Origin of the sequence: Dongshaea marina (assembly GCF_003072645.1) — a bacterium.
GTDB classification, from domain to species: domain Bacteria; phylum Pseudomonadota; class Gammaproteobacteria; order Enterobacterales; family Aeromonadaceae; genus Dongshaea; species Dongshaea marina.
Genome location: NZ_CP028897.1, coordinates 1,396,158 through 1,453,828 on the forward strand (window position 1 = coordinate 1,396,158; position 57,671 = coordinate 1,453,828).

45 protein-coding genes, 2 tRNA genes and 3 pseudogenes (1 of these 50 only partly in view) are annotated in these 57,671 nt (G+C 51.8%); 32 read left to right on the forward strand and 18 right to left on the reverse strand.

Features of this window, described 5'->3' with window-relative positions; translation table 11 throughout:
• Positions 1-239 precede the first annotated feature (239 nt).
• A complete protein-coding gene (greA, locus tag DB847_RS06880; RefSeq protein ID WP_108650013.1) occupies positions 240-716 on the forward strand; it encodes a transcription elongation factor GreA in 477 nt (158 codons plus the stop codon).
• A gap of 51 nt (positions 717-767) precedes the next feature.
• Here the strand turns inward: greA and yhbY are convergent, their stop codons facing one another.
• Positions 768-1,064, reverse strand: coding sequence for a ribosome assembly RNA-binding protein YhbY (gene yhbY, locus DB847_RS06885; RefSeq protein ID WP_108652924.1), 297 nt, complete (start codon positions 1,062-1,064; stop codon positions 768-770).
• 91 nt (positions 1,065-1,155) lie between these two features.
• On the opposite strand from yhbY, the gene rlmE reads away from it, so the two are divergent.
• The 17 genes and pseudogenes from rlmE to DB847_RS06975 all read left to right on the forward strand — a co-directional run bounded on the left by rlmE (position 1,156) and on the right by DB847_RS06975 (position 20,556).
• Entirely contained in the window at positions 1,156-1,785 is a 630-nt protein-coding gene (rlmE, locus tag DB847_RS06890; RefSeq protein ID WP_108650014.1) for a 23S rRNA (uridine(2552)-2'-O)-methyltransferase RlmE, read from the forward strand.
• A 52-nt stretch (positions 1,786-1,837) separates the two neighbouring features.
• Positions 1,838-3,787 (forward strand): ATP-dependent zinc metalloprotease FtsH, encoded by a 1,950-nt coding sequence (gene ftsH / locus DB847_RS06895; protein WP_108650015.1) that lies wholly within the window; start codon positions 1,838-1,840, stop codon positions 3,785-3,787.
• A 179-nt stretch (positions 3,788-3,966) separates the two neighbouring features.
• Positions 3,967-4,776 carry a dihydropteroate synthase gene (gene folP / locus DB847_RS06900; protein ID WP_108652925.1) on the forward strand — a complete coding sequence of 270 codons (810 nt, stop codon included), beginning with the start codon at positions 3,967-3,969 and terminating at the stop codon, positions 4,774-4,776.
• Positions 4,777-4,884: 108 nt separating this feature from the next.
• The gene (gene glmM / locus DB847_RS06905) at positions 4,885-6,225 is read left to right on the forward strand and encodes a phosphoglucosamine mutase (protein WP_108650016.1); all 1,341 of its coding nucleotides are present in this window, start codon (positions 4,885-4,887) and stop codon (positions 6,223-6,225) included.
• Between the two features lie 240 nt (positions 6,226-6,465).
• On the forward strand, positions 6,466-6,852 hold the full coding sequence (gene secG / locus DB847_RS06910) for a preprotein translocase subunit SecG (RefSeq protein WP_108650017.1): 387 nt from the start codon (positions 6,466-6,468) through the stop codon (positions 6,850-6,852).
• Between the two features lie 11 nt (positions 6,853-6,863).
• A tRNA-Leu gene (locus DB847_RS06915) sits at positions 6,864-6,950 on the forward strand.
• Positions 6,951-7,015: 65 nt separating this feature from the next.
• Positions 7,016-7,092, forward strand: a tRNA-Met gene (locus tag DB847_RS06920).
• 163 nt (positions 7,093-7,255) lie between these two features.
• Positions 7,256-7,714 carry a ribosome maturation factor RimP gene (rimP, locus tag DB847_RS06925; RefSeq protein ID WP_108650018.1) on the forward strand — a complete coding sequence of 153 codons (459 nt, stop codon included), beginning with the start codon at positions 7,256-7,258 and terminating at the stop codon, positions 7,712-7,714.
• A gap of 14 nt (positions 7,715-7,728) precedes the next feature.
• Complete coding sequence (gene nusA / locus DB847_RS06930; protein ID WP_108650019.1) at positions 7,729-9,219, forward strand: transcription termination factor NusA; 1,491 nt, start codon at positions 7,729-7,731, stop codon at positions 9,217-9,219.
• Between the two features lie 26 nt (positions 9,220-9,245).
• A complete protein-coding gene (gene infB, locus DB847_RS06935; RefSeq protein WP_108650020.1) occupies positions 9,246-12,050 on the forward strand; it encodes a translation initiation factor IF-2 in 2,805 nt (934 codons plus the stop codon).
• 27 nt (positions 12,051-12,077) lie between these two features.
• Positions 12,078-12,479 carry a 30S ribosome-binding factor RbfA gene (rbfA, locus tag DB847_RS06940; RefSeq protein WP_108650021.1) on the forward strand — a complete coding sequence of 134 codons (402 nt, stop codon included), beginning with the start codon at positions 12,078-12,080 and terminating at the stop codon, positions 12,477-12,479.
• A complete protein-coding gene (truB, locus tag DB847_RS06945; RefSeq protein WP_108650022.1) occupies positions 12,480-13,424 on the forward strand; it encodes a tRNA pseudouridine(55) synthase TruB in 945 nt (314 codons plus the stop codon).
• Positions 13,425-13,710: 286 nt separating this feature from the next.
• The gene (gene rpsO, locus DB847_RS06950) at positions 13,711-13,980 is read left to right on the forward strand and encodes a 30S ribosomal protein S15 (protein WP_108650023.1); all 270 of its coding nucleotides are present in this window, start codon (positions 13,711-13,713) and stop codon (positions 13,978-13,980) included.
• A gap of 1,232 nt (positions 13,981-15,212) precedes the next feature.
• The gene (locus DB847_RS06960; protein ID WP_108650025.1) at positions 15,213-16,931 is read left to right on the forward strand and encodes a dipeptide ABC transporter ATP-binding protein; all 1,719 of its coding nucleotides are present in this window, start codon (positions 15,213-15,215) and stop codon (positions 16,929-16,931) included.
• A gap of 58 nt (positions 16,932-16,989) precedes the next feature.
• The gene (locus DB847_RS06965) at positions 16,990-18,555 is read left to right on the forward strand and encodes an ABC transporter substrate-binding protein (RefSeq protein ID WP_108650026.1); all 1,566 of its coding nucleotides are present in this window, start codon (positions 16,990-16,992) and stop codon (positions 18,553-18,555) included.
• Between the two features lie 81 nt (positions 18,556-18,636).
• Positions 18,637-19,614, forward strand: coding sequence for an ABC transporter permease (locus DB847_RS06970; RefSeq protein WP_108650027.1), 978 nt, complete (start codon positions 18,637-18,639; stop codon positions 19,612-19,614).
• A 2-nt stretch (positions 19,615-19,616) separates the two neighbouring features.
• Positions 19,617-20,556, forward strand: a pseudogene (locus DB847_RS06975) (ABC transporter permease).
• A gap of 297 nt (positions 20,557-20,853) precedes the next feature.
• On the opposite strand, the gene DB847_RS06980 reads toward DB847_RS06975, so the two are convergent.
• Complete coding sequence (locus tag DB847_RS06980) at positions 20,854-21,771, reverse strand: AraC family transcriptional regulator (RefSeq protein WP_159084434.1); 918 nt, start codon at positions 21,769-21,771, stop codon at positions 20,854-20,856.
• 346 nt (positions 21,772-22,117) lie between these two features.
• Positions 22,118-22,375, reverse strand: coding sequence for a hypothetical protein (locus DB847_RS06985; protein WP_108650029.1), 258 nt, complete (start codon positions 22,373-22,375; stop codon positions 22,118-22,120).
• Between the two features lie 212 nt (positions 22,376-22,587).
• Here DB847_RS06985 and DB847_RS06990 point away from each other — a divergent pair, with 212 nt between their 5' ends.
• Positions 22,588-23,529 (forward strand): LysR family transcriptional regulator, encoded by a 942-nt coding sequence (locus tag DB847_RS06990; RefSeq protein WP_159084435.1) that lies wholly within the window; start codon positions 22,588-22,590, stop codon positions 23,527-23,529.
• Positions 23,530-23,634: 105 nt separating this feature from the next.
• On the forward strand, positions 23,635-24,711 hold the full coding sequence (locus DB847_RS06995; protein ID WP_108650031.1) for an acyltransferase family protein: 1,077 nt from the start codon (positions 23,635-23,637) through the stop codon (positions 24,709-24,711).
• Positions 24,712-24,785: 74 nt separating this feature from the next.
• Here DB847_RS06995 and DB847_RS07000 read toward each other — a convergent pair whose 3' ends face one another.
• From DB847_RS07000 to DB847_RS07015, 4 genes and pseudogenes are all read right to left on the reverse strand, one after another.
• Entirely contained in the window at positions 24,786-25,727 is a 942-nt protein-coding gene (locus DB847_RS07000; protein WP_108650032.1) for a mechanosensitive ion channel family protein, read from the reverse strand.
• 130 nt (positions 25,728-25,857) lie between these two features.
• Positions 25,858-27,758 (reverse strand): annotated as a pseudogene (locus DB847_RS25460) (BCCT family transporter).
• A gap of 332 nt (positions 27,759-28,090) precedes the next feature.
• Entirely contained in the window at positions 28,091-29,398 is a 1,308-nt protein-coding gene (locus tag DB847_RS07010) for an MFS transporter (RefSeq protein ID WP_108650033.1), read from the reverse strand.
• A 272-nt stretch (positions 29,399-29,670) separates the two neighbouring features.
• Positions 29,671-30,729 (reverse strand): FUSC family protein, encoded by a 1,059-nt coding sequence (locus DB847_RS07015; RefSeq protein ID WP_199911768.1) that lies wholly within the window; start codon positions 30,727-30,729, stop codon positions 29,671-29,673.
• Positions 30,730-30,881: 152 nt separating this feature from the next.
• On the opposite strand from DB847_RS07015, the gene pnp reads away from it, so the two are divergent.
• A complete protein-coding gene (pnp, locus tag DB847_RS07020; RefSeq protein WP_108650035.1) occupies positions 30,882-33,008 on the forward strand; it encodes a polyribonucleotide nucleotidyltransferase in 2,127 nt (708 codons plus the stop codon).
• A 492-nt stretch (positions 33,009-33,500) separates the two neighbouring features.
• Here the strand turns inward: pnp and DB847_RS07025 are convergent, their stop codons facing one another.
• Positions 33,501-33,857 (reverse strand): VOC family protein, encoded by a 357-nt coding sequence (locus DB847_RS07025; RefSeq protein ID WP_108652926.1) that lies wholly within the window; start codon positions 33,855-33,857, stop codon positions 33,501-33,503.
• A 408-nt stretch (positions 33,858-34,265) separates the two neighbouring features.
• Between DB847_RS07025 and DB847_RS07030 the strand changes: the two genes are divergently transcribed.
• On the forward strand, positions 34,266-35,960 hold the full coding sequence (locus tag DB847_RS07030; RefSeq protein ID WP_159084436.1) for a ShlB/FhaC/HecB family hemolysin secretion/activation protein: 1,695 nt from the start codon (positions 34,266-34,268) through the stop codon (positions 35,958-35,960).
• A gap of 449 nt (positions 35,961-36,409) precedes the next feature.
• Here the strand turns inward: DB847_RS07030 and suhB are convergent, their stop codons facing one another.
• From suhB to DB847_RS25960, 5 genes are all read right to left on the reverse strand, one after another.
• Complete coding sequence (gene suhB / locus DB847_RS07035) at positions 36,410-37,213, reverse strand: inositol-1-monophosphatase (RefSeq protein WP_108650037.1); 804 nt, start codon at positions 37,211-37,213, stop codon at positions 36,410-36,412.
• 149 nt (positions 37,214-37,362) lie between these two features.
• Positions 37,363-39,318: a methyl-accepting chemotaxis protein gene (locus DB847_RS07040; protein WP_108650038.1), complete on the reverse strand. Its 1,956-nt coding sequence runs from the start codon at positions 39,316-39,318 to the stop codon at positions 37,363-37,365.
• 224 nt (positions 39,319-39,542) lie between these two features.
• Positions 39,543-39,755 (reverse strand): DUF945 family protein, encoded by a 213-nt coding sequence (locus tag DB847_RS07045; protein WP_108650039.1) that lies wholly within the window; start codon positions 39,753-39,755, stop codon positions 39,543-39,545.
• Entirely contained in the window at positions 39,743-40,498 is a 756-nt protein-coding gene (locus DB847_RS07050) for a DUF945 family protein (RefSeq protein WP_159084437.1), read from the reverse strand. Before DB847_RS07050 ends, DB847_RS07045 begins: the two co-directional genes overlap by 13 nt.
• Entirely contained in the window at positions 40,495-40,794 is a 300-nt protein-coding gene (locus DB847_RS25960; RefSeq protein ID WP_108650041.1) for a DUF945 family protein, read from the reverse strand. The genes DB847_RS07050 and DB847_RS25960 overlap by 4 nt, the downstream gene beginning before the upstream one ends.
• 178 nt (positions 40,795-40,972) lie before the next feature.
• Between DB847_RS25960 and DB847_RS07060 the strand changes: the two genes are divergently transcribed.
• The 5 genes and pseudogenes from DB847_RS07060 (at position 40,973) to DB847_RS07080 (ending at position 45,157) form a co-directional block, all read left to right on the forward strand.
• Positions 40,973-41,734 (forward strand): substrate-binding periplasmic protein, encoded by a 762-nt coding sequence (locus DB847_RS07060; protein ID WP_108650042.1) that lies wholly within the window; start codon positions 40,973-40,975, stop codon positions 41,732-41,734.
• Positions 41,735-41,814: 80 nt separating this feature from the next.
• Positions 41,815-42,839 (forward strand): annotated as a pseudogene (locus tag DB847_RS07065) (NfeD family protein); the annotation flags it as partial.
• A gap of 60 nt (positions 42,840-42,899) precedes the next feature.
• Positions 42,900-43,130: an NfeD family protein gene (locus DB847_RS26825; RefSeq protein ID WP_456073090.1), complete on the forward strand. Its 231-nt coding sequence runs from the start codon at positions 42,900-42,902 to the stop codon at positions 43,128-43,130.
• On the forward strand, positions 43,112-43,891 hold the full coding sequence (locus tag DB847_RS07075) for a slipin family protein (protein WP_108650045.1): 780 nt from the start codon (positions 43,112-43,114) through the stop codon (positions 43,889-43,891). Before DB847_RS26825 ends, DB847_RS07075 begins: the two co-directional genes overlap by 19 nt.
• 93 nt (positions 43,892-43,984) lie before the next feature.
• Positions 43,985-45,157: an ROK family protein gene (locus DB847_RS07080; protein ID WP_108650046.1), complete on the forward strand. Its 1,173-nt coding sequence runs from the start codon at positions 43,985-43,987 to the stop codon at positions 45,155-45,157.
• On the opposite strand, the gene DB847_RS07085 is transcribed toward DB847_RS07080, so the two are convergent.
• Together DB847_RS07085 and adhE are read right to left on the reverse strand one after the other, a co-directional pair.
• Entirely contained in the window at positions 45,141-46,460 is a 1,320-nt protein-coding gene (locus DB847_RS07085) for an HD-GYP domain-containing protein (RefSeq protein WP_108650047.1), read from the reverse strand. The two genes, DB847_RS07080 and DB847_RS07085, sit on opposite strands and share 17 nt — an antisense overlap.
• Before the next feature lie 107 nt (positions 46,461-46,567).
• Positions 46,568-49,216 carry a bifunctional acetaldehyde-CoA/alcohol dehydrogenase gene (adhE, locus tag DB847_RS07090; protein ID WP_108650048.1) on the reverse strand — a complete coding sequence of 883 codons (2,649 nt, stop codon included), beginning with the start codon at positions 49,214-49,216 and terminating at the stop codon, positions 46,568-46,570.
• A gap of 1,177 nt (positions 49,217-50,393) precedes the next feature.
• Between adhE and DB847_RS07095 the strand changes: the two genes are divergently transcribed.
• The 5 genes from DB847_RS07095 to oppF all read left to right on the forward strand — a co-directional run bounded on the left by DB847_RS07095 (position 50,394) and on the right by oppF (position 56,069).
• Positions 50,394-52,022: an ABC transporter substrate-binding protein gene (locus DB847_RS07095; protein ID WP_108650049.1), complete on the forward strand. Its 1,629-nt coding sequence runs from the start codon at positions 50,394-50,396 to the stop codon at positions 52,020-52,022.
• A 74-nt stretch (positions 52,023-52,096) separates the two neighbouring features.
• Positions 52,097-53,017, forward strand: coding sequence for an oligopeptide ABC transporter permease OppB (gene oppB, locus DB847_RS07100; protein WP_108650050.1), 921 nt, complete (start codon positions 52,097-52,099; stop codon positions 53,015-53,017).
• Positions 53,018-53,030: 13 nt separating this feature from the next.
• Positions 53,031-53,939 carry an oligopeptide ABC transporter permease OppC gene (gene oppC, locus DB847_RS07105; protein WP_108650051.1) on the forward strand — a complete coding sequence of 303 codons (909 nt, stop codon included), beginning with the start codon at positions 53,031-53,033 and terminating at the stop codon, positions 53,937-53,939.
• Between the two features lie 10 nt (positions 53,940-53,949).
• Complete coding sequence (gene oppD, locus DB847_RS07110) at positions 53,950-54,933, forward strand: oligopeptide ABC transporter ATP-binding protein OppD (protein ID WP_108650052.1); 984 nt, start codon at positions 53,950-53,952, stop codon at positions 54,931-54,933.
• Positions 54,933-56,069, forward strand: a complete 1,137-nt coding sequence (gene oppF, locus DB847_RS07115) for a murein tripeptide/oligopeptide ABC transporter ATP binding protein OppF (protein WP_456073086.1) — start codon at positions 54,933-54,935, stop codon at positions 56,067-56,069. Before oppD ends, oppF begins: the two co-directional genes overlap by 1 nt.
• On the opposite strand, the gene DB847_RS07120 is transcribed toward oppF, so the two are convergent.
• The 3 genes in view from DB847_RS07120 to DB847_RS07130 are tightly spaced (at most 41 nt apart) and all read right to left on the reverse strand, a layout consistent with a single transcriptional unit that may run on beyond the window.
• Positions 55,980-56,726 carry a substrate-binding periplasmic protein gene (locus DB847_RS07120; RefSeq protein ID WP_159084440.1) on the reverse strand — a complete coding sequence of 249 codons (747 nt, stop codon included), beginning with the start codon at positions 56,724-56,726 and terminating at the stop codon, positions 55,980-55,982. The genes oppF and DB847_RS07120 overlap by 90 nt on opposite strands.
• A 41-nt stretch (positions 56,727-56,767) precedes the next feature.
• On the reverse strand, positions 56,768-57,565 hold the full coding sequence (locus tag DB847_RS07125) for a substrate-binding periplasmic protein (RefSeq protein ID WP_108652927.1): 798 nt from the start codon (positions 57,563-57,565) through the stop codon (positions 56,768-56,770).
• Positions 57,562-57,671, reverse strand: partial view of a substrate-binding periplasmic protein gene (locus DB847_RS07130; RefSeq protein ID WP_108650054.1) — the final stretch only. The gene runs 652 nt beyond the window's last position; 110 of the gene's 762 nt are visible here — the last part of the coding sequence; its start codon lies beyond the right edge, outside the window — the gene reads right to left on this strand; it ends in the stop codon at positions 57,562-57,564. Before DB847_RS07130 ends, DB847_RS07125 begins: the two co-directional genes overlap by 4 nt.

Consider the following 57,671-nt stretch of genomic DNA (forward strand, 5'->3'; position numbering starts at 1 on the left):
TGACGGCTCTCTTATGTTCAACTGGTCCTGGATGGTTACTCGTAACGCTGAGGTATTGCTGATTCAGGAGTATCTCAGCAGGCCCTTTGAGGTAGAAATATGAACTGGCTGATGGATTAAAGGTGATCAATTTGTCATTTCATATTAAAATTACCCTATCAAGTGACAACCCCCTTTTGAGTGATACAAAGGGGGTTGCGCTTTTATTGTCAGCATTAAAAGTATGTGGATGTGTTGAAATGAACAGAATTCCGATGACAGTTCGTGGTGCAGAGAAGCTACGAGAGGAGCTGGAACACCTGAAATCGGTCAGGCGTCCAGAGATTATCCAGGCGATTGCTGAAGCTCGTGAGCACGGTGATCTGAAGGAGAATGCCGAATATCACGCCGCCCGTGAACAGCAGGGCTTCTGTGAGGGGCGGATCCAGGAGATCGAGGCGAAGCTCTCTTGTGCTCAGGTGATTGATGTCACCAAGCTTCCCAATCATGGCCGCGTCGTCTTTGGGACGACAGTGAAGGTGTATAAGACCGACACAGATCAGGAGCTGACCTATCAGATCGTCGGAGATGATGAATCCGATATCAAGCAGAACCGGATCTCGGTGAACTCGCCAATTGCGCGTGCCTTGGTTGGCAAAGAGGTCGATGATGTGGCTGTGGTGATGACACCTGCAGGTGAAGTCGAATACGAAGTGGTTGAGGTAGATTACATCTAACTGCAGCAGAAGATGCAATAAGGCCGGATTGAGATCCGGCCTTATTTGGTTTTAAGCCTTGGGAAGCTTGATCTTTTGCTCGTCGCTGGGACGATACATCACCAGAGTGTGGCCGATGACCTGCACCTTGGATGCGTTAGTTTCACGCAGGATCGCTTCGATGACCAGCTTTTTGGTTTCACGATCTTCGGTAGCAACCTTCACCTTGATCAGCTCATGGTGAGTGAGTGCTAACTCGATCTCGGCAATAACGCCTTCGGTCAGTCCGTGTTGACCCAGTAACACTACCGGCTTGAGGTGATGCGCAAGCCCCTTGAGGTGCTGTTTCTGTTTTGTAGTCAGAGAAATCATCAACTTTCTTGAAATTGTGGGTTGAAAAGAGAACATTCTACCCCCATCTGCCCTTTATTACACTAATCCTTGGGATTTATTAACCTCAATGGGAAAGAAAAAACAGTCAGCCAGCTCTAAGCGTTGGTTGAAAGAACATTTCGATGACCCCTTTGTGCGCCAGGCACAAAAGCAGGGGCTTCGCTCACGGGCTGCATTTAAGCTCGATGAGATCCAGCAAAAAGACACCCTGATAAAGCCCGGGATGACGGTGGTCGACCTTGGAGCCGCTCCGGGAGGCTGGTCCTTTTATGCCGCAGAACAGATCGGTGGCCAGGGGAAAGTGATCGCTTGCGATATCCTTCCTATGGATCCCATCGTGGGGGTGGATTTTCTTCAGGGAGATTTTCGTGAAGAATCTGTTCTCAATGCCCTGCTTGAGCGGGTTGGTGGTGATAAGGTCGATGTGATCCTTTCGGATATGGCCCCGAATATGAGTGGTAATCCCGGAGTCGATCAGCCAAAATCCATGTATCTCGTTGAATTAGCTCTTGAAATGTGCCGGGATGTTCTGGCGACCAAGGGCAGTTTTATCGTCAAAGTGTTTCAGGGGGATGGCTTTGATGCCTACCTCAAACAGGTTCGCGAACTCTTCAGTTCGGTGCGGATCCGCAAACCTGAATCCTCGCGGGCTCGTTCTCGTGAAGTCTACATTGTGGCTAGCGGTTTTAAACTGTAGTACCCTAATCCACGTTTAACTCAATTAATTGTATCCAGCGAGGTCTACGAATTTGAACGACATGGCGAAAAACCTAATTTTGTGGTTGGTAATCGCCGTTGTATTGATGTCGATCTTTCAGAGTTTTAGCCCAGGGAAGACATCGGGACAACAGCTAGATTACTCGACTTTCATTCATGATGTGAACAAGAACCAGATCCAGGAAGTTCATATCAATGGCCAGTCGATAAACGGTTTGAAGAAAAGCGGTGATCGCTTTACCACGACAGTGCCAATGCACGATCCACAGTTGCTGGATGATCTGTTGAACAATAATGTTCGTGTCGTTGGTGTGCCGCCAGCTGAGCCAAGCCTGCTGACATCGATCTTCATCTCCTGGTTCCCAATGCTGCTGCTGATCGGTGTGTGGATCTTCTTCATGCGCCAGATGCAGGGTGGTGGGGGCAAGGGTGCCATGTCCTTCGGTAAGAGTAAGGCACGCCTGATGGGAGAAGATCAGGTCAACACTACTTTCGCGGATGTCGCCGGTTGTGACGAAGCCAAGGAAGAGGTGGGTGAGCTGGTGGATTACCTTCGTGATCCAAGCCGCTTCCAGAAGCTGGGCGGCCGTATTCCAACCGGTATCCTGATGGTAGGACCTCCCGGAACCGGTAAGACCTTGCTGGCTAAGGCGATTGCCGGTGAAGCCAAGGTACCCTTCTTCACCATCTCTGGTTCTGACTTCGTTGAGATGTTTGTCGGTGTGGGTGCCTCGCGGGTACGGGACATGTTTGAGCAGGCTAAGAAGTCCGCTCCCTGTATTGTATTCATCGATGAAATTGATGCGGTTGGTCGTCAGCGTGGCGCCGGTTTGGGAGGTGGTCACGACGAGCGTGAGCAGACTCTGAACCAGATGCTGGTTGAGATGGATGGTTTCGAAGGAAACGAAGGGATCATCGTTATTGCCGCAACCAACCGTCCCGATGTTCTGGATCCGGCACTACTGCGTCCCGGTCGCTTTGACCGCCAGGTGGTGGTGGGTCTTCCGGATGTACGAGGCCGTGAGCATATCCTCAAGGTCCACATGCGCAAGGTGCCCCTGGGTGACAATGTTGAGCCTGCAGTGATCGCGCGCGGAACTCCTGGCTTCTCAGGCGCGGATCTGGCGAACCTGGTGAATGAAGCAGCTCTGTTTGCCGCCCGTGGTAACAAGCGTGTTGTTGCCATGGAGGAGTTCGAGAAGGCCAAAGATAAGATCATGATGGGCGCCGAGCGTAAGTCCATGGTGATGACCGAGGATCAGAAAGAGGCGACCGCCTACCACGAGGCGGGACATGCTATCGTCGGTCGTCTGATGCCGGATCATGATCCTGTGTACAAGGTGAGTATCATTCCACGGGGACGTGCCCTGGGTGTGACCATGTATCTTCCTGAGCAGGATAGGGTTAGTCACTCCAAGCAGTATCTTGAGTCGATGATCTCCAGCTTGTATGGCGGGCGAATTGCCGAAGAGCTGATCTATGGTGCCGAAAAGGTATCAACCGGTGCTTCAAATGACATCGAGCGGGCAACCGATATTGCTCGCAAGATGGTGACCCAGTGGGGCTTTTCCGAAAAGCTTGGTCCGCTTCTCTATGCAGATGAAGAGGGTGAGGTCTTCTTAGGACGCAGTGCTGCCAAGAGTAAGCATATGTCCGATGAGACGGCTCACCTTATCGATGCCGAGATCAAGGAGCTGGCGGATCGTAACTACCAGCGGGCACTGAAGATCCTTGAGGATAACCGCGACATCCTGCAAACCATGAAGGATGCGCTGATGAAGTATGAAACCATTGATGCCAAGCAGCTTGATGATCTGATGGCGCGTCGCGAGGTACGCCAGCCCGAGGAGTGGGGACGCGATGACAGCAATGGACCATCCTCCGAGACCAAACCGGATGCGGATGATGAGCCTAAGCAGGAGTCTGAGTCTCAGCCACCGAAGGACAATCTGGATGAACCATCGGATGTTCCTGTGAAGTAACCACAGGCCGTCGAATGCGATAACCCCGGGGTCACTCCCGGGGTTTTTTATTCGTAACCTGGGCTAAACTCGTTGTGGCTGGTGACTTGAACAGCCAGCAGTGACTCGTTTAAAGGAGCGATAAAGTGGCGGTGTTTAATTTCTCTGACAAATCTCTGGATCTGACAACCCCCCGGGTGATGGGGATCCTTAATGTAACCCCGGATTCATTCTCTGACGGGGGCCAGTTTTCCAGCTATGCCAAGGCGCTGGAGCGTGCCCGGCAGATGGTCGCTGATGGCGCCAGCATTATTGATATTGGCGGAGAGTCGACCCGGCCTGGTGCGGCTGAGGTGACACAAGCTGAGGAGCTGGAGCGGGTGATCCCTTTGGTAGAGGCGATAACCCGGGAGCTGGATGTGTTGGTGTCGGTGGATACCAGCAAGCCACAGGTGATCTGTGAAGCTGCAGCGGCAGGCGCCCACCTGATTAATGATGTGCGAGCGCTGCAGGAGCCCGGGGCATTGGAGGCTGCGGCACAATCGGGGTTGCCGGTCTGCCTGATGCATATGCAGGGTCAGCCGAGAACCATGCAGCAGCAGCCCAGTTACCGGGATCTGCTTGTTGAAATAGAAGAGTTTTTTGAACAACGAATCGCAGCTTGTGCCACAGCAGGGATCTCCCGTGAAAAGATTTTGCTGGACCCCGGGTTTGGATTTGGCAAGACTCTGGAGCATAATTACCAGCTACTTGGGCAACTAGAGTATTTTCATCAGCTCAAGTGCCCGCTGCTGGTGGGGATGTCCCGCAAATCTATGGTGGGTAACCTGCTGGATCGCCCGGTTGAGGAGCGTTTGGCCGGGAGCCTTGGCTGCGCGGCCATCGCCCTGCTGAAAGGCGCCCGGATCATCCGGGTCCACGATGTGAAAGAGACCTATGATCTGCTGCGAGTGATTGAGACGACCCGGCAGTATGCTGACGAGGGTATTTTTTCTGAAGGCTCATTTTGAGCCAAGAGATTTGATGGGGTGGTAAATCTTGATGACAGCTGTTGATTCCTGGTTTAGCCAGCCCTGCTGCTAACAATAGATGATTAATAAATTGGACTTAAGAAGACAATGACACGTAAATATTTTGGTACTGATGGTATCCGTGGCAAGGTGGGTGAGCATCCTGTCACTCCGGATTTTGTATTGAAGCTTGGCTGGGCTGCAGGCCGGGTCCTGTCTCGCCAGGGCTCGCGTAAGGTGTTGATCGGCAAGGACACCCGGATCTCAGGCTACATGATGGAGTCTGCCCTTGAGGCGGGGTTGTCGGCTGCTGGCTTAAAAGCGGCCCTGCTAGGACCTATGCCCACTCCGGCGGTTGCCTATCTGACTCGCACCTTCCGCGCCGAGGCTGGCATCGTGATTAGTGCCTCCCATAACCCTTATTATGATAACGGGATCAAATTCTTCTCTGCCGATGGCAGCAAGCTTCCCGATGAGCTTGAGCAGGAGATAGAGCAGTATCTTGAGCAACCCATTGAGTGTGTTGAGTCCGGTGAGCTTGGCAAGGCGCTGCGTATCGATGATGCTGCTGGGCGTTATATTGAGTTTTGTAAGGGCACCTTCCCGGCTCAGGAGAGCTTGGAAGGCCTCAAGATCGTGGTGGACTGTGCCCATGGGGCGACCTATCACATCGCGCCTGCCGTCTTCTCTGAACTGGGCGCCGAGGTGATTGCCATGGGGGTTGAACCCGATGGCCTTAACATCAATGAAAAAGTGGGGTCAACCGCACCGGATGCCCTGATAGAGCGGGTTCTTGCCGAAGAGGCCGATCTGGGGGTTGCTCTGGATGGGGATGGCGACCGATTGATCCTGGTGGATCAGAAGGGAGTGCTGATCGATGGCGATGAGATCCTCTATATCATCGCCCGTCATCTATTGTGCCAGGGGCGACTCAATGGCGGGGTTGTGGGCACTCAGATGGCTAACCTCGGGCTGGAGCTGGCGCTTAAAACACTGGGAATCCCCTTTGCCCGTGCCAAGGTGGGGGACCGTTATGTGATGGAGATGCTCAAAGAGCGCGGCTGGACCCTGGGCGGGGAGAACTCCGGGCATATTATTTGTCTTAATCAAACCACCACAGGTGATGGCATTGTTGCCGCGCTACAGGTGCTGGCGGCGATGCGTGAGTCTGGGCTCTCTTTATATGAGCTTCGTAGCGGCATGAACAAGTTCCCTCAGGTGCTCGTCAATGTGCGTTATAAAGGGGGCAGCATCAACCCACTGGAGAGCCAAGGCGTGCAAGATGCGGTGCAGGCAGTGGAGCAGGAGCTTGGAGAGCGTGGCCGGGTCTTGTTGCGTAAGTCAGGAACAGAGCCGCTTATTCGGGTGATGGTTGAGGGTGAGCAGCAAGAGCAGGTTCAGCAGTTGGCGCAAAAAATTGCTCAACAGGTTGAATTGGCTGGAAAATAATCTGAATCAGGGCTTTTATTAATCATTGAGCCAGGGTTTGTTTGTTAACTGAGCAGTTAAACATTTTTTTTAATTTTTTGCTTGTAACGGCGACCGGGTCTGGTTAGTATTAGCCCCGCTTCGGAGGGAACGGTGAACGGGGCTTGAGAAAAGAGTCTTGTTTCGAACAAAGATCTGTTAGAGTTCCTGAAGGTATAGTGAGGAATTTGATCTTTTAAACTCTAGAGCGAGTGCAGGTTAATGTACGAGATACTGTTGATTTTATACCTGCTGGTTGCGATTGCTTTGATAGCTCTCGTTTTGATACAGCAGGGTAAAGGTTCTGAGATGGGAGCCTCTTTCGGCTCAGGTGCTTCATCCACTTTGTTTGGCGCATCGGGTTCAGGAAACTTCCTAACCAGAACGACATCGGTACTTGCCTTCTTTTTTGTAGTGATTAGCCTGGTTCTGACCAATATGTCGGGTCATGCTAAGAAGGCCGAAAGCGAGTGGGATAACCTCTCTCAGCCGGCGGTTAAGCAAGAGAGCGTAACCAAGCAAGTGCAGGTGGCTCAGGAGAAAAAAGCTCCTGAAACACTCCCGGTCAAGGACAGCGATGTTCCGGTAAGTACCGAGAGTAAGAAGTAATAAAGGTTTTAGCCGAGGTGGTGGAATTGGTAGACACGCTATCTTGAGGGGGTAGTGCCTGTATGGGCGTGCGGGTTCAAGTCCCGCTCTCGGCACCAAATTTCAAACTGAGCATTGATTGTAAGACTGAGTTTGAATCACTTTAGAGTGAAGAGTTTATGGACGCGGGGTGGAGCAGTCTGGTAGCTCGTCGGGCTCATAACCCGAAGGTCGTCGGTTCAAATCCGGCCCCCGCAACCAAGTCTATGGTTTGGCAGGCTCTTGCTTGTCAAACCTATTTGCGTTTATGGCGCAAAGGGTCCAGTTATAAAAGCCCCGACTTGATCGGGGCTTTTTATTATCTGAGCATTTTATGTCGTTATGCAGGGCTTTGTTTTAGCCCTTTTCTGTATGGGGGTGGTTTTTGGCTACGCTGGAACAACGTTTGGTTGAGCTGTTGGAGGCACCAGTTGAAGCTCTCGGCTTTGAGCTGCTGGGAGTTGAGTTTGTGCGTGCGGGGAAGCATTCAACCCTGCGTGCCTATATTGATCGTGAAGGCGGGATCACCGTCGATGACTGCGCGGAAGTGAGCTATCAGATAAGCTCGGTGCTGGATGTCGAAGATCCGATCACGACGGCTTATAATCTGGAGGTTTCCTCTCCTGGGCTCGAGCGTCCTCTGTTCAAGCTGGCACATTACCAAACCTTTATCGGCCACGATGTAATGCTGATGCTGAGGATGGCTGTGGGTAACCAACGTAAGTTTAAAGGGCAGATCAAAGCGGTTGATGGCGAAATGATCACCGTGATGGTTGATGGTAAGGATGAAGTCTTTGCTTTCTCGAATATTCAGAAGGCAAATTTAGTTCCGAATTTTGATTAACGAGGCAATCGGAAATGAATAAAGAGATTTTGCTGGTTGTAGATGCTGTTTCAAACGAAAAATCAGTTCCTCGTGAGAAAATTTTCCAGGCGTTGGAGACTGCACTCGCGACTGCGACCAAAAAGAAATACGAGGGTGACATCGAGGTTCGTGTAAGTATCGATCGCGAAACCGGTGACTTTGATACCTTCCGTCGCTGGATGGCTGTTGATGAAGAGCAGGGTGTACAGAACCCTTATCGCGAGATCACGCTTGAGGCGGCACAGTTTGAAGATCCCGCTCTGAATGCCGGTGATTATGTTGAGGAACAGATTGAATCTGTTACCTTCGATCGCATCACGACCCAGACCGCCAAGCAGGTGATCGTCCAGAAGGTTCGTGAAGCCGAGCGTGCTCAGGTGATCGAGCAGTTCATTGACCACGAGGGTGAGATCATTACCGGGGTGGTGAAAAAATCCAGCCGTGACAATGTGATCATGGACCTGGGCAACAATGCCGAGGCTGTCATCGGTCGTGGCGATCTACTGCCACGTGAAAGTTTCCGTCCGGGAGATCGGGTTCGCGGCCTGCTGTTTGCTGTTCGTCCTGAGGCACGTGGTGCGCAGTTGTTTGTTAGCCGCTCTAACCCTCAGTTCCTTAAGGAACTGTTCCGCATCGAAGTGCCTGAGATTGGTGAAGAGCTAATCGAGCTGATGGGTGCTGCCCGTGATCCGGGTTCACGCGCCAAGATTGCCGTTAAAACCAATGATAAGCGCATCGATCCGGTGGGAGCTTGTGTCGGGATGCGTGGTGCACGTGTTCAGGCGGTCTCCGGTGAACTGGGTGGCGAGCGTATCGACATCGTGCTGTGGGATGATAATCCTGCACAATTTGTTATCAACGCGATGGCCCCGGCTGAAGTGGCTTCTATCGTGGTTGATGAAGACGCTCATATCATGGACATTGCCGTGGAGTCTGAAAACCTGGCTCAGGCGATCGGTCGTAACGGTCAAAACGTGCGTCTTGCATCTCAGCTGACCGGCTGGGAGCTCAATGTGATGACGGTTGAAGAAGCCAAGGCGAAGCACCAGGCGGAAGCGGATAAGGCGGTTGGCGAGTTTGAAGATGCCCTGGGCATTGATGAAGATTTCGCAACCCTGCTGATCGAAGAAGGATTCACCAGCCTGGAAGAGATCGCTTATGTGCCTATGAATGAGCTGCTGGCTCTGGATCTTGAGCAAGAGATGGTTGAAGAGCTGCGTCAGCGGGCCAAAGATGCTCTGACTACCCGGGCATTGGCACAGGAGGTCTCTTTGGAGGAGGCGCATCCTTCTGAAGAACTACTCAACTTGCCAGGCATGGAACGTGCTTTTGCTTATGCGCTGGCAGCTAAGGGAATCACAGATCTGGAAGGCCTGGCTGAGCAGGGTATCGATGATCTGAGTGATATTGAAGAGCTTTCTCAAGAGCAGGCGGGCGAATTGATCATGGCTGCTCGTAACATCTGCTGGTTTGGGGATGAGTAATCGTAGCAGATCAACGGAGGTAATGAATGGCGGACGTATCAGTAAAGCAACTTGCTACTGACATCGACACACCGGTTGATCGTCTTCTGTCGCAATTTGTCGAGGCAGGGATTGAAAAGACGGCGGGAGATATGGTGACTGAGCAGGAAAAAACAACCTTGCTCAACCACTTGAAAAAGCAGCATGGTGCCAGCGACTCGGCACCGGCGCGCATGACCCTGAAGCGCAAAACCAAGAGTACCCTGAGTGTGCCGGGTACCGGTGGTAAGAGTAAGTCGGTTCAGGTTGAAGTTCGTAAGAAGCGTACCTATGTACGCCGTACTGCTCTGGAAGAGGAGCAGAAGCAGCAAGCTGAAGAGCAGGCGAAGCGTGAGGCCGAAGAGCAGGCCAAGCGTGAGGCCGAAGAGCAGGCGAAGCGTGAGGCCGAAGAGCAGGTGAAGCGTGAAGCCGAAGAGCAGGCGAAGCGTGAAGCCGAAGAGCAGGCGAAGCGTGAGGCCCAAGAGCAGGCGAAGCGTGAAGCCCAAGAGAAGGCAGAGCGTGAAGCGCAGGAGCAGGCGAAGCAACAGGCCGAGGGTAAGGTCGAGCAGCAGTCCAAGCCTGAACAGGAAAAATCGACAAGGGACTTAATGCAAACGACCGAGCAAGAGGCAACCAAGCAGATGGCTAGCCATGATGAAACTGCACTAAAACAGAAACAAGAAGAAGAAGCGCTGCGTAAGGCGGAAGCTGAAGCACAGCGTAAGGCCGAAGAGGCACGTCGCCTGGCCGAAGAGAATGAGCAGCGTTGGAAAGAGGAAGAGGAAGCGCGTAAGCGTAACGAAGCTCAATCTGACTACCATGTCACGACTTCGGCCTATGCTCGTGAAGCTGAAGACAAGCAGGATCAGGACGAGGAGCGCAAGCCGGCACGTAAGCGTGCACCAAGTGCTGCTGCTCGTAAGACCAAAGAGACCAATGAGCGCGGTGCTCGTGGTAAGCGTGGTAAGCGCGATCGTAATAAGAAAGGCGGTCGTGATACTCGTGATAACAAGTCTCCTTCAACGCTGCAGCACGGCTTTAATAAGCCAGCCCAGCCGGTTGAGCGCGATGTGAAGATCGGAGAGACCATCACAGTTGCCGAGCTGGCGCAGAAGATGGCTGTCAAGGCAACAGAAGTGATCAAGGTGATGATGAAGATGGGCGCGATGGCGACTATCAATCAGGTTATCGATCACGAGACGGCAGTTCTGGTGGGTGAAGAGATGGGCCATAAGGTCATCGTCACCAAAGAGAACGCTCTGGAAGAGACGGTAATGCAGGATCGGGATACCGAAGCGTCTGCAGTGCCGCGTGCGCCGGTTGTGACCATAATGGGTCACGTTGACCATGGTAAAACCTCCCTGCTGGATTATATCCGTAAGGCCAAGGTTGCCGATGGTGAGGCGGGTGGTATTACCCAGCACATCGGTGCTTATCACGTTGAAACAGACAACGGCATGATCACCTTCCTGGATACTCCGGGACACGCGGCCTTTACCGCGATGCGTGCTCGTGGTGCCGATGCGACAGATATCGTAGTTTTGGTGGTTGCGGCCGATGATGGGGTGATGCCTCAGACTATCGAAGCGATTCAGCATGCTCGTGCAGCCAAGGTGCCTCTGATCATCGCGGTCAACAAGATTGATAAAGAGGAAGCGGATCCGGATCGTGTTAAGAACGAGCTGGCTCAGCATGACGTTATCCCTGAAGAGTGGGGCGGCGATCACATGTTTGTTCACGTCTCTGCGAAGGCGGGAACCAACATCGATGGACTGCTGGAAGCAATTCTGCTGCAGGCCGAGGTTCTCGAGCTGACCGCTGTTCCTGAGGGAATGGCAAGCGGCATAGTGATCGAATCTCGCCTGGACAAGGGGCGTGGTCCTATCGCTTCCATCCTGGTGCAATCAGGTAGCCTGAAGAAGGGTGATATCCTGCTGTGTGGTCAGGAGTATGGACGAGTTCGTGCGATGCGTGACGAGCTGGGCCGTGAAGTGACCGAGGCTGGTCCTTCGATTCCGGTTGAGATCCTGGGTCTGTCCGGTGTGCCATCGGCGGGTGATGAAGCGACCGTGGTTCGTGACGAGCGTAAGGCGCGTGAAGTGGCACTGTATCGTCAGGGCAAGCTGCGTGAAGTTAAACTGGCGCGCCAGCAGAAGGCTAAGCTTGAGAACATGTTTGCTAACATGGCCGAGGGTGAGGTTTCTGAACTGAACGTCGTTCTTAAGTCGGACGTACAGGGTTCTCTGGAAGCTATCTCTGACTCTCTGGTGAAGCTGTCAACTGATGAAGTCAAGGTTAAGATTGTTGGCTCCGGTGTTGGTGGTATCACCGAAACCGATGCAACTCTGGCTGCGGCATCCAACGCGATCGTACTGGGCTTTAACGTCCGTGCCGATGCTTCTGCCCGTAAGGTGGTAGATGCGGAGCATATCGATCTGCGTTACTACAGCGTCATCTATGACCTGATTGATGAAGTTCGTCAGGCGATGAGCGGCATGCTGGCTCCTGAGTTTAAGCAGCAGATCATCGGTCTGGCCGAGGTTCGTGACGTATTCCGTTCACCGAAGATCGGCTCCGTTGCCGGCTGTATGGTGACCGAGGGCGTGGTCAAGCGTAACAACCCAATCCGCGTGCTGCGCGATAACGTGGTTATCTACGAGGGCGAGCTTGAGTCCCTGCGTCGCTTCAAAGATGATATGCCTGAAGTTAAGTCTGGTTACGAGTGTGGTATCGGTGTTAAGAACTACAACGACGTTAAAGTCGGTGACCAGATCGAAGTTTATGAAACAGTTGAGGTGAAGCGCGAGCTGTAAGGCGCGCTTAGCTCTTGGATAATAGAGATGGCGAAAGATTATAGTCGTACTCGTCGCGTGGGCCAGCAGCTGCAAAAAGAGCTGGCTCATATTCTGCACCGGGAGATCAAGGATCCCCGGGTTCAGATGGTGACGGTTTCCGGTGTGGAGCTTTCCCGCGATCTGCAGTATGCCAAGGTATTTGTGACTTTCCTGGACAATGATCAGGAGAAGATCAATGCGGCCATAAAGGCCCTGGGCACTGCGACCGGGTATATCCGCTCCTTGCTTGGCAAGTCGATGCGGATGCGGGTCATTCCCGAGCTTCAGTTTACTTATGATAAGACTCTGGTCGAGGGGATGCGCCTCTCGAACCTGGTGTCCCAGACTGTCGCGAGCGATAAAGAGCGGATGACGGCAGCGGGCCGGACTGAAGAGGGTGAGGAATAAATGGCGCGAAGACGTCGTTTTAAAGGGCGTGACGTCCATGGGGTATTGCTGCTGGATAAGCCCACCGGCATTACCTCTAACGATGCCCTGCAACAGGTAAAGCGGATCTATAATGCGGCCAAAGCCGGTCACACAGGGGCCCTTGATCCTCTGGCAACCGGGATGCTGCCGATCTGTTTTGGTGAAGGGACCAAGTTTTCTCAGTTTTTGCTGGACTCTGATAAGCGTTATCAGGTGACCGCAAAACTGGGTGAGCGGACCAGCACCAGCGATTCTGATGGTGAGGTGATCGCAACCCGCCCGGTAAATGTAGCCCTGAGTGAGCTACTGGATGTGCTGGATCAGTTCCGTGGTGATCAGCAGCAGATCCCCTCTATGTATTCAGCGCTTAAGTATCAGGGCAAGCCCCTGTATCAGTATGCGCGTGAAGGCGTTGAGGTACCCCGGGAGGCGCGTCCCATCTCTATCTTTGAGCTTAAGCTCGATAGCTTTGAAGGCGATGAGCTCAAGATGGAGGTTCACTGCTCCAAGGGGACTTATATCCGGACCCTGGTGGATGACATTGGTGAGGCCCTGGGCTGTGGTGCCCATGTGACTCAGCTGCGGCGTACTCAGGTTGCCCAATATCCGGCGGCCCGGATGATCACCCTGGAGCAGCTGGGCGCGATCTTCGAGCAGGCTAAGGCGGATACCCGTCCTCCCCGTGAGGTGCTGGATCCCCTGTTGCTGCCGATCGATACCGCAGTGATGAACCTGCCCGAGGTCAACATGCTGCCCATGGTGGCTAGTTATGTGCAGCAGGGTCAGGCGGTACAGGTGCCGGGAGCTCCTTTAGAGGGCTCGGTGCGGATGACCGTTGGTCCCGAGCGTACCTTTATCGGGGTTGCCGAGATCGATGACGACGGCAAGGTAGCGCCGCGTCGTTTGGTACGCATGGGGGAGTAGAGGCAAGCTGTCTTTGATTGTTTGCTTTTAAGTTATCTTGATAGAAACTGCGCCCACGCAGTGGATACATCCATGTATGCTCAGCGACAGCATCCCTGCTGTCGATGGGGCTTGGTTTCTATCAAGATACCCTCTGTTATAGAGTTTGAATGAACAGCTTGAAGGCCGAAAAAGGTTTTACGGGCTTTTCGTTGAAAAAAGCTGTGGGGGTGGTAGAATGCGCCCTCACATCGCAGCTGAGTTAGTGATTGGCTGCGATAACATTTACATTATTTGGAGTTTTATTATGTCACTAACTGCTGAAGCAAAAGCGGCTATCGTTGCTGAGTACGCTCGTTCTGAAGGCGATACCGGTTCTCCTGAAGTTCAGGTTGCTCTGCTGACTGCTCAGATCAACCACCTGCAGGGTCACTTCTCTAAGCACATCCACGATCACCACAGCCGTCGTGGTCTGCTGCGTATGGTTGCACAGCGTCGTAACCAGCTGGCTTACCTGAAGAAGACTGACGTTGAGCGTTACAAGACTCTGATCGGTCGTCTGGGTCTGCGTCACTAATACTGACAAGATTTCAGAAAAAAGGAGCCTCAGGGCTCCTTTTTTTTTGGTCTATACCAGGGGTAAAACCCATCAGCTGTACTATCCCGCTCTAGAGCACTTTCTCCATAAATGGAGCCAATGCTGGGATTAATCTCTGGCTTTGCATACTGACTGGTAAGGATTATCATCCATGATAATCCTTACCAGTTCGGCGATGCCCATCCATGGGCATCCTCACCAGCTCGGCATTCTGCCTCCCGTTTCATTGCCAGGAGGTAATTCCACCCATGCCTCTTGCTTGTTGCGATGCAACCACGCCCTTGGCGCTCTGCTGCAGCGATTATCTTCCCTGATAATCTTTTCCAGTTCGGCCTCCCTGCTTCTCGCTACGTTGCATTGCAACTCCGTCCATGCTGCAGAAGGTCTGCTTAGCAAAGCCAGAAATTCTTTTGTCCAAGCTGAAATGATGATCCGGGTTAATCCTAAAGTGCTCTAGTTGTTCAGCCTCAAGCTATATCTTGATAGGCATGCTTTCTCACTCAATTGATGGCTCCGATTTAGCTAAGAACTCGCTGAATATCAGACCACTTGTGGGTCAAATTTTGTGACTGAGCACTCACTAACATAAAAGTGTTGGGGGGTTCTCTGGGCTCTTTTCATAATTTTCCCGCCGCTTAAAAAAAATAATCTTCCCCGGATAATCATGAATGGCAAACTTTTCACTTCGACAAGTCCGGGCTCAACCTCTACGCTCAGTGTCTTAGAAAAACTATTAAATCTCTTTGTCTGAAACCTAATCGGTAGTCCGCTCAGCTTAACTGCTGTCACGGCTTGATATCAAATCACTGTTATATCGGGTTAGTTTTATTAATCCCAGATAATGGCTAATCAGGAACTGGATATTCATTCAATTCTGGAGGGGGAGGCAGGAGATAAAATATCAGAGACTGAGCTGTCAAATAGCCATTTGGCGGCTTCTTCACGACTGATACTTAAGTGATCCTTATCACGTTTCCCCGGGTTCTTAATGAAAATGAGAGCCGTTATCCCCTGTTGATTGAAGAATAATTAAATAAATCACGCTTTTTATAAATAAAATACAAAAGTTTCAAAAATGATAGCCTGTTGATGTTTCGATAGTTTTCTGACAGATTGTGACTGCATATTTATTCGCGAACTGAACTAGCCCTGAATGATTTTTCATTTCTGGTGATGGTGAAGGAGGCGTCATCTGCGGTAGAGGTCTGAGCATGGCATTACTTGAAGTCAGAAATCTTTGTATCGAATATCCCTCCCGGCATGGTATTCATAAAGCGGTTAGTTCCCTGTCATTTAATATTGAGCGTGGTGAGATCCTCGGGGTGGTCGGTGAGTCGGGGGCGGGTAAGTCCACGGTTGGTAACGCGGTTATCGATCTTCTCAGCCCTCCGGGCAAGATCGCAAGTGGTGAGGTTTACCTGGAGGGGGAGATGATCTCTCACCTTAGGCCTGAATCGATGCGAAAGGTTCGTGGAAATAAAATTGGCTTTATCTTCCAGGACCCCATGACCTCTCTAAACCCTTTGTTTCGCATAGAAAAGCAGCTGATAGAAACGATCCGGGCAAATCTTGATGTCACAGCAAAGGAGGCATACCAGCGCGCCCTGTCCCTGATGGAGCAGGTTGGGATCCCTGAGCCAGAGCTCAGAATCAAACAGTATCCCCATCAGTTCTCGGGTGGGATGCGTCAGCGGGTGGTGATCGCCATTGCTTTGGCCGGCGAGCCGGATTTTATTATTGCCGATGAACCGACGACGGCCCTGGATGTCTCGATTCAGGATCAGATCCTGACCCTGATCCGAGAGCTTTGCGTGATTCGTAATGTGGGATGTATGTTGGTGACCCATGATATGGGAGTGGTCGCCAATGTTACCGACCGGGTCGCAGTGATGTATCGGGGCGAGCTGGTTGAGATCGGGAAAACCTCTAAGGTATTGCACCAGCCACAGCACCCCTATACCCGGAGCTTGATCTCGGCGGTGCCGCGCTCAGATATCAAGCTGGGGCGTTTCCCCCTGGTCAATTACATCGAGCAGGCTGGCGAGATGACAGAGCTGGACGTAAAAACCCACTGGCTGGGTCAGAGTGAGGATCAGCGGGACTATCAGGGGGCATTGCTCCAGGTCAAAGATATTAATCTGCGTTTCACCACCAGGGATTCATTGTTTCCCAGCCGCAGAGAGTATGTTCAGGCCTCAAATCAAGTCAGCTTTGAGCTCTTTGAAGGGGAAACCTTTGGTCTGGTCGGGGAATCAGGCTCCGGAAAGTCGACCATTGCCCGGGTGATTGCGGGTCTCTACCCACCCAACTCCGGGCAAGTCATTTTCGAGGGGATCGATCTCACCGCTTTAAAGCGCGAAGCCGATCGCAGGCCTTTGCGTCGTCAGATGCAGATGGTATTTCAAAATCCCTACTCTTCGATGAATCCCAGGATGCGGGTGTTTGACATTATCGCAGAGCCGATCCGTTTTCATAAGCTGACACAGAGTGAATCCCAAACCCGGCAGGTGGTTGCCGACCTGTTGGATCATGTGGGATTAGGTTCTGCCAGCGGCGTCAAGTTTCCTCACGAGTTTTCCGGTGGGCAGCGTCAGCGGATCTCGATTGCCCGGGCCCTGGCAACCCGGCCTCGTTTGCTGATCTGTGATGAGCCAACATCAGCGTTGGATGTTTCGGTACAGGCGCAGATCCTCAATCTTTTGAAAGATCTACAGGATGAGCTCAACCTCAGCATGCTGTTTATCAGCCACGATCTCCCGGTGATCCGCCAGATGTGTGATCGGATTGGGGTGATGCAAAAGGGCACTCTGGTGGAGATCGCAGGCACAGAGCAACTTTTTACCCAACCTGAGCACCCATACAGTGAGCAGTTGATCTCCTTCATGCCGGAGTTTACCGGGATGGATGAGCCACAGGCACAGTGTGTCTAATCGAGTCTCAGCTTGAACTGAGGCCTTATAAAAAGTGATGACAGCAGGGGAGTATCGTGTGAAATACTTGAGTAAAAAAATAACCATCGCCTTGATGGCGGCCGGGCTGAGCTTTAGTAGCGTCGCTGCCAATATTAAGATCGCCTATGATTCCGATCCGGTATCACTGGATCCGCAGGAGCAGCTTTCCGGTGGAACCCTGCAGATGTCGCATCTGCTGTTCGATCCCCTGGTGCGCCTGACTCAGGATATGCAGTTTGAGCCTCGCCTGGCAACCAGCTGGGAGCGAGTCAATGATCATACCTTCCGCTTTCACCTTCGTCAGGGTGTGACCTTTCACTCCGGGAATCCGATGACCGCCGATGATGTAGTCTGGACCTTTAAGCGGTTGCAGGGCTCTCCGGACTTCAAGGGGATTTTTGAACCCTATGTGGGGATGAAAAAAGTCGATGAGTACACTGTGGATCTCATCTCGAAGGGCCCATATCCACTGGTGCTACAGAATGCCACCTACATCTTTGTGATGGATAAAAAATTCTACTCGGGCAAAACCAAGGATGGCAAGGATAAGTCCGCGATTATTAAAAATGTGGGTTCCTTTGCCTCGGCCAACGAATCGGGGACCGGGCCCTTCATCATTACCCACAGGGATCAGGGGATCAAGGATGTTTTCACCCGCTATAAAAGCTACTGGGATCATAGTTCTAAGGGCAATGTTGACGAGATCACCCTGCTGCCGATCGCTAATGAGGCTTCTCGCTACCTGGCATTGAAGACGGGGGATGTCGACATGATAGCCCCGGTGAGTCCGAATGAGTTTCGTAATATCCGAAGCAGCAAAGGACTACAGCTGGTGACCATGGCCGGGACTCGCTCACTGACCTTTCAGATGAACCAGCACAGCAATCCAGCCCTGAAGAACCAAAAGGTGCGTGAGGCGATCATCTATGCGATCAACAATGAGCTGATCGTGAAAAAGCTATTGCGTGGCTTTGCAACGGTAGCCGGGCAACAGAGTCCTAAGGGATATGCTGGCTATGATCCGGCCCTGGTTCCCCGTTATAACCTCAAAAAAGCCAAAGAGTTGATGAAGGAGGCGGGTTATCCGGATGGCTTTACCTTGACCATGATGGCGCCCAATAACCGCTATCTCAATGATGAAAAAGTGGCTCAGGCCACTAAATCGATGCTGGGTAAAATTGGCATCAGGGTCGAGCTTAAGACGATGCCGAAGGCCCAGTACTGGCCGGAGTTTGATAAGTGTGCCGCCGATATGATGATGATCGGCTGGAGCTCAGATACCAATGACTCAGCTAACTTTGTGCAGTTTTTGGAGATGACCCGTGATCCCAAGACAGGGGCGGGCCAGTATAACTGTGGTTATTACTCCAACCCACAAGTGGATAAGCTGATCATCGCATCTAACAGCGAGATTGATCCCAACAAGCGCGGCAAGATGCTGCAAGAGGCAGAGACCATCTTGTATAAAGACGCAGCTTTCGTTCCTCTTTACTACAACAACCTGGCCTGGGCAGCCAAGACCAGTTTACATATCAAACCGGTGGTTAATGCCATTAATATGCCCTACCTGGGCGATCTGGTTGTCGATCAAAAGAGTTCATGATTTGTTGCTAGTCCCTGTGACAGCTAGCGACCGTGCCAGGGCTCGCCCTGGCACTTTTTCAGATGATCAAACGAGGTAATGATGGCTGGGTTTTTATTTAAGCGACTGGTTCAGGCTCTGATCGTGATGTTTATCATCAGCCTGGTTGCCTTTGCGATTCAGGATAACCTGGGAGATCCGCTTCGCGAGCTGGTGGGTCAGTCGGTTTCCAACGCGGAGCGAGCCGAGCTTCGTCACCAGATGGGACTCGATGCTCCCTTTTTGGTGAAATATGGCCGTTTTGTGAAAAAGGCGATGCACGGGGATCTTGGTACCTCCTATTTCTATAAGCGCCCGGTGGTGGATGTGATCAAGGATAAGCTGGTTGCCACCCTGGAGTTGGTGTTTGGTGCCTCAATGATCATATTGCTGCTCTCTATTCCACTGGGGGTCTATACCGCGATTCATCCCAAGAATCTATTTACTAAGCTGGTGCTGGGTGTCAGCACCATAGGGATCTCCATTCCGGTGTTCCTGACGGCGATCATGCTGATCTATTTCTTCTCGGTATATCTGGGATGGCTGCCCACCTTTGGTCGGGGAGAAACCCGGGATCTGCTGGGTTGGCAGTCCGGCTACTTCACTCTGGATGGATTACAGCACCTGATCCTACCCTGCGTTTCGCTGGCCTCCATCATGTTGCCACTGTTTATTCGTTTGGTGCGCTCGGAGATGCTGGAGGTGCTTGGTTCGGAGTACATCAAGTTTGCCAGGGCCAAGGGGCTAAAAATGGGCCGGGTTTATTATCAGCATGCTCTGAAAAATACCATGCTGCCGGTTCTGACGGTTGGTGGGGTACAAATCGGCACCATGGTGGCCTATACCATACTTACCGAAACCGTGTTTCAGTGGCCCGGAACCGGCTTTTTGTTTCTGCAGGCGATCACCCGGGTCGATACGCCGGTGATCACAGCTTACGTCATCTTCGTGGGGCTTATCTTTGTGGTGACCAATACCCTGGTGGATCTCCTGTATGGCCTGATCAACCCGACCGTTAAACTCGCCAGTAAGGGAGCCTGATGATGAATAGTCCACATCTGGCGATAGCCGGGCGCTGGAGCCGCTTTAAAAACTCCGATTTTTGTTACTACTTCATGCGTGACAAGGTTGCCATCTTTAGCTTCGCAGTATTCATGGCTCTTTTGGTCGCTGCCCTGCTGGCACCCTGGATCGCGCCAACCAATCCCTATGATCTGGCTTCTATCGACCTGATGAACTCAGAGCTTCCGCCTGCCTGGCTGCAGGGGGAGATCCCCATTTTATTCTGGGAACCGACGATCAGGGGCGAGATATTCTCTCGACCATACTCTACGGAACACGGCTCTCCCTGACCATTGGCCTTCTGGCCGTTTGCCTACAGGTTTTTCTGGGGGTGGTGATCGGTTTGATGGCGGGTTACTTTGGTGGACGCATCGATAATTTCCTGATGCGTCTTGCGGATATTCAGCTATCCTTGTCGACCATGATGATAGCGATCATCGTCTCCGCCATCTTCCAGGCAGCCCTGGGAACCGCGCTGTTTGCCGAGTTTGCAGTGGCGATGCTGGTGATCATCATAGGTGTGGCTGAATGGCCCCAATACGCTCGAACCGTACGAGCGGCCGTGTTGGCTGAGAAGAAAAAAGAGTATGTGGAGGCAGCAAGGGTGATGGGATTTCGCTCCCCCAGGATCATGCTCAGGCACATCCTGCCGAACTGTTTGTCTCCGATACTGGTGATTTCGACGGTGCAGATCGCTAATGCCATCATGTCGGAGGCTGCGTTGTCGTTTTTGGGGCTGGGATTACCGGTTGATCACCCCTCCCTGGGATCTCTTATCAACATAGGTTTTAAATATATCTTCTCCGGTGACTGGTGGATTACTCTGTTTCCCGGGTTGGTGCTGGTGGTGCTGGTTCTGGTGATCAACCTTCTGGGGATTGGCTCAGGGATCTGTTTAATCCAAAAGTTTATAAGGACTAGTGTAGCTAAGCATTATTATCCTTAATGTTTATGCCAATGGCTCTGGTTTGCCGCTGTGCGGCAAACCGTGTCGGGGGTGCCCGACGGCACCTGACTTTTGTATCGCCAAAAGTCAGCAAAAGCTCGCTTCGCGCGATTACGTCCATGTAATCGAGCTACGCAATTCGCCATCCATGGCTCAGGTATTTCATGGTGCAGGTGTAGTGGTTAATGTATTTGAGCTATGCAGGACTAGCCAGGACTGGAAAGCAGCACAAAAGAGCTGAGCAGAACGACTCAGCTCTTTGTAAGCAGTGCCTAAGGGCGGTTTCTTTCAATTGGAATACAGATATCAAAAGACCAGGGGAGCTCCGGGTTCCAGTCATTACGGTTATCAAAACGAGCAAAAACGGGTTTGTGGCTGCGTAACATGGCACTGTCGGTGAAATCTTTAATCGCACATACCCATGCCTGGTTGAACTCACCCTGGCCACCATAAAACTCAAAGTGACAAACCCGGTAGAGCCCTCCCTGAACAGTCTGAATGTGATAGCTTTCCTGGTCAGACTGAGCATGCTCAAGCTCAACACAGGCATCCAGCCGGCACTTCTCATCCTGGGTGACCAGGGGGACATCCCAGTAGAGGGCAAATGTCAGGGGATTTTTGGGAAGTGGTGTCGGGGCAACTCTTGCTCTTAGCTCAGCAAAGGCATCCATGGTGTTCCTGAGATTATAGGGGCGCTGCTTTCGGATGTAGGCCACCTGAGAATCGGGAAGCTCAAGGGTTTCACAGTAGACGGGTTGCATCGGTTTAATATGTTGCAGTGGCCCTCTGTGTGTCAGCTCTTGCAGTTGATGGGTTAAAAATTCTAAGCTACGGTGCCGCAGCTTGCTGCTGCGATACTCAGAAGGAGTGACACCAAATTTTTGTTTGAAGCATCGGGCGAAGTTTTGTGAGCTGGAGTAGCCGCAGCGATGGGCTATGGCTGTGATGTTGGTCTCGTTGGTGTCCAGTAGATACTGAGCCGCAAACTCTAATCGAATGCGCCGGATAAAACCAGCGGCACTCTCGTTCATTACTATTTTGAATATGCGTTGAAAATAGAATAGGGATAAAGAGCAGTATTCCGAGAGTTCATCCATCGAAAGAGGTCGGCACAGGTTTTGATAGATATAGTTTGTGAGATCGTGAGTGATAAAATCCTGATAACGGGACACACTTTTCAAGTTTCTCATCTGCATATCTCTCACCGGTTATTAAAAGAGAGGTAATCCTCATGAATATAATAGGATTCAATTCTAAAAGAGGAGGCAAACTCCACAAACAAACTTTTGGTTTGGTTGCTATAAACGAAAGGTTGATAATTCATACGAATGAATCTGTCGTACATATTGTATTTTCAAATAAAATTAATATCGCTGTTGAAATAATTCGAAACACAAAATAACTGTCATTTTTTTTCGCAGAGAATGATAGTTTCAGTGCATCGCTCTTTGTTGTGTGTGTCGCTAAGTTTCTTTTAAAACAATGACATAAGAAGTTTGTTGTTGTCATTCAGGCTATTGTGGCTGCAATAACCCTCTAAGCCAGGGTTAGTTCGAAATTCTGTTTGGCTGGAAAGTTTAAGGCAATATTCCATAGCCAGGGATTATTTTTATAGTGAAATAGCTTTTCCCCTTGGGCGCCCCGTTTACAAATTACCTCTTCACAATCGAGACAGGCAAAGATACAGTAGATTGCATTTTCTGAAATACCGGTTTTAGCGGAAAGCTCCTTGGAGTTTAACCAGCGGTTTACGGCTTGTAGCTCCTGAATTAACTTATCTCTGTATTGACTCATGGCTTACCTCATATTCGGCTTTATCATCTGGTTTGCTGATTCTCCTCCTTAGGGTCTGGCTTAGAGCACAACAGGGAGAGTTAGTTTTACCAGTGGTTGTTTATTGAGCATTTCTGGCTCATGGGCGGCTATTTTAGGAGGGGAGCTGTGGCAGTTAAACCGACGAGGTGTTTAACTGTTATAAACGGCAAGTTGATAAGCTTGGAGTGAGTATGCCGACACTTGATGCAATGCGCGCCTTTATTGCCGTTGCCGAACATGGTGGTTTTACCAGTGCCGCGAAGCACTTGGTTGTGACTGCAATGGCCCTGAGTAAGCAGGTCAAACGCCTGGAGGAGGAGCTGGGTCTATCCCTGCTAAAGCGCACGACACAGAAGGTGAGTCTGACAGATTTTGGGAGCTCTTACCTTGAGAAGTGTCGAAGCATAGTGAATGCGGCAGATGAGCTGGAGCAGTGGAGCCGCTCATTTCATAGCTCGCCGAGTGGCCGCCTGGAGATCCTGGCTGCGCAGCCTTTTTCAGAGTACCTGATGATGCCTCATCTGGCGGAGTTTCGGGAGCTGTATCCGGATATCCAGCTCCACATAAACTATGTTAAAGAGCATATCCATCCTTCTGAGATGAACTTTGATCTGGCATTCGGAATGAATGAGTATCTGGGACGTCGCCAGCAGGGGCTAAAAAGGCGGTTGCTGTTTGAGACAGAGCTTTCTCTATATGCTTCTCCCGATTATCTGGATAGGTATGGGATGCCGCAGACCCCAAGAGAGCTCCTCGATCACTGGTTGATTGCCGATGGTACGGCGGAGCCACGAAACCTGTTACCCATCACTCAGGGGACTCATTATTACGAACCGGCAAACTTAAGTTACGTCCTCCCAAGGTTAGCGGTGGAGTGTACCGATTACCATGGTCGCTTCAAGCTTGCCTGTGATGGGCTTGGGATTTGGGTCGGATATAAAAAATATTATCCGCCACTGTGGCAAGCCCTTGAGGAGGGGCGCTTGGTGAAGGTACTTGAAGAGTACTGGCTCAAGCCCTGGCCTATCTATCTCTATTATCAGGTTGCTCGCTATGAGCAGCCAAAATTGAGAGCCTTTATCGATTTTATGATGGACAGGGTGGCTGGCTGGGAGCCGAAGCCTTCACGATAAGCTGATCGAACGCTCTGCTTTTTGTGCTTCCTCTGACAGGGTCTAGAGTGGTCGTTTATTTGTCTGCTCATTACTGATTAGTACAATATATAAATAGGATATTCAATGAATACTCAGGTAAAACCAAGGCGCTATGATTTTCTGGATAATATCAAGTGGGTGCTGGCGGTATTGGTGATTTTGCACCATTGTGCCTCGACGGCAGGCCTGGATCCGATCGGTTATAACCTGCCTCATGTCAAAGAATCGATGCAATATCAGTATGGAATTCTGGGCTCATTTCAAGGGATCAATCAGTCATTTTTTATGTCACTATTTTTCTTTATCTCGGCTTATTTTGTGATCCCTTCGTACGAGCGCAAGGGCGCAGGGAGATTTATGCTTGATAAGCTAAAACGCCTTGGGATCCCAACCCTGATCACTTTGTTTATTATCTTTCCCGTTATTGGTTCAGTTGATTTCGCCAGATCAAATGTAGAAGGTTTTTTCCTTAACGGAAATATTATCTTAGGTGTGACCTGGTTTTGCTGGACCCTGATTGTGTTTAGCGGGGTGTTTGCCCTGTGCCGCATTGTCATCACTGGGAGCTCAAAGGAGCAGCTTGATAAGCCATTTCCGGCACTTTGGAAGATCCTGCTGTTTGCCGTGGTGATGATCCCGGTTAATTTTTTTGGATTTTATCTGATGAAGATGCTGGGTCAGGACTTCTTAGGTTTCCACCTCTTGAAGTACTTTCCCCTGTATATCTCTATGTTTTACTTTGGGATTCAGGCTTACAAATACCAGTGGCTGGATAAATTGGAGTTTAAACATGCCTTTGCCGGGATCCTGATGTGGATTATAGCGAAGGCGTTTATCGCTCCTATAGCGTCAGGCTATGGTTTGTACGATGAGATGGTAACCCGTGGGTTTACCGTCATTGGCATGTCGATGTTTCTGCTCTATGGCTTCAAGATCTTGTTTGATTGCAAAGGCAAATGGAGTTCACTGTTGGCAAGAACCGCTTTTGCCGCTTATGTGGTGCAGAATGTCCCAATGAAATTTGCCGCAGACCTTTATCAGCCGTTTATGGCACAGACACCCTTAATTAATTTTGTGGTAATCGCGATCCCCTCGGTGATCGGCTCTTTTGCTATTGGTTATCTTATCTGCAAGACTCCGGTGCTCAAGCGGATTTTTTAATCCGAGCTAAGTTCACCTGCTCTTAAGCTCAGGCTGCCATATGGCAGCCTGAGCTTTTTAACAACATTGGCTGATTAGGCCTGATAGCGCTCCCGAATGTCATGCGGTGGTGAGCTTTGGGTCACCTCGGTCAATGAGGGTTGGTTTTCTCTACTCTGATCCAGGGTAAAATAGACTCTGTGATAAAGGATCCCGAGCTGCTGCAACCTGGCGGTGAGTTCGGTGCGGATATCATTGCCGAGCTCCCAGGCTTCACTGGGTGAGTCAGCCCAGGCGGCTATCCAGCACTTAAGGCCCTCTTTTCCCATCTCCATCACCCAGAACTTGGGATCTTCATACCCTGCATGACTTTCGCTCATTTGAGCTGCCTCGATGGCAGCTTTTTTGACCTCTTTAAGATCGGCATCGGCGGCAACCCAGAACTCGACATGGCACCATTGATAGCTGTCATGGATGGTGAGATTGACAAAATCCCGTGACAGCAGCTCTGAGTTGGGAATGAGATGGCGCCGCCAGTTCCAGATCTTAATCACGCAATGGGTCCAGGTGATATCCTCGATGGTGCCGTAGTGATCGCCAACTATGACTGTATCCCCCTCACGGATCACCCCGGAGAAGGTGAGCATGATCCCGGCGATAAGATTCTCCAAAGTGGAGCGGGCGGCGATACCGACGATGACACCCACCAGGCCGATCGCCAGCGACACGGCAGCGGCAGGCAAGATCCCAAGCAGGGGGATGCTGGCGATCATAATGAGCAGAAGAAGAACGATGACCATCAGACCACGGCGGATCACGGTAAAGCGGCGTCCGACGCTCTTGAGGGCTTTTTGTTTGGCACTGCGAGCGGGGTGATCCAGTGGGGATTCGGTGGCTATGGGGGAGACTTTCTTGCGCTTTTTGATGGTTTCCCGTTGGCGCTGCTCGATGCCAAGCATTAGCCGTCTGCCGGCCAGGATCAGCAGTCCCAGGATGAGGAGTAGTGCCGGAATTAGGATCCATTGTTCAAGCGTCATCGCTACTCTCCCTGAGTCAAATACGAGTCCCTGTAAAATCAGTGTGGCATAAGTTTCGATGAAAGAGGCAAGCCGCTAAAAAAATAGGCTGCCGAGGCAGCCTATTGGGTCATGAACTCAAGATCTGAGCCTAGCGAAGCATATGTAAAAAGTGCAGATGCTTTTCATATTGAGCCAGCAGATCGCTGATGATCTGCTCCTGGCTCCAGCCCATAATGTCATAATCCTGGCCACCCTCCCTGAGGTGAACCTCGGCGCGGAAATACTTATCATCGGCCTCATCAATCTCTTCACAGAGCAGGGATTCATCCGGCTGTAAGTGCGCCTTACTCAGTACCTCATACAGAAAATCGGTCTCCTCACCGTGGGAGACGGTCAGGCGTAGTTGAGTGGCGCTCTTTTGTGCGACATCAACCTCGATGCCGTTACGCTCCAGCTCTTTGGCAAAGGTCTCCAGGGCGGGTTTGGCTGTTTCGGTAATAAAGATCCGCACCTCTTTACGGGTTGGGAAAACCAGCAGATTTTGCAGCCTCTGCTGCCAGGGAACCCGAGCCTGAATTGGGGTCGGAGCCGTGACCGCCAACAGCTGACTGTCGCGCTTGGCACTATCAATTCTCAGTGCCTTGAAAAGGCCGTAGATGGCGGCCATCAGGATCAGAGAGAAGGGCAGGGCACTGGCGATGGTCGCAGTTTGCAGGGCGCTAAGGCCGCCAGCAATCAGCAGCGCGATGGCGACGAAGCCCACCAGAGAAGACTAGTAGACCCGCTGCCAGATTGGGGTGTCATCACGGCCGTAGGATGCCAGCATATTGAGCACCATGGCTCCTGAGTCCGCCGAGGTCACAAAGAACACCAGCACCATAATGATGGCGACGAAAGAGAGCACCGAGGAGAAGGGGAACTGCTCTAAAAAGGCAAACAGGGCCAGGGATTGATCCTGACTGACGATCTTGGCCAGTGAGCCGAGCCCCTGATGGAAGATCATATTGATTGCTGAGTTACCAAATACAGTCATCCACAGCATGGTGAAACCAGCCGGAACCAGCAGGGCTCCGGTGACAAACTCGCGGATGGTGCGGCCCCTTGAGATCCGGGCGATAAACAGGCCGACAAAAGGCGACCAGGCCAGCCACCATCCCCAGTAGAAGATGGTCCAGCCTCCGAGCCAGTCGGTGGGGGCATAGGCATAGAGGTTAAAGGTTTTACCCACCAGTTCAGAGAGGTAGTTGCCGATATTCTGCACAAAGCTCTGCATCAGTAGCACTGTGGGGCCCAGCACCAGGACCAGCAGTAGCAGTACGAATGCCAGACCTATATTGATCTGGGACAGCAGTTTGACCCCCTTATCCAGCCCGGCTACGACCGAGATGGTGGCAAGCACAGTGGTCACTATGATCAGCAGGATCTGTACCTTGGTATCCACCGGGACCCCAAACAGGTGATGAAGACCAGAGTTAATTTGTAGTACCCCAAAGCCCAATGTAGTTGCCACACCACATACGGTGCCGATAATGGCAAAGATATCAACCGCATGGCCCCAGGGCCATAGATCTTTTCACCTATGATGGGAAACAGGGCCGAGCGCAGGGTCAGGGGCAGATTATGCCGGAAGCTGAAGTAGGCCAGGATCAGGGCGACGATCGCATAGATTGACCAGGCATGTAGTCCCCAGTGAAAGAAGGTCAGGGTCATGGCTTCACGGGCCGCGGCGACCGTATCCGGATTGCCGACCGGTGGTGAAAGGAAGTGCATCACAGGCTCTGCGACACCAAAAAACATCAGGCCAATCCCCATCCCGGCCGAGAACAGCATGGCAAACCAGGAGAGATAGCTGTAATCGGGTTCGGCATGGTCCGGACCTAGCTTGATATCCCCATATTTAGAGAAGCTGACAACCACCACGCTGAAGACGATGATCGCCACGATCAGCACGTAGTACCAACTTAGATGGGCTACGATCAGCGCCTGAGCTTTCTTAAAAATCTGTTCGGTTTGAGCGGGATCTAATACGGCAAAGCCGACGATTAGCATGAGCAAAAGGGTCGCGGTATAAAAAACCCAGGGGTTGATGTTTCTGTTTTTTTCATAGCAGCGACTCCCGCAGGTATCCTCTCATCTTCATTTCGGTTGTAGGTCCCATGTTCTGTATGTTCCAGGGAGCAGATGGATCAAGGCTATCTTTTGGCTAAGATACAATAGCCAAATTATAGTTGCCCGCTGGCATGGGGATGCCAAAGGTCATGGCAAAATCCCTCATACATCATTGAATATGCGCATAAACAACGCATCATGTTTAAAACACAGGATCCAGGCAGAGCCTGGATCCTGTGTCATTCAGTCGGCCAGAAGGCCGCAACTTGAAACTAGTTGAGATTAAGAGCGAGTCGCTGGATCACACTGGTCTTGAGTGGGCCCGGTAGCGGGCGCCTGATCAGGGTGATAGTGAAGACACCGATGAGCCCCAGTAACATCAGGGCGAGCATCATGTAGTTGAAATAGCTTGGAGAGAGGCTGATCAGCTTAGTTGCGATCAGAGGACTGAAACCACACAGACACATTCCCAATCCGAAGCCGGCACAGCAACCGCTGGCCCGCACTTCGCGAGGGAAGACTTCAGAGAAAATAGGCAGAGCCACACCAAAGATCCAGCAGGTTCCCAGCGCATAAAGAGAGGTACCTGCCAGGGTGTTTTCAAAACCGCCCTGGGAGATCAGGTGATAGGCCGGATAGATCATGCCAGCAAACACCAGCAGGCCGGCAGTCAGAAGATCGCGGCGACCAAAGATATCTGAGAGGTAGCCGAACGCAGGCAACAGCACACAGGCAGCGATCAACACTATGGTATTGATCAACAGGGCATCACTCATGGTCAGTACCTGGGCTGCTTCCTGAGTACTGTAGGTGATGAGATAGGTGAAACTGATATATTCCAAAGAGCCGGCAACAGCGCTTAGCAAAACGACCACCAGGAAGGCGACTTTATGCTTCTGCCATAGGATTGAGTAGGTCGATGTTTGCTTAGCTTCGGTTTGTTTTTTAGGTTGCTCCGGCAGCTCATCATGGCAGTTCCGGGATAGCCACATGTGAGCACTGAGTAGCACTCCGCCCAGCAGGAAGGGGATCCGCCAGGCAAAGCCGGCCCAGCTATCCGGAGTCAGGTTGAGCACCAGGAAGCTCACGCCGGAAGAGAGAAAGATCCCAAAGAATGCAACTGAGTTGGTGATCCCTGCATAAAGACCATTGTGCTTAAGCTGCTTGTCCTCATTGGCGATCACTAAGAGGTTTCCAAACTGGCCACCGGTTGATAGGCCCTGCAGCAGGCGGATGCAAACAAGCAAGATAGGGGCGGCGATACCCAGGGTCTGATAGCCCGGCAGAAACGCGACACTGATAGAGGAGAGCCCCATCAGTAAGATAGCGAGGTTCATCGCATAGTGACGACCGATACGATCGCCAAGGTAACCAAATAGAAATCCACCGGCGGGGCGAGCAACAAAACCTGCGGCAAAGGTACCGAAGGCCATCATCAGGTTGCTCAGAGGATCATGGCTATGAAAGAAAACACTACCGATAGTGGCGGCAAAGGCTCCGAAAAGGCAGAAATCATACCACTCTAAAGCATTGCCGAATGAGACCCTGATCAGACGTCCAATTTTTGATTGTTCTCGCATACGATGCGGATACCCTAGTAAAAAACACGTTAGGATCCTAATGAATTGCCGGGGTGGAAGTCAAATTAAGATGCGCCCATAGGGTTTTTGAACCCCCAAAACAGCAGTTTAATGGGAATGGTTCGCAATATATTCTGCATTCGGAGCTTAAAATCCGCCAGTAGCTAGTGAGCCAGCAGCGAGTAGCCTGATTCGCATACAAATAAGTTATCCGGATTTTTTTCTTTGTAAGCGAATCTTTTATCCCGACAGGGTGCGACTTGGTGCTATCTCTATGATTTGAGCTTCTTTAGCTGTTCGGTGAGCTCCTGCAGCCGTTGGATCAGCTGACGGGTGAGCCAAAGGTAGCCAAAGGGGCCAAGGGTGAGCTGCTCCTGGCCCTTAGCCAGTTGTCCGGCCATCATCCTGAGGGGAGCTATCTCAGGAACAACAATCTTGTGGCGGGCATTGTCTGCCAGCAGGTCAAAGACCTGGGCGATTTGTTGCTGATAATCGGCCAGCTCGGCCTGCTCCAGGAGCTGGCGCCGTCCGGCATCTGAGCTCCAGTGGGTCTCAATCAGCTGCTCCATCAGGCTGATGAGTGAGCGCTGAGTCGCAAGGATACCGCGATAGAGTTCGGCATTGGCATGCTGCTCTTTTTGTACATTTGCGAGTAAGTTAATCATCTGCAGGTGACGATCCATCACCTGCTGCCTGAGGTGCAGCAGGGCATCCGGGTGTGGTGTGTGTGCAGAGGCATGGGCCTGGTAGAGCAACCTGAGATCGTGAAGATTTTCTGTAAAGAGCCGTTGCCAGCTAGTGAGGGCCCGGATAGGAAACAGGCTGGAGAAGCTGATCGCGATCAGGGTTCCGATCAGGATATTACACACTCGCCACAGAGCTACCGAGAGCTCCTGCTGGCTGTTGTCCTGGTAGGCCACGATGAGCAGGGTGATCCCGGCCAGAAAGAACACATAGGTGTACTTTCCTTTGGCCTGAAAGCTCAGGAAAAAACAACCGAGCAGGATCCAAAGTGGTACCAGAGCCGGAAGGTGCTGAGGAAACAGCAGGGTGACCAGACCGAGCAAGGCACCTAGCAGGGTGCCGCCGATGCGTTGAAACCCCTTGTGGATGATTGCGCCCGCATGGGGCTGCATCATCACTACGGCCACAGTAATAGGTCCCCACATGGAGTGGGGCAGGGCGGTGATTTGATAAAAGATCAGGGTGAATGCCAGGGCCAAGGTGATGCGCAGAGCATGGGCAAACTGCTGATGAGAAAGAAAAAGGGTTTTAAGGCGTGAATACATACCGGGCCTGGATGATGGATTGATATTCTCAAAATTAGCCAATCTTCGGAGCTTTTCCTAGTCACCATTTGGGTATTGCTATTCCGTTGACAGCTATATATGCAATCCAAGTGGTTTCTGTTAGTTACCTTTGGTCCTGAATCAAGTATACTGTGCCGCGAAATTAAGCGATTAAAAGTTAAAGGAAGCGAAAAGTGAATCCTATCGTTAAAACTTTTCAGTATGGTCGTCATACTGTCACTCTGGAAACCGGAGTCATGGCCCGTCAGGCATCCGGGGCTGTTATGGCGAGCATTGGCGATACTGCGGTATTTGTTACTGTTGTCGGTAAAAAAGAAGCAGATGAGGGGCGTGACTTTTTCCCTCTGACCGTTAACTATCAAGAGAAAACCTATGCTGCGGGTCGTATCCCAGGTGGATTTTTCAAGCGTGAAGGTCGCCCGTCTGAAGGTGAGACGCTGACGGCTCGCTTGATCGATCGTCCTATTCGTCCGCTGTTCCCTGATGGATTTAAGAACGAAGTACAGGTTGTGGCGACCGTCATGTCGGTAAACCCTGAAATTGCACCCGATATGGTTGCAATGATCGGGACCTCTGCTGCGCTGGCGATCTCAGGTATTCCGTTTAATGGTCCTATCGGTGCGGCGCGCGTCGGTTATAAAGATGGTGGCTACCTGCTGAACCCAAGCGTTACAGAGCTCAAAGAGAGCAAGCTGGATCTGGTTGTTGCGGGTACCGAAAATGCGGTTCTGATGGTTGAATCTGAAGCGCAAGAGCTCAGTGAAGATGAGATGCTGGGTGCCGTGGTTTATGGCCACGAGCAGATGCAGGCTGTGATCACCGCAATCAATGAGTTTGCTGCCGAAGTTGCAACACCGGTCTGGGATTGGAAAGCGCCGGCAACCAATGAGGCTCTTAAGGGGCAGATTGCCGAGCTGGCAGAAGCGGGTCTTTCTGATGCTTATCGCATCACTGATAAGACTGAGCGTCGTGACGCTGTAACCGCAGTGAAGCAGAGCACCCTTGAGAAGCTGCTGGAGCAGGATCCAGAGCTGAATCAGAAAGAAGCGGGTGAGTTGCTGGGTAAGCTTGAAAAAACAATCGTACGCGGTCGCGTGGTGCGTGGTGAGCCTCGTATCGATGGTCGTGATACTCAGATGGTCCGTGCCCTGCACGTGGCGACAGGCCTGCTGCCAAGAACCCATGGCTCATCTTTGTTCACCCGTGGTGAAACTCAGGCGCTGGTGACCTGTACTCTGGGTACCGAGCGTGACGCTCAGCTGATCGATGGTCTGACTGAGTCACGCAATGAGCGTTTCATGCTGCACTATAACTTCCCTCCATACTGTGTGGGTGAGACCGGCATGATGGGCTCTCCGAAGCGTCGTGAGATCGGTCATGGACGTCTGGCCAAGCGTGGAATCCAGGCTGTGATGCCATCGGCTGAAGATTTCCCGTATGTGGTTCGTGTGGTTTCAGAGATCACCGAGTCTAACGGTTCCTCCTCTATGGCTTCCGTGTGTGGTACCTCGCTGGCGCTGATGGATGCAGGTGTTCCGATCAAGTCCTCTGTTGCCGGTATCGCCATGGGGTTGGTCAAAGAGGGCGATGACTACGTGGTTCTGTCTGACATCCTGGGCGATGAAGATCACCTGGGTGACATGGACTTCAAGGTTGCGGGTACCAATGAGGGTGTTACCGCCCTGCAGATGGATATCAAGATCGAAGGGATCACCCGTGAGATCATGGAAAAGGCTCTGGCTCAGGCCAAGGGCGCGCGGATCCACATCCTGGGTGTGATGGATCAGGCGATCGAGAAGCCACGTGACGATATCTCTGATCTGGCTCCACGTATCCACACGATCAAAATCAACCCTGAGAAGATCCGTGACGTCATTGGTAAGGGTGGGGCAACCATTCGTGCCCTGACCGAAGAGACCGGCACTAACATCGAGCTGGATGATGATGGTACCGTGCGCATTGCAGCCGTTGATGGTGCAGCGGCTAAAGATGCGATTGCTCGCATTGAAGCGCTGACTGCCGAGGTTGAGACTGGCCGTATCTATAAGGGTACCGTTGCTCGCCTGGCTGACTTTGGTGCATTCGTGACCATACTGCCTGGCAAAGATGGCCTGGTTCACATTTCTCAGATCTGTGAAGAGCGGGTTAAGAGTGTTGCCGATCACCTGAAAGTGGGTGACAAGGTCGATGTTAAGGTTCTGGAAGTTGATCGTCAGGGTCGTGTGCGCTTGTCTATTAAAGAGGCAAAGCAGCAAGCTACTCCGGCTCAGGCTCCAGAGCAGGGTGAAGAGCAGAAGTAATCACTGTCTCAATCACTGATTAAAAAGGAGCCAAAAGGCTCCTTTTTTACTGTCTGCTCTTCAGGCGGCAGACTCTTTAGGCTGGGAATAGCCAGAGACGTCTGTTATACCATTCATGAAAGAAATGTGATCGGCTTACTGATAATCCATGAGTCATTTGAGCCACGCAGCAAGTCCGAGCCTCTTCCATGAGGCTCCTTTCCAGCTCAGCGATACCCATCCATGGACATCCTCCCAGTTCGGCATCCTGCCTCTCGTTCCATTGCTAAGAGGCAATTCCACCCTGCTTCGCGTGCGTTGCTCTGGGAGCAACTTACCCTTGTATGCTCGATGCCAGCGGCTACCATCCTGGTAGCCTCTTCCAGTTCGCAGTCCATTGCTCTCGCTACGTTGCTAAGCAACTACGCCCATGCTGACAACGGGCTAAATCACTCACAGATTATCCAAATCAGTGCAAGTTATATCCTGATCACCTAACTATTGGGATTGGTATTAGTTATCAGACCATACCGCCAGCTCATTATTGCCACCTGGCTCCTGAAAGTGAAAGCGCCGCCCGCCGGGGAAGCTGAAGATATCCTTACAGATGGTTCCACCACCCTGCTCTACCTGTTGCAGAGTTTTCTCCAGCTCATCGCTATAGAGCACCACCAGGGCAGCTCCCGTCTCGGATGAGCTACTGAGCTTAGAGCGGTAAAATCCCCCTTGCATCTTGCCATCTGTGAAGGCGCAGTAATCGGGGCCAAAGTCCTGGAATTGCCAGCCAAAACAGCTGGAAAAAAATGCCTTGGTAGTTTCGAGATCCCGCGAGGGAAACTCCACATAATCGATGGTTTGCTGTTGTTGCATCCTGCTGTCCCGTGATTGGTTGATAACGCCAGAGTGATTATCGGTGGGAGATTCACGACGAAGGTGGACCTCCCGGGCTCTTGATCCCGTAACCCCTGAGTTCATCGGGGAGTACTTCTACTAGCTCCTCACAAGGTGATGTAACCTATTGCTTGCCAGGAGTCACTGGCTGAGGGCTTGATGTGATGAATTCTTGCCAGATCTCATCCTGCGTCTTTTGCCTGCAACCCTCTATTCACAATCCTCTATCTCCAAACTCAAAGATAGCAGAATCGGTGCTGCTCGCCTGGTTTGAAACCATCTTACGAGAGGTCTGCCTCTGGAAAAAAGACTCATATGCATAGTTTTTTGATGCTTGGCTACACTTAATAAAGAGTTTGGCTGCTGAGCGAAACAGGGAGGTTAATTGTGAGCCGAGACAGGATTGAGCTTCGCTCTCGACAAGATCTCCTTGGTGTTTTTCTGATATTTGTGCTGGTTACCATCTCTATTTTCTTCTCCAGCAATCTTATCGCGGCTCCTAATTCAAATGTCAGGCCCAAGGTTGATGCGGGCTCACTGCTTCGCCAGCAGGAGCTTCAGGAAAAAGCCCAGCAGCAAAGACTCCCCGAACTCGAAGAGAAGAAGCAGAAAAAGCCTGTAGAAAAGGTAAAAGAGGGGCCTAAGGTTTTGATCCGGGAGATCAAATTTAGTGGTGATCATCAGCTACTCCCGGTAACGGAGCAGGAAAAACTGACTCGGGATCTCATCGGAAAGAGGGTTGGGATCAATGAGCTGTTGCAGTCGGTGGATCAAACAACCGATCACCTGCGCAGCAAGGGTTACCTGGTGGCAAGGGCCTACCTTCCCCGCCAGGATGTTTCTGAGGGCGTGGTGACGATCGCGATTATCGGGGGCAGGCTCGATGGCAGTGCCGAAAAAGGGGGAGGCTGGATCATGAAGGCTGCTCCGGATGAAAAGCCCAGGGCCAGCCTTGAGTTCCTCAGACAGATGGCAGAGGCGGCGGCCCCTTCGGGCAGCATGGTGCAGCAGCAAAACCTGGAGCGAGGACTACTGCTGATCAATGACCTACCGGCGATTCACACAGAATCCCATCTTGAGCCAGGTCTGCAGCCTGGCTCAACTCGTTTGGTGGTGGATGTTTATGAAGACCCGCTCTTTTCGGGGCGACTATGGGGGGATAACTATGGCTCACGCAGTACCGGCGAGGCACAGTTGAATACGCTTTTGTCTCTGAATGATCTGACCGGGCGAGGCGATCGGGTACAGCTTCTGTTGACCGGATCTGAGGGGCTTAAATTGGGGCGCCTTGAGTATCAGCGCCCCCTTGGAGTGAGTGGGCTGCGTGGTGGCCTTAGCTATGTCTATCTGGATTATAAGGCTGTCGAAGGGACGGCCGAGACCAGTGGTCTCAAGGGGGACTCCCAGGTGATGCAGGCAGAGCTCAGTTACCCGCTGCTGCGTAGTCGTCCGCTAAATCTGAGTAGTTACCTGAGATACAATCATAAGAAGATGCTGGATGATAGTAGTGCCGGTCGGGTCCGGGATAAGAGGGTCGATTCTGCCATGCTGGGAATCGGGGGCGATCGCAGCGATGGCTGGCTAACCGGGGGGATCACCCTGTGGGATCTGAACCTGGTCACAGGTTATCTGGATCTTTCCCGGGTCCCTCAGGATGAGCAGACCGATGCTCAATCACTGGATACTCAGGGGCACTATTGGAAGCTGGGCTACAGTTTGGCCCGCTTGCAGCGCTTGCCGGGAACCTGGTCTCTGTATGGCCGTTTGAGTGGCCAGTATGCAGGGAAAAATCTCGATTCGTCTGAAGAGTTTATTCTGGGAGGGCCAAACGGCGTTCAGGCTTATCCCATCAATGAGGGCAGTGGGGATCAGGGCTGGTTAGCTCATCTTGAGCTTCGTTATGCGGTGGCCGGTGGAACACCCTGGGGTTCACTTATACTAAGTGGCTTTGGCAATACCGGGAATATTACCCTGCACCATGATCCCCCTCATCCATTAGTAACGCATCCGGCAGTAATCGCTATCAGCTCAGTGGGATGGGGGTCTCAGCCCTGCTGCAGCAGGAGGATTTGTATCAGTTGAAGCTCTCCTGGGCCTATCAGCTTGGAGGTAATCCAGGACGCCAGGTCACGGGACAGGATGCGGATGGACGTACCCTGGATAGCCGGGTCTGGTTACAGGGACAGTATTATTTCTAGAGCGTTTTCCGGATAAACCGGTTCATCTCATGAAAGCAGCTTTGACTTTGATCGCTGACTCGCAAGTCACATCCATGTTGCTCTACTGCATCGATTATCTTCCCTGATAATCTTTTCCAGTTCAGCCTCCCTGCTTCTCGCTACGTTGCATTGCAACTCCACCCTTGCTGCAGAAGGTCAGCTTAACAAAGCTCAAAGCAGCACTTGAACTTGAGGGGCGCGAATAATTACCCGGATTAAACCAAAAATGCTCTAGATTGTTGAATTGGAGGGTGTACTGTGATCAAAAAAGGCAAGCCGCAGCTTGCCTTTTGATTCGACCTGAACTTTAAATTAGCGCTTGAGAGAGTCGGTCAGATGCTCGCGCATCTTACCCAGCAGCGCCTTAACGATACGTGGATTCCCCACGACCAGGTTGCCGCTCTTCTCAAAGTTGTGGCCACCGACAAAATCGGTGACGATTGCACCCGCTTCACGAGCGATCAGCTCACCGGCAGCGCTGTCCCAGGGCTTGAGACCAATTTCCCAGAAGCCATCGTAACGGCCCGCTGCAACATAAGCCAGATCCAGGGCTGCAGAGCCCGCACGGCGAATATCAGAGCATTCGGTAAACAGGGAGTGGAAGATATTCATATAGGCATCCATATGCGCCTTCTGGCGGAATGGGAAGCCGGTCGCCAGCAGGGTACCGCTCAGCTCACGGGCCTGGCCGGTACGAATGCGATAGCCGTTTAGCTGTGCTCCCGCGCCACGGCTGGCAGTGAAGAGCTCATCACGGATCGGATCATAGATCACCGCCTGCTCTGTTTTACCGCGATAACGCAGTGCAATAGAGACAGAAAAGTGGGGGACGCCCTTGGCGAAGTTAGTGGTGCCATCCAGAGGGTCGATGATCCATTGATAGTCTGAATTTTCAGCACTCAGCTGGCCAGACTCTTCACCCAGGATGCAGTGATCCGGGTAGGCCTTTTTCAGTGTGCTGATGATGACTGCTTCAGCCTCTTTGTCTACGTTGGTGACAAAGTCGTTGGCACCTTTTTGCATAACCTCAACGTTTTCAGGTTGAGAGAAGGACTTAGCAATGACATTACCGGCGTTGCGGGCAGCACGCACGGCGATATTCAGCATCGGATGCATAGATTCCTCATTGGATTTTAAAGAACGGACGATCAGGATGCGCGATTATAAACAGCTCCTGTGGAGAAGGCAATCTACTTTGTTGAATTTTTAGTCTAAAAAATAGACAGAGATGGGTTAAAAAGGGGCCGATTGGCCCCTTTGGGAGTTTAGGATTTAAAGCGCCCAACCAGGCTATTGAGCTCTCCGGCGAGATCAGACAGGGAGCTTGAGTTGCTCTGAGCACTGCCTGCTACTTCGGAGACCAGCCCTGCATCTGTGTGGATCTGCTCAATGTGGCGGTTGATCTCTTCTGCGACCTGGTGCTGCTCTTCGGCGGCAGCGGCAATCTGAGTATTCATATCCTTGATCACAGTGACCGAGTTCTGAATATTGCTGAAAGCCTCCTGAACTCTGCCGGTGGAGGATACTGTATCTTCTGACTTATTGAGACTCTGGTTCATCTGGCCGGCAACCTCGCGGGTCTTCTTCGCCAGTTTTTCGAGAAGATCGTTGATCTCTTCGGTGGAGTCTGAGGTACGCTGAGCCAGGGCGCGAACCTCATCGGCGACCACGGCGAAGCCTCGGCCCTGCTCACCGGCGCGGGCTGCCTCAATCGCGGCGTTCAGAGCCAGCAGGTTGGTCTGCTCGGCGATACCGCGGATGGTATCCAGGATGGTGGTGATATTATTACTCTCCTGCTCGAGCTGGTGGATGGCGTCTGCAGACTCCTTGATGGCGCCACTGAGTTCTCCGACAGAGTTGACGGTGTCACTGATGAGGGTTTGTCCCTCTTGGGTCTGTTGCTGCCCCTCTTCGGCAGACTCGGCAGCCTGAACACAGTTTCTGGCAACCTCATTGGCGGTTGCCACCATCTCATGGAAAGCGGTTGAAACCATATCCACGGCCTGGGACTGGCGCCCTGCAGCATCTGTCATTTCGGTTGAGATCCCGGTGGCTTGCTCCGAGGCATCTCCGACCTGAACAGAGGCACCCTTTATATCTGTCACCAGGTTACGGATACTGGAGAGGAAGCGGTTAAAGTTATCAGCGAGCTGAGCGGTTTCATCTTTACCCTTGATGTCGATGGTGCGGCGCAGATCTCCTTCACCCTCGGCAATTTCATGCAAGCTACTGGTGACCTGGCGGATTGGATTGGCTATCAGTTGAGCCAGGACACCACCGAGCAGAGCAAACAAAATGGCTAAGATGATACCGATTACCATGATGGTATAGGTGATCTGGTTGGCACTGGCCATGATTTCGGACTTATCGATCAGGCCAATAAACTTCCAGCCCAGGGAGGGGGAGACATAGACGTTGACCATCATGTCAGTCCCATTGAGCTCAAGCTCCGCTGCGCCTGAGTCCATGCTTCCCAGTTTCTGGTAGGCTGCACCGAGCTCATTAATCTTTTTGAAGTTATGCTCCGGGTTTGAGGCATCTACCAGGATATTACCCGTGTCTTCAACCAGCATCAGGTAGCCGGTTTTTCCCAGCTTAATTTTTTTGATGATGTTGGTCAGCCCCTTGAGTGATACATCGATCCCTATGGTTCCTCCGGGTTGCCCATTTTTAAGGTTAAAGGAGCGAACCGAGCTGACTAACACTGCATCATCCACATCATAGTAATAGGCCTCGGTGCGGATCACCTGACCAGAGCCATCCTGCCCGCTTTTATACCAGGGGCGAATGCGCGGGTCATAATTCCCCCGGGTATCTCCCTTGGGCCATTGGATGTAACCGCCATTCACTGTTCCCAGGTAGATGTAGGCGTACCCCGGATGCGAGTCACCGAAGGTTTTAAACTGTTTGAAGATCTGACTTTCAAGGCCGCCGTTCTGATCCGGAGTCATCGGGCCCTTAGGGGCATTCATATAATCGGTAATGCTCTCATCGATCGCCAGGATCAGGGGATCGGTGGCGAAGAAATTGACATTTTCAGTGATGGTCTGGAAGTAGATATCCAGAGCATTATCGACCTGGCGAATTTCACGTGTGCTTGAGTTCGCAAACTGTTCCTGGGCTTCGGTTCTTAGTTTGTTGACCACAAACAGCGAAATGATCAACAGCGGCAGTATGGTGGTGGCAAGAAAAGCCAAGATTAACTTCTGTTTGATACTCATAGCTAGTTCCCTGCTAATGACTCAGGCGGTTCTCATTTCAGTATAGACAGGGTTCGGGAAGCTGTTTAACTCTGGACTCTATTGAGTTAGTGGGTTCAGGCTTATCTTCAAAGAGGATGGAGTGATTGTGCCGGAGAAACAGCTTAACCGAGCGGGGACTCACGTGGGCGGCTGACTTGAGATTGATGAGCGGCGCTAGCATTGCAGCGCCGCCAGGAGGAGGCTTATTTCACCTCGGGAAACATCATAGGACGACCATTGAGGCTCATTTTTCCCTGTTGGTAGCTAAAGTCCAGATTCAGCCGATCGTCTTTGGCGATCAGAACACCTTTCGCAACCGCATGCTTAAGGCTGGCGCCAAACCCATTAATCACCTCCAGCTTCTGTGGCAAAGACAAAGAGATAGATGCCTGGCTATGGCTTATCAGGGCAAACATGGGGGGATCTGAGATTGACTGTCATCCCGAAGCTTTAGCTCGCCCTTGCCGGAGATGGCTCCCCAGGGAGACTGACTGCTGAGCTGATGTATGGTCAGGTTCAGCCCATGGCTCAATACTTTCATTCCCACCTGCATGTTTTGTTGCTGCATCTGCTGGGGTGTCAGGCTGGCGAGGGACTGCTGATAGGCTGCAAGCTCCTCTGGGCTGGGGAGTTTGAGATCGGCCAGAGTCAGATTTAACTTGCTGTCCTTAAACTGATGCTTGGGATCATTAAATTGCAGCTTATCGACAGCCAGTTTCAGGTGACTGGTCAGGCGCTGACTGTCAGACCATTGGTTATCGAGATTGACCTTGAGCTGTTCAAGTTTGGATTGCTTTTTATCGACATGAGCACTCCACTTTTCGAGGGTCAGCCGCATCTTTGAGCTATGCTCCATGATCCCGCTTGCCTTGCTGGCGAATCCTTTCAGGCTTTGCTGCACTCCGTTGACCCTGAGGTCAAACTCTTGCAGGTGCGCACTGGATTGAAATTCCTTACTTCTAAGGTTGATGGAGAAGTGGCCATCGAGAGGGGTCGAATGGATACTGAGATCTTTCTCCTGGTAATTGGCAGGCGCCAAACGCCAGCTATTTGTATAGGTTCCAAGAGCCGTCAGAGACTCCTGGATCCTGACCGGTGTCTTGGTTCCAAACAGTTGCTTAAGCTGCTTGGAAAGCTCGGGATCTACCGCATGGATCACCGACTCCCCCGGGTATAAAAAGGCAGGTATTTGAGCTGAGTCACGATCTCAAACTGTAGTGGCTTATCCTGCAACAGGTTCTTGTTGATCTGCAGGTGGGTAACAATCTTTGCGCCTAAAAGGGAGTTATCAAAAGATACCGGGGTTAGCTGATAGCTATGACCTTTCAGGTTTGCCTGAGTCAGGAGGTTTTGGTAGCTGTCTTTGGCATGAGAGCTGGTATACCAGATACTGCCTGCAGCCAGGATCAGTATCAACAGGATAATCGACAGAGCAATCTTATAGCTTGAGCGCATCGGTGGCTCCTTGTAAAAACGTTGCGGCTAGGATAGGAGATCCCCAGACTTTTTCAAAGTAATTCACGGTTATCCCTGAAAAAGAGGACTGACAGGGGCCTGGCAAACAGGGCATGGGTTCGCTATCGGCGGGTTGCTTGGCTATCTTTTGACTAAAAGGAGCTTTGAGATCAGTTCGATGAAATGGATGCTGTTACTGCTTGGGATCTATAGCCATTTCTGCCTGGCAATGAAGGTTGAGATCGCCAATGGTGAGTGGCCCCCCTGGAACTCAGCAAAAATTGATGGGGGAGGACTCGCGTCACAGATCGTGCGTCAGGCTTTTGTCCGGGAGGGGGTGAAGGTCGAATACCATTTTATGTCTTGGGATAAGGGGTTTGAGATGGCTCGCCAGGGCAAGCTCGATGCCACCATCGGCTGGATCTATTCTGAGAAACGGGCTCAGGATTTTTATTTCAGTACCCCGATTTTTGCGGCTAATAATTACTGGTTTTATCGAAAAGACAACTCAAATACCCCCTTTGACTGGGAGGCCCTGGATAAGATCAAGACTCTGCGCCTTGGCATGACCAAGGGATACCTGTACGGAGAGGAGTTTAATGAGCTCAGTCGTCACTCCGGAGTGACTGTGACCGAGCTGGCGAGTGACAAGGAGGGTTTTGAAAAACTAAACAGCGGTAAGATCGATCTGTTTCCGGTCAACCTGTGTGTCGGTTACTTCCTGATCCGAACCTATTTTCCCGCTGAGTTCAGCAGCTTCTCTCATGCTCCGACTCCCATCTCTGTGTTCGATCACTATCTGCTTTTTAGTAAGAAGTCGCCCAATAGTAGGAAATTGGTAGAGATCTTTAATTCCGGGATGGAGAAACTTAAAAAGAGCAGGTTCCTGCACAAAGTGGGTCGAAAGTGCTTTAGCTCCTGGCAGATGAGTAATGATTGAAAGGTTGGACATCGCAGTCTGGTGGATTCGGGGAGTCCAGAGGCATGCCCTGTCGTAATACGAGGCAAAGGAGTCTTGTTATGTGTCGATGGCTGGGGAGCGTGGCTCTGTTGCTGCTCTGGAGCTTTTGTGTCAGATCGGAGATCCTGCTACTCAAGGTCGATGGTGCCATCAGTCCGGGAGTGGCCCGCTATCTTAATCAACAGTTACAGCAAGCCCAGCAGCAGCCAGAGCCTCCGGAGCTGGTGGTCATTGGTCTCAACACCCCGGGAGGCTTTGTCACATCGCTGCGCCAGATCAACCAGGATATTCTGAGTTCCCAAATCCCCATTGCTATCTATGTCTCCCCCAGCGGAGCGCGGGCGATGAGCGCCGGGACCTATATGCTTTACGCGGCCCATATCGCGGCGATGGCTCCGGCAACCACTCTGGGGGCAGCGACCCCTGTGTCATTTTCTGTGATCCCGCAGCAGGCAGAGAAATCAAAACAGGCTGAGATGCAGCAGCAAACGATGCAACGCAAGATCAGAAATGACGCCATCGCTTATTTAAGATCTCTTGCCAAACTCAGGGGACGTAACCACCAGTGGGCTGAGCAGGCGATTACCGAGTCGGCAACCCTTTCCAGTGAAGAGGCTCATGAGCTGGGGGTGATTGAGCATGTCTCACCGACCCTCAGCAGCTTGATTGACACCCTTGAAGGGCGGGAGGTCAAGGTTGGGGATAAGGCTGTAGTGCTCAATCTCAGGGACCAGAGGATTCGTGAGGTCACACCGGACTGGCAGCATCAGCTATTGATTTTCATCAGTGATCCCAATGTGGCTTATCTGCTGCTGATGATTGGGGTCTTCGGCATTTTTATTGAAATTTATACTCCGGGCATGGGATTGCCGGGGATTTTGGGAGGGATCTGCCTGCTGATGGCTCTCTATACATTTAGTGCCTTGCCGTTGACCGGTACCGGGATTGCCCTGCTGCTGTTCGGGCTGGTGCTGTGGGGGCAGAGGCGATGCGTCCGGGACTCGGCGTGTTTGGGCTGGGGGGGACGCTGGCCCTGGTGGTGGGCTCCCTGTTACTGATTGATAGTGATCGCACCCAGCTGACCATCGCCTGGCCCGTTGTGGCAGCCGTTGCCGTTGCCGGAACTGTGTTCTTGCTGGTGGTGATGCGTCTTCTCTATCGGGAGCGTCACCAGCTGCCGGTGAGTGGATCTGAGAGCTTCATCGGTAAACCTGCCGAGGCGGTTTTTGATTTTAAGACTGAGGGGGAAGTCTGGTTTGAGGGGGAACGCTGGAAAGCGGTAAGCCTGGTACCGGTTAATCGGGGAGATCAACTACGAGTAATCGGGCGACGGGGTTTGATATTGGAGGTTGAGTCATGGGACCAACAAGCATAGAGCTTTGGGGATATTTCCCCGCAATACTACTAATTCTGGTTATCCTGTTTCTGTTTGCCGCGCTTAGGATCCTGCGTGAATATGAGCGTGGTGTGGTGTTTTTGCTGGGACGTTTTTATCGGGTAAAGGGACCAGGGCTGGTGATCATTATTCCCTTCATTCAGCAGATGGTTCGGGTGGATCTTCGAACCATAGTGATGGACGTTCCGACACAGGATGTGATCTCCCGGGATAATGTGTCGGTGAAGGTCAACGCGGTGATCTATTTTCGGGTAATAGAGCCTCAGCCTGCGATTATCCAGGTTGAAAACTATTTGGATGCGACCAGCCAGCTGGCACAGACTACTCTGCGTTCGGTATTGGGGCAGCATGAGCTGGATGAGATGCTGGCTTCCCGGGAGATCCTGAACCGGGATATTCAGAAGATCCTCGATCAGCACACCGACTGCTGGGGGATCAAGGTCTCCAATGTGGAGATCAAGCATGTCGATCTCGATGAATCGATGATCCGGGCCATTGCACGCCAGGCCGAAGCTGAGCGGGCACGCCGGGCAAAAGTAATTCATGCAGATGGCGAGATGCAGGCATCACAAAAGCTGTTGGAGGCAGCGCAAACCCTCAGTCAACAACCCGAGGCGATTCAGCTCAGGTACCTACAGACATTGACGGAGATTGCCGGAGATAAGAGTAACACCATAGTCTTTCCGCTTCCGGTTGAGTTAATGACCCAGCTTCTCAAAAATGCTTCCAGGCAGTCCTGAGTATGGATAGGCTCTGTTATTTCAACAGAGCCTGGGGCTTAGCCAGCTAAGGCGCTAGAATAGAGGGGGTCATTATAGTTCTGAGGGGTGGGAGTGAGTACCAAGAGTGATACGGCCAAGGTGCGCCAACATAATCTGGGACTTGTTTATCAGGTCATCGATCACCATCAGCCTCTTTCACGAACCGAGCTGTCGCGCCTCAGTGGGTTATCGACGGCCAGCATTACCAAAATATCCCGGGAGCTACTCGATGCTCGGGTGATCCGAGAGTGTGGCGAACTGCACTCATTGCGTGGCCGGCACCCGATCTTGCTGGAGCTGGATAGCCGGCACTTCCGCTACCTGGCGATGCGCCTTGGGCGGGGGTATGTCGCCATGGCGAGCTTTGATCTCAAGGGACGGTGCCTGCGCAAAGAGCGCTACACTCTTCTCTCCAGGGAGAAAGAGTCATTGACCCGGGAGCTGTTCAGCCATCTTGAGACCTTTACCCAGAAGTATCGTGACCGCCTGCTGGCGATGGCGGTGAGCCTGCCGGGGCGGGTCGATGATGAGCAGGGCTGGGTGCATCACTTTCCTTTTTACGATATTCATGATTGGCCTCTCAAGCAGTTGCTGGAGCAGACTTTTAGCATACCTTGCTTTGTATCCAGCTCTATTCACCCCTGGATCATGGCTGAACGCGCCTGGGGGGCAGCTCAAAAGAGCCAAAATGCGCTGCTGATCCTGATCCAGGAAGATATCGGGGCGGGGGTGATCCTGGACGGACAACTGGTAAATAGTCGCCAAAGCCGGATTGGATCTCTCAATCATCTGCCAACAGCCGACGGACAGCTGCCTTGCTACTGTGGCCATCAGGGCTGCGCCCGAACCGAGGTGACAACCTCTGCACTCGAGCGGAGTTATCTGGAGCTGACGGGCGATCGCCTGTCAGCCCGCGAGATCTGTGAGCTTGCCCTGGCAGAGGAGGGGAAGGCCCGGGAGCTGTTGATCACCCTGGGCCATGAGCTGGGGGCTTTGCTGGCGACCCTGGTTATCTTTTTTAACCCACAAACTCTGCTGTTCAGCGGCGAGCTGCTTGCGGCGGCATCCATCTTGTTTCCGCTGTTTCGCCAGGAGATTTCGGCAAGGGTACCGCGAGAATACTTTGAACACCTGTCGATTGAGGCAACCTGCTTCTACGAGGATCCGACCCGCCCCACGGCGATCCTGGTTCAGGAGGCTCTGTTTGATGGATTTTTGCTCAGCAGGGTCACTCAGCCATGTTAATATCGTAGAAGTAGCAAAAACGCTCTTCAAGACGCAGAAAATCGATGGCGGCTTGGGAAAGATCATCTATCTTTGCCGGACCGGCAATGGTGATGTCACAGAGAGTGAGATCCAGAATGTCGACTCCTTCGGGTCTTTGGCCCTGCTCGAAGGGGTGCACCTTGGGCTTGAGAGGATCGTTTGGCTGGGTGCTAACCACGATCGCCGGCTTTCCGTTACTCAGGTTGACGACAGTCCCAGGGGGGTAGGGACCCATCACCTTGATCAGGGCGCTGGTCAGGGTCGGATCATACTTGTTGGAGAGCTTAAACAGCATGGCGATCACCTGATTCGGCTGCTTGCGCTTCTCGATCATCACCTGGTTTTGCTGGACATCAAAATAATCGATCAGCCCGATGAGCCGTGCCAGATCGCTAATCTCAGCCTCTTTGAGTTTATGGGGGTAGCCTGAACCATCTATTTTTTCATGGTGGTGAAGTATGGCTTCACGAACCGTGGGGGTCAGCTGTTTGAGTTGCAGGCCATCCAGGGTCTCTTTTCCATATTGAGGGTGCATCTCGAGAAAATTTTTCTCCGATTTGGTCAGCTCAGACTTTTTCTGGGTGATCTGGGTTGGAACCTTGAGTTTTCCTATGTCGTGAAGCAGGCAGACCAGCCCGGCCTCCTCTATCTTCTCTTTTTCCCAATCTGCCTCTTTGGCAACCAGCATGGCGATGAAGGTGACATTCATGCAGTGGGTCACCATGGGATCCGGAGTGCCGGGAAAGCGAATAAGATTCAAAGAGAAGGGCTCTTTATGAAACAGTATCTTTAAGGCGGTGCTACGCACCAGCTGGCTCAGGGTGGTGATACTCTCTTCGGGCTTAAGCTTGAGGTGACCGATGGCGGTTCGAAAGTCTGCCATCGCATCATTGAACTGTTTCTCAGAAAGGCGCAGCGCGCTTTTCGATTCTTTTTTCAGGCGCTCTGCTTCATCCAGTTGACGCTGTTGCTCTGCCAGCTCCGCCTGTTGCTGGGCCAGGCGAGCGGCTTCGGCTTCGGCTTCGGCCTGTGCCTGAAGCTGTTCCGGGGTAAGAATTGGTTTACCTGTGAGGGGATCGATATCCTCATCATCACTACCTGCGCCGCTCTTGTTGGGATCTATGGTGACCACATCCAACCCGAGACGATGAATCAGCTCAAGTTGATCGCTGTTTTTGATCTTGAAATTGTTAAAAAGGAAGGGGTGATCCTTCCAGCCTACAGGCAGTTTGATGTAGTGTCCGATCTTCAGAGTGTCGATAGGGATCTGCTTGTCGGCCATCCATAAGCCCTTTTTATCCTTGGTACATTCAGAGTATAAGCCAGATCAAAAAAAAGCCCACATCCGAAGATGTGGGCTTTTATTAGGAAATACAGCTAAGTGGCGAGTTATTCAGCCTCTTCAGCCTCAACTTCCTCAGTGCGCTCATAGCTCTCGACATATGGACGGCCGTAGAAGGAGTCCAGAAGAACCTGCTTGAGCTCAGTGATCAGAGGATAGCGTGGGTTTGCACCGGTACACTGGTCATCGAAGGCTTCAACAGCCAGTTCATCAACCTTAGCCAGGAAGTCTGACTCGGTCACGCCTGCGTCACGAATCGAAGCAGGGATATCCAGCTCAGCTTTCAGGCCATCCAGCCAGCTCAGTAGCTTCTCAATCTTCTGAGCAGTACGGTCACCGGCAGCGCTCAGGCCCAAGTGATCTGCAATCTCAGCATAGCGACGACGTGCCTGTGGGCGGTCGTACTGAGAGAATGCGGTCTGCTTAGTTGGGTTGTCGTTGGCGTTGTAACGGATAACGTTGCTGATCAGCAGTGCGTTCGCCAGGCCGTGTGGCAGGTGGAACTCAGCACCAATCTTGTGAGCCATTGAGTGACATACACCCAGGAAAGAGTTAGCGAACGCGATACCAGCGATGGTTGCACCATTGTGAACCTTCTCACGAGCAACGGCGTCATCCGCACCAAACTTGTAGCTGTTTGGAAGGTACTCTTTGAGGAGCTTCAGCGCTTGCAGCGCCTGGCCATCGGAGTACTCGTTTGCCAGCACAGAAACATAAGCTTCCAGAGCGTGAGTCACCGCATCAACACCACCGAACGCAGTCAGTGATTTTGGCATGTTCATCACCAGGTTGGCATCAACGATAGCCATCTGAGGAGTCAGCTCGTAGTCGGCCAGTGGGTACTTGGCGCCGGTCGCATCGTCGGTTACAACGGCAAATGGAGTCACTTCAGAGCCGGTACCTGAAGTGGTAGTGATACATACCAGTTCAGCCTTCTGACCCATTTTAGGGAACTTGTAGATACGCTTACGGATATCCATGAAGCGCATCGCCAGATCTTCGAAATGAGTCTCTGGGTGCTCATACATGACCCACATGATCTTGGCTGCATCCATTGGAGAACCACCACCCAGAGCAAGGATAACGTCTGGCTTGAAGGAGTTCATCACTTCAGCACCCTTCTTCACGATAGACAGGGTTGGATCTGCTTCTACCTCGTAGAATACTTCAACTTCCATGCCCAGCTCTTTGAGGATCTCAACAATCTCATCGGCATAACCGTTGTTGAACAGGAAGCGGTCAGTAACCAAACAAGCACGCTTCTTGCCTTCCAGATCGCCCAGTGCGATCGGCAGACAGCCGCGACGGAAGTAGATAGATTTCGGTAGTTTATGCCACAGCATGTTTTCAGCCCGCTTCGCTACAGTTTTCTTGTTGATCAGGTGCTTAGGACCCACGTTTTCAGAGATGGAGTTACCGCCCCAGGAACCACAGCCCAGAGTCAGTGACGGTGCAACGTTAAAGTTGTAAACATCTCCGATACCCCCCTGAGAGGTCGGGGTGTTGATCAGAATACGTGCGGTTTTCATGCGGTTACCGAACTCAAGAACGCGATCTTTGTTGCGATCCTGATCGGTATACAGGCCAGAGGTGTGGCCGATACCACCGAGCTCAACCATGAACTCAGCCATCTGAGTGGCTTCTTCAAAATCTTTTGCACGGAACATACCCAGGGTCGGAGAGAGCTTCTCGTGAGCGAATTCCTCTTCGACACACATCTTTTCAGCTTCACCGATCAGAACCTTGGTCCATGCAGGAACCTTAACACCTGCCATCTCGGCAATCTTGATCGCAGGCTGACCTACGATATTAGCGTTCAGGGCACCATCGATCAGCAGAACTTTACGAACCTTGTCCGCTTCGGCCTTGGACAGGACATAACCACCGTGAGAGGCGAAACGCTCTTTCACTGCGTCATATACTTCATCAACAACAATGACCGCCTGCTCGGACGCACAAACAACGCCGTTATCAAAGGTCTTAGACATCAGAACCGAGGATACGGCACGCTTGATATCCGCAGTCTCGTCGATCACTACCGGAACGTTACCCGCGCCAACACCGATCGCAGGCTTACCGGAAGAGTAAGCCGCTTTTACCATGCCAGGGCCACCGGTTGCCAGGATCAAAGCGATCTCTTCATGGTGCATCAGGGCATTCGACAGCTCTACAGAAGGTGCATCGATCCAGCCGATGATATCTTTTGGAGCGCCCGCCGCAACAGCTGCATCCAGAACCAGCTTAGCAGCAAAGTTGGTTGAGTTTTTGGCACGAGGGTGTGGAGAGAAGATAATCCCGTTACGGGTTTTCAGAGAGATAAGGGATTTGAAGATAGCAGTAGAGGTTGGGTTGGTGGTTGGAACAATACCACAGATCACCCCGGTTGGTTCGGCGATGGTGATAGTACCGTACTCTTCGCTTTCTTCCAGGATGCCGCAGGTCTGCTCATCCTTATATTTGTTGTAGATGAATTCGGAAGCGAAGTGGTTTTTGATCACCTTATCTTCGATGATACCCATTCCGGACTCTTCTACGGCCATCTGGGCCAGAGAGATACGCGCATTGTTGGCTGCCAGAGCTGCAGCGCGGAAGATCTTGTCAACCTGCTCCTGAGAATAGGTGGCAAATTCACGCTGAGCCTTTTTCACTCGCTCTACAAGAGCATTCAGTTCAGCAACATTAGTTACTGGCGTCATCGTCTTCTCCTGTTAATTTTGAAAACTGTTTAGTAAAGGTCACTACCCGCCAATCTTCCCGTGGCGACCGACAAAACCACTGTCGGTAAATACCTTTACTAAATCAGACTCCGGCTCGCATTATAGGAGCTCTCATGATCTGATGTAAAGCCACTAAACTCAGGGGGATGAATTATCATGAAACGGTTTTCAATATCATAGTCTCCATAGGCCAATGATTTTAAACGGTTTTTAATTTTATCAAACAATGAGTTTTTTTAATGAAGGGCAGGGGCGAGGGGAGTTTAAGTCGGTAACAGTTTGTATCAGATCTTTAGTCATTTATTTCTTTGCCCTAAATTAACTTGTCCGGGAACTGAAATTGAGATCTGCGTCACATTATTTTTTTTTATAATTTGCTTAGGCTATTTCATCCCAAATAAAACAGCTTAATTTCCTACGAAAATACTCAACTATTCAGTTTTGAAGTAATAAATCATCTCTGTTTTAAAGTATTCGGTGTTTTTTAGGAAAACTTGCTCACCGGCCTGCTGATGGCAGTCGCTTCTGTGGCTGCTCCAGACCTGAACGGGGCCTTTATTGGCTGAGTGTTCAGACACCCGCTGAGGTGCCGCTAAACGTCAGTCAGCCTCCCTGTTCCAGAAGTAAAGGGAGTGTAAATCCTCAGGGTATATCTGAACTTTTATCAGTTAATGCTATCTTTTTCTTCAAAAGGCCAACTTTTAATAGAATTCTCTTTTATGGGGTGTGATGGTTTATTTTTTCACTCCGGGCAACAGCGGGTAACCATCAGAATATTCAAGAAAATATCCAGGATGTGAATTCAATCCGTCAGATTAGATAAAATAAGGCTTCTGCGCGAAACAGATAAAAACCGCTGCCGTTAATTATTCTGCTTGTATGCATAAGGTATGAGTATCTATTCATGCTGTGCAGATTGCATACTTGCCATCAAATGTCTTGAGTGTTAAAAGAGATGGTGTGGTGTTCACCTAAGGTCAAGGTTTTGTTTGGTTTTTTGCGTGAATTCGCTCCTTCTCCGGTGTTCATCTGGCCTTTTTTTAGACGTTTCTATTGATTTTTCGAGTTTATACATGAATTATGCACAAAGGCGCATTTTTATGATGTTTGCCTTTTCAGTGTGACAAAGTGAAAAAATATTATTCTGGAGCGGTTGATGATATCAAACAAAAAAGCAGTGTTAACCTCACTCCTGGCAGGAACGATGGCGATGGGGCTTAGTTCAGCAACTTTTGCTGCCGATGTTCCCGCCGGGGTCAAACTTGCTAAGGTTCAGGAGATGGTTCGTAACAACGGGAGTGAGCCACAGACTCTCGATCCCCAAAAGCTCCAGGGTAATCCTGGTTCAAATGTAGCCCTGGACCTGTTTGAGGGGCTGGTCACGCCAGGGCCCCAGGGGCAGATCCTTCCCGGAGTGGCGAAAAGCTGGGAGACTAAGGATAACAAGACCTTTATCTTTCACCTGCGCAAAGATGCCAGGTGGAGTAATGGTGAGACTGTGACCGCCGATGACTTTGTGTTTGCCTGGCGGCGCCTGGTGAACCCTGCGACCGGGGCGAACTATGCCTATTATCTTGGGTTAGCTGGGGTCAAGAATGCCGATGCCATCTCGGATGGCAAGAAAAAACCGGACACCCTGGGGGTTTCTGCGCCCGATCCCCATACTCTCAGGGTGGTTCTGGAAAAACCGGTCCCCTATTTTGTGAATATGCTGACCTATCCAGCCCTGTCTCCAACGCCAGCTAAGGTGATCAAAAAGTGGGGAGATAAGTGGACCCGTCCCGAGCATATCGTCAGTAATGGTGCCTATAAGCTCAAGGGTTGGGTAGTGAACGGACACATAGATCTGGTGCGTAACCCAGATTACTGGAATAACAAGAAGACGGTGATCAACAAGGTACGCTTCCTGCCGATCGCCGATCCCAATGCGGCACTGAATCGCTATATGGCCGGTGAGCTGGATATGACCTATACGGTTCCTCTGGAGCAGTTCCACAAGCTTAAGAAAGAGTACCCTAACCAGCTTAAGGTGGTTGGGCAGATTGCCACCTATTATTACGCCTTCAATACCAAGAAAAAGCCGTTCGATGATGCGAGAGTACGTAAGGCGCTCTCCTATGCGATCGATCGTAACGCCATCACCAAGTACATTCTCGGCCAGGGACAGCTGCCGGCTTATACCTTCACCCCGGATATGACTGAAGGCTTTACTCCACCAAAGCTCAAGTGGGCCGACTGGACTCAGGCTGAGCGTAATAAGAAAGCCCAGCAGCTTCTCAAGGAGGCTGGGTATGACAAGCAGCATCCTCTGACCCTGACCATACTGTACAACACCAGCGATAACCATAAGAAGATAGCGATCGCCATCGCTTCGATGTGGAAGCAGACCCTGGGAGTCAATGCCAAGCTGGAAAACCAGGAGTGGAAGACCTTCCTGCAGACCCGTCAACAGGGAGGCTATGAGGTGGCTCGTGAGGGATGGATCGCAGATTACAACGAGCCTTCGGCGATGCTGAGCCAGCTTCAGTGTGGTATCGGCACCAATGACACCGGCTTCTGCGATTCCAACTATGACAAGGTGATGCACGAAGCGGCTGCCAGCACCAACGCACAGCAACGTAGCAAGTTCTATGATATGGCCGAGCAGATCATCGCCAAGGAGATGCCGATCGCTCCTGTCTACCAGTATGTGGTGCCGCGGATGGTGAAGCCTTATGTGGGAGGGTATCCGCATAATCCGATGGATAACATCCTGGATAAGGATCTCTACATCAAGGCTCATTAACAGCGAGTCACTGCCGATGGCAGGCCCACAAAGCCTGCCATCTGTTAGTTTGTTCAGCTTAACAGGGTAGAACTATGCTGCGTTTTATTTTTAAACGGATCCTTGAAGCGATTCCGACCTTATTGATCCTCATTACCGTGTCGTTTTTCATGATGCGACTTGCCCCGGGCAACCCCTTTTCTTCTGAGCGTGCTCTGCCGCCGGCGATCATGCACAACATTGAAGCCAAGTATGGGCTGGATAAGCCCATGTACCAGCAGTACTTCAACTATCTTGGAGGGCTTCTCAAGGGAGATTTTGGTCCCTCGTTTAAATACCAGGATTACAGTGTCAACGATCTGGTGAAAGCCGCTTTGCCGGTTTCGGTGAAGATCGGCCTGTGTGCCTTTGTGATGGCGATTGTGCTGGGGGTGTTACTCGGGATGTGCGCCGCCCTCAAGCAAAACAGTTGGCTCGACTACCTGCTGATGTCATTTTCGATGACGGGGGTGGTGATCCCAAGCTTTGTGGTTGCACCGATTCTGGTCTGGATCTTCGCCATCTGGCTAAAGTGGCTTCCCGCCGGAGGCTGGAATGGCGGAGCCTTACCCTACCTGGTGCTGCCTGTCATAGGCATGGGGCTTGCCTATATCGCCTATATCGCCCGGGTAATGCGCGGCAGCATGATTGAGGTGCTGCACTCCAACTATATCCGCACCGCCAAGGCCAAGGGGTTGTCGATGCGCTACATCATAGTGCGCCATGCCCTGCGTCCGGCGCTGCTGCCCGTGGTCTCCTTCCTGGGGCCTGCCTTTGTCGGAATTATTACCGGCTCCGTGGTGATTGAGACCATCTTTGGCCTTCCCGGGATTGGTCAGCTTTTTGTCAATGGAGCACTCAATCGTGATTACTCCATGGTGCTGGGTATCACCATATTGATCGGTTTTCTGACCATCACCTTTAATGCCATCGTCGATATTCTGTATGCCCTGATCGACCCCAAGATCCGTTATTGAGGAATGAGTCACCATGATGGTAAGTAAATCAAAAAAAGAGGCGGTGGCTAACTTTTCCGCTGAACTGGAGGTAAAAGGTCGCAGCCTGTGGCAGGATGCGATGAAGCGCTTCATGCGCAACAAGGCAGCCATGGTGAGCCTGGTGATCCTGGTTGTGGTGTTGCTGCTGGTTATTTTTGGACCCTACCTGAGTCAGTTCAGCTTTGATGCAACGGATTGGGCGGCGATGAATGCGGCCCCAAGCTGGGCGAGTGGCCACTATTTTGGTACCGACTCCCTAGGAAGAGATCTGTTTGTTCGAACCCTGATGGGCGGGAGGATCTCCATGATGGTTGGGATCCTGGGTGCCCTGGTCGCGGTGTTGATCGGGATCCTCTATGGTGCGACCTCGGGTTTTCTTGGGGGACGGACCGATCAGATCATGATGCGACTGGTGGATCTTCTCTATTCAATCCCCTTCATGTTCTTTGTGATCCTGCTGGTGACCTTTTTCGGGCGTAACATCATCCTGATCTTCGTGGCGATCGGTGCCATCTCCTGGCTGGATGTGGCGCGTATCGTTCGGGGGCAGACCCTGTCCATTAAGGGGAAGGAGTTCATTGAGGCGGCCCATGTATGTGGGGTCAGCAAGTGGAAGATGATCACCCGTCACATAGTTCCCAATGTGGTGGGGGTGGTCGCCGTTTATGCAACCCTGCTGGTTCCGAGCCTCATCATGACCGAGGCCTTCCTGAGCTTTCTGGGCTTGGGGGTTCAGGAGCCGATGACCAGTTGGGGCTCTTTGCTCAATGATGGCTCCAAGACCATGGAGGTTGCGATTTGGCAGCTGATCTTCCCGGCCCTGTTTATGGTGATCACTCTGTTTTGTTTTAATTTTATCGGGGATGGTCTGCGTGACGCCCTGGACCCGAAAGATCGCTGAGGAGTAACTGATGAATCAGTCTGTGAATGAACAACTGCTGAGCGTGCGCGATCTTCGGGTAGCCTTTGATACCGAGGATGGTCAGGTCGTCGCCGTGAATAACCTTAATTTTGAGCTCAAGGCGGGGGAGACCCTGGGAATCGTCGGGGAGTCCGGCTCGGGTAAGAGTCAGACCGCCTTCTCGCTGATGGGCCTTCTGGCTAAAAACGGAATCGTCACCGGCAGCGCCGAGTTTAATGGCCAACAGATCCTGGGGCTTAGCCCCAGGGAGCTTAATCATATCCGCGCCGAACAGATCGCGATGATCTTTCAGGATCCCATGACCTCGCTGAACCCCTATATGAAGGTGGGTAAGCAGCTGATGGAAGTGCTAATGCTGCATAAGGGCATGACCCGGAAAGAGGCCTATGCCGAATCCGTAAAGATGCTTGATGCGGTGCATATGCCAGAGGCACGCAAACGGATGAACATGTACCCCCATGAGTTTTCCGGAGGGATGCGCCAGCGGGTGATGATTGCGATGGCCCTGCTATGTCGGCCCAAGCTGCTGATCGCCGATGAGCCGACCACGGCCCTGGACGTGACGGTACAGGCGCAGATCATGGAGCTTTTGAATGAGCTCAAGCATGAGTTTAATACCGCGATCATCATGATCACCCATGATCTGGGGGTGGTGGCCGGGGTCTGTGACCGGGTGCTGGTGATGTATGCCGGGCGAACCATGGAGTATGGCACGGTGGATGATATCTTCTATCGCCCCTCTCACCCCTATACCGAGGGGTTGTTGCAGTCGGTGCCACGCATCGATACCGATGGGGACATCCTGTCGACCATACCGGGCAATCCACCAAACCCTCTGGCTTTGCCTCCGGGCTGTCCCTTCCAGGACCGTTGTCACCGGGTGATGGATGGTTGCCGGGTCGATGCTCCGCAGCTGTTACCCTTTGCGGATAAGAGGTTGCGTGCCTGCCACTGGGATTGGGAGAGTAAGTGATGAGTGAAGATAAGAAGTTATTACTCGAGGTTCAGGATCTGAAGGTCCATTTTGATATCCGCAGTGGTAAGAGCTGGCCCTGGACTCCTCCCAATAAGCTCAAGGCTGTCGATGGCGTCACTTTGCGACTCTATGAGGGTGAGACCCTGGGGGTGGTAGGTGAGTCTGGTTGTGGTAAGTCCACCTTCGTGCGTGGCATCATTGGCCTGGTGCCAACGACCGCTGGCAAGGTGGTCTGGCTGGGTCAGGATCTCACCGAGCTCAGTGAGCGAGAGATGCGCGAGAAGCGCCAGGAGATCCAGATGATATTTCAGGATCCACTGGCCTCCTTGAATCCCCGGATGACGATCGGGGATATCATCGCCGAGCCTCTTCGTACCTTCTATCCAAAGATGCCTAAGCAGCAGGTGAAGGATAAGGTTAAAGCGATGATGATGAAGGTGGGCCTGCTGCCGAACGTCATTAACCGTTACCCTCACGAGTTTTCCGGTGGTCAGTGTCAGAGGATCGGCATCGCGCGGGCCCTGATCCTGGAGCCGAAGATGGTGATCTGTGATGAGCCGGTCTCGGCCCTGGATGTGTCGATTCAGGCCCAGGTGGTGAACCTGCTCAAGGATCTGCAAAAAGAGATGGGGCTGTCTCTTATCTTTATCGCTCATGATCTCTCGGTGGTTCGTCACATCTCGGATCGGGTGCTGGTGATGTATCTGGGGAATGAGATGGAGCTTGGAGAGGTCAACAGTCTGTTTGAAAACCCGCTCCACCCCTATACCAGGGCCCTGATGTCAGCGGTGCCGATTCCGGATCCCAAGCTTGAGCGTAACAAGGAGATCCAGCTATTGGAGGGTGATCTGCCATCTCCGATCAATCCCCCTCGGGCTGTGTTTTTCGAACCCGCTGCCCCATCGCCGGGCCAGAGTGTGCCAAGACCAACCCCATGCTGGAGGGAAGCTTCAAGCACGCGGTTTCCTGCCTCAAGGTCGATCCGCTTTAAATCACAGCCTGTTCAGGTCATCAGGACAAGGCGCATCATGGATGCGCCTTTTTTATTGCTTCTGTTGAAGGTGCTGCTGGTTGCTTTGATAGCACGGGGCAAGGTATTTGGCTGCGCCGCCATCGGCGAAAACCTCCTTTAAACCCTGGTTAAACATTTTGATCCGCGTTGCGTTTTGTGGAATTTTTTTGCTCAGCAGCAGGTGGTAGGCATTTTTGAGAAGTGTCTGCCTGGTATGGGTGAACCTGTGACTATCATTGGGGAATAGCAGCTGTATTTGGTAGTAGCCGACACAGAGTTCTTGGGGAAAGAGATCAATTTTCCCATCATGCAGCCGCTTCATATTGGCTTCGTCGCTGGGCCTCCAGCTTACCCTGATGGCTTTTTGCTCGACGGCCGAATCAAACTCAGGCCCGTAATTAAACTCCAGAGTCGCGCCGATTCGGTAGGGGTTAAGCTCGCTGAGCTTACTCCACTGGATCTCCCCCAGCTCTTTGAGGTAAAAAAAGTTTTTCTGGGTGAAGTAGATGGGATCGCTATAGTAGAAATACTTCTCTCGCTCAGCCTTGCGGCTCCAGCCGGCGGTGCCGTCCCATACTCCGGCCCTGGCCAGGACATAGGAGCGCTTCCAGGGGAAGAAACCATACTCAACCCGAACCCCCTGGCTGGCAAAGGCATCTGTGATGATCTTTGAGAGAATTCCGCTATGGGGCAGGGTTTGTGAGGTGAGGGGAGGCCATTCACCATTAGTGATCCGAACCGTTTCTGCTCGAAGGCTAGTTGATAGTACGAGTCCCACCAAGAGGGGCAACCAGAGCGAGCATGCTTTGAATCGTGAAATCATGGCGCTGCCATCCTTGAGTGTTTTCGGATATTGGCATAACTGTCACCCAGACTCTTTTGGTAAATTTTATCCAGGGTGCCGTCCAGAAGCATGTCCAGCAGGATAGGGCCAAGCCTGTCGACCAGTGCGCTGTGTTTTTTATTGAAACACAGGTACAGAGGTGTGGAGTCGAGGAAAGAGTTCAATGGGCGGATCTTAACGCCGGTCTTTTTCGAGAGGATGGGGGCGGCGAAGTAATCGAGAATGATATAGTCCACCCGGTTACGATCTAACAAAAGTAGCAGCTGTTCATCCGACTTACTCAGGGTTATCTCCCAATCCAGGTGCTCGCTGATTTTAGGGGTGTAGTCATAGCCCCTCACCATGCCGACTCTCTTATCAGAGGTCTCACCCCAGCGAAAATTCGTGAGAGGACTGCCCTGCTTGACATAGGCTCCCAGAGGGTAGAAAGCGGTTGGGATCAGGGGATGGATGTAGCCTGGCAGGCTGGCATTATCCAATATTGCATCGTATTTACCGTGAATCACATCTCGCTCACAGCGGGGCCATGGAAGTTGAATAAACTCCACCTTAACATCCAGTCGCTTAAAGGCTTCCTGATAGATGGCGATTGATATCCCTCTTTCAAGCCTCTTTTCTACGGGGTTTGCGTAGGAAAAAGGGGGCCACTCGACACCACAGACTCGGATCTGGTTCTCTGCGGCATGGAGGTAACTTCCCCATAGTAATAGGCAGCCACAAACCCATTGGTTTGCAAACCTTAGTGAGGGGTTAAGCCATCCCTTGGTGATCATGCGCTTTTCCACTGACGAAAACATTTTTTCCCCATTTTGCGAAACACTCCTTTATTGGTGAGGCTGGTCATCGCCTGGTTAAAGTCCTGTAGTAATTTCGGGGTTT

Coding starts and splice junctions, on each gene's coding strand:
- rpsO (WP_108650023.1), top strand. CDS start 13,711: ATGTCACTAACTGCTGAAGCAAAAGCGGCTATCGTTGCTGAGTACGCT.
- DB847_RS07060 (WP_108650042.1), top strand. CDS start 40,973: ATGAAATGGATGCTGTTACTGCTTGGGATCTATAGCCATTTCTGCCTG.
- DB847_RS07125 (WP_108652927.1), bottom strand. CDS start 57,565: ATGATCACCAAGGGATGGCTTAACCCCTCACTAAGGTTTGCAAACCAA.
- DB847_RS06990 (WP_159084435.1), top strand. CDS start 22,588: ATGCCGACACTTGATGCAATGCGCGCCTTTATTGCCGTTGCCGAACAT.
- oppD (WP_108650052.1), top strand. CDS start 53,950: ATGAATCAGTCTGTGAATGAACAACTGCTGAGCGTGCGCGATCTTCGG.
- secG (WP_108650017.1), top strand. CDS start 6,466: ATGTACGAGATACTGTTGATTTTATACCTGCTGGTTGCGATTGCTTTG.
- DB847_RS25960 (WP_108650041.1), bottom strand. CDS start 40,794: ATGCGCTCAAGCTATAAGATTGCTCTGTCGATTATCCTGTTGATACTG.
- suhB (WP_108650037.1), bottom strand. CDS start 37,213: ATGCATCCGATGCTGAATATCGCCGTGCGTGCTGCCCGCAACGCCGGT.
- DB847_RS07095 (WP_108650049.1), top strand. CDS start 50,394: ATGATATCAAACAAAAAAGCAGTGTTAACCTCACTCCTGGCAGGAACG.
- oppC (WP_108650051.1), top strand. CDS start 53,031: ATGATGGTAAGTAAATCAAAAAAAGAGGCGGTGGCTAACTTTTCCGCT.
- rbfA (WP_108650021.1), top strand. CDS start 12,078: ATGGCGAAAGATTATAGTCGTACTCGTCGCGTGGGCCAGCAGCTGCAA.
- glmM (WP_108650016.1), top strand. CDS start 4,885: ATGACACGTAAATATTTTGGTACTGATGGTATCCGTGGCAAGGTGGGT.
- DB847_RS07045 (WP_108650039.1), bottom strand. CDS start 39,755: ATGTTTGCCCTGATAAGCCATAGCCAGGCATCTATCTCTTTGTCTTTG.
- infB (WP_108650020.1), top strand. CDS start 9,246: ATGGCGGACGTATCAGTAAAGCAACTTGCTACTGACATCGACACACCG.
- DB847_RS06970 (WP_108650027.1), top strand. CDS start 18,637: ATGGCTGGGTTTTTATTTAAGCGACTGGTTCAGGCTCTGATCGTGATG.
- adhE (WP_108650048.1), bottom strand. CDS start 49,216: ATGACGCCAGTAACTAATGTTGCTGAACTGAATGCTCTTGTAGAGCGA.
- greA (WP_108650013.1), top strand. CDS start 240: ATGAACAGAATTCCGATGACAGTTCGTGGTGCAGAGAAGCTACGAGAG.
- DB847_RS06985 (WP_108650029.1), bottom strand. CDS start 22,375: ATGAGTCAATACAGAGATAAGTTAATTCAGGAGCTACAAGCCGTAAAC.
- truB (WP_108650022.1), top strand. CDS start 12,480: ATGGCGCGAAGACGTCGTTTTAAAGGGCGTGACGTCCATGGGGTATTG.
- rlmE (WP_108650014.1), top strand. CDS start 1,156: ATGGGAAAGAAAAAACAGTCAGCCAGCTCTAAGCGTTGGTTGAAAGAA.
- DB847_RS06980 (WP_159084434.1), bottom strand. CDS start 21,771: ATGAGAAACTTGAAAAGTGTGTCCCGTTATCAGGATTTTATCACTCAC.
- oppF (WP_456073086.1), top strand. CDS start 54,933: ATGAGTGAAGATAAGAAGTTATTACTCGAGGTTCAGGATCTGAAGGTC.
- DB847_RS06995 (WP_108650031.1), top strand. CDS start 23,635: ATGAATACTCAGGTAAAACCAAGGCGCTATGATTTTCTGGATAATATC.
- folP (WP_108652925.1), top strand. CDS start 3,967: ATGGGGATCCTTAATGTAACCCCGGATTCATTCTCTGACGGGGGCCAG.
- DB847_RS06960 (WP_108650025.1), top strand. CDS start 15,213: ATGGCATTACTTGAAGTCAGAAATCTTTGTATCGAATATCCCTCCCGG.
- DB847_RS07085 (WP_108650047.1), bottom strand. CDS start 46,460: ATGGCCGACAAGCAGATCCCTATCGACACTCTGAAGATCGGACACTAC.
- DB847_RS07025 (WP_108652926.1), bottom strand. CDS start 33,857: ATGCAACAACAGCAAACCATCGATTATGTGGAGTTTCCCTCGCGGGAT.
- nusA (WP_108650019.1), top strand. CDS start 7,729: ATGAATAAAGAGATTTTGCTGGTTGTAGATGCTGTTTCAAACGAAAAA.
- DB847_RS07010 (WP_108650033.1), bottom strand. CDS start 29,398: ATGCGAGAACAATCAAAAATTGGACGTCTGATCAGGGTCTCATTCGGC.
- DB847_RS07075 (WP_108650045.1), top strand. CDS start 43,112: ATGGGACCAACAAGCATAGAGCTTTGGGGATATTTCCCCGCAATACTA.
- DB847_RS07000 (WP_108650032.1), bottom strand. CDS start 25,727: ATGACGCTTGAACAATGGATCCTAATTCCGGCACTACTCCTCATCCTG.
- DB847_RS26825 (WP_456073090.1), top strand. CDS start 42,900: ATGCGTCTTCTCTATCGGGAGCGTCACCAGCTGCCGGTGAGTGGATCT.
- DB847_RS07040 (WP_108650038.1), bottom strand. CDS start 39,318: ATGAGTATCAAACAGAAGTTAATCTTGGCTTTTCTTGCCACCACCATA.
- oppB (WP_108650050.1), top strand. CDS start 52,097: ATGCTGCGTTTTATTTTTAAACGGATCCTTGAAGCGATTCCGACCTTA.